This window comes from Nitrospirillum bahiense, from assembly GCF_007828025.1.
Lineage (GTDB): Bacteria > Pseudomonadota > Alphaproteobacteria > Azospirillales > Azospirillaceae > Nitrospirillum > Nitrospirillum amazonense.
This window is the reverse complement of the sequence record NZ_VITO01000009.1, coordinates 115,344-173,014: the sequence shown is the minus strand read 5'-3', so window position 1 is coordinate 173,014 and position 57,671 is coordinate 115,344. Positions and strand designations below refer to the sequence as shown.

44 protein-coding genes, 1 tRNA gene, 1 pseudogene and 1 CRISPR repeat array (2 of these 47 cut by a window edge) are annotated in these 57,671 nt (G+C 64.5%); of the genes and pseudogenes, 30 read left to right on the top strand and 16 right to left on the bottom strand.

Annotation, left to right across the window (positions count from 1 at the left end):
* The 3 genes from FBZ88_RS15060 to FBZ88_RS15050 form a co-directional block, all read left to right on the top strand.
* On the top strand, positions 1 to 1,206 hold the 3' portion of the coding sequence (locus FBZ88_RS15060) for a hypothetical protein (RefSeq protein ID WP_145618007.1). 276 nt of this gene lie to the left of the window's left edge; only the last 1,206 of its 1,482 coding nucleotides appear in the window; its start codon lies off the left edge, out of view; the stop codon is at positions 1,204 to 1,206.
* Positions 1,207 to 1,339: 133 nt separating this feature from the next.
* A tRNA-Glu gene (locus FBZ88_RS15055) sits at positions 1,340 to 1,415 on the top strand.
* An 83-nt stretch (positions 1,416 to 1,498) separates the two neighbouring features.
* A complete protein-coding gene (locus FBZ88_RS15050; protein ID WP_145618006.1) occupies positions 1,499 to 2,563 on the top strand; it encodes a site-specific integrase in 1,065 nt (354 codons plus the stop codon).
* A gap of 54 nt (positions 2,564 to 2,617) precedes the next feature.
* Here FBZ88_RS15050 and FBZ88_RS15045 read toward each other — a convergent pair whose 3' ends face one another.
* Positions 2,618 to 3,319: a helix-turn-helix domain-containing protein gene (locus tag FBZ88_RS15045; RefSeq protein WP_145618005.1), complete on the bottom strand. Its 702-nt coding sequence runs from the start codon at positions 3,317 to 3,319 to the stop codon at positions 2,618 to 2,620.
* A 597-nt stretch (positions 3,320 to 3,916) separates the two neighbouring features.
* Here FBZ88_RS15045 and FBZ88_RS15040 point away from each other — a divergent pair.
* The 7 genes from FBZ88_RS15040 (at position 3,917) to cas2 (ending at position 11,856) form a co-directional block, all read left to right on the top strand.
* A complete protein-coding gene (locus tag FBZ88_RS15040) occupies positions 3,917 to 6,235 on the top strand; it encodes a CRISPR-associated endonuclease Cas3'' (protein ID WP_145618004.1) in 2,319 nt (772 codons plus the stop codon).
* A 128-nt stretch (positions 6,236 to 6,363) separates the two neighbouring features.
* A complete protein-coding gene (gene cas5c, locus FBZ88_RS15035) occupies positions 6,364 to 7,065 on the top strand; it encodes a type I-C CRISPR-associated protein Cas5c (RefSeq protein WP_145618002.1) in 702 nt (233 codons plus the stop codon).
* On the top strand, positions 7,062 to 8,906 hold the full coding sequence (cas8c, locus tag FBZ88_RS15030; RefSeq protein WP_145618001.1) for a type I-C CRISPR-associated protein Cas8c/Csd1: 1,845 nt from the start codon (positions 7,062 to 7,064) through the stop codon (positions 8,904 to 8,906). Before cas5c ends, cas8c begins: the two co-directional genes overlap by 4 nt.
* A 3-nt stretch (positions 8,907 to 8,909) precedes the next feature.
* Positions 8,910 to 9,857 carry a type I-C CRISPR-associated protein Cas7/Csd2 gene (gene cas7c, locus FBZ88_RS15025; RefSeq protein WP_145618000.1) on the top strand — a complete coding sequence of 316 codons (948 nt, stop codon included), beginning with the start codon at positions 8,910 to 8,912 and terminating at the stop codon, positions 9,855 to 9,857.
* 20 nt (positions 9,858 to 9,877) lie between these two features.
* Positions 9,878 to 10,498: a CRISPR-associated protein Cas4 gene (cas4, locus tag FBZ88_RS15020; RefSeq protein WP_145617999.1), complete on the top strand. Its 621-nt coding sequence runs from the start codon at positions 9,878 to 9,880 to the stop codon at positions 10,496 to 10,498.
* 4 nt (positions 10,499 to 10,502) lie between these two features.
* On the top strand, positions 10,503 to 11,543 hold the full coding sequence (gene cas1c, locus FBZ88_RS15015; protein WP_145617997.1) for a type I-C CRISPR-associated endonuclease Cas1c: 1,041 nt from the start codon (positions 10,503 to 10,505) through the stop codon (positions 11,541 to 11,543).
* A 22-nt stretch (positions 11,544 to 11,565) separates the two neighbouring features.
* Positions 11,566 to 11,856, top strand: coding sequence for a CRISPR-associated endonuclease Cas2 (gene cas2 / locus FBZ88_RS15010; protein ID WP_145617996.1), 291 nt, complete (start codon positions 11,566 to 11,568; stop codon positions 11,854 to 11,856).
* A 203-nt stretch (positions 11,857 to 12,059) separates the two neighbouring features.
* Positions 12,060 to 15,291: direct repeats of the CRISPR family, unit length 32 nt; unit sequence GCCGCCCTCCGTGCGAGGGCGCGGATTGAAAC.
* Positions 15,292 to 15,858: 567 nt separating this feature from the next.
* Here cas2 and FBZ88_RS15005 read toward each other — a convergent pair.
* Together FBZ88_RS15005 and FBZ88_RS15000 are read right to left on the bottom strand one after the other, a co-directional pair.
* A complete protein-coding gene (locus FBZ88_RS15005) occupies positions 15,859 to 17,907 on the bottom strand; it encodes an AAA family ATPase (RefSeq protein WP_145617993.1) in 2,049 nt (682 codons plus the stop codon).
* A 312-nt stretch (positions 17,908 to 18,219) separates the two neighbouring features.
* Positions 18,220 to 18,963, bottom strand: coding sequence for a hypothetical protein (locus tag FBZ88_RS15000; RefSeq protein ID WP_145617990.1), 744 nt, complete (start codon positions 18,961 to 18,963; stop codon positions 18,220 to 18,222).
* A 122-nt stretch (positions 18,964 to 19,085) separates the two neighbouring features.
* On the opposite strand from FBZ88_RS15000, the gene FBZ88_RS14995 reads away from it, so the two are divergent.
* On the top strand, positions 19,086 to 19,397 hold the full coding sequence (locus tag FBZ88_RS14995; RefSeq protein ID WP_186464416.1) for a helix-turn-helix domain-containing protein: 312 nt from the start codon (positions 19,086 to 19,088) through the stop codon (positions 19,395 to 19,397).
* Between the two features lie 682 nt (positions 19,398 to 20,079).
* Here FBZ88_RS14995 and FBZ88_RS14990 read toward each other — a convergent pair.
* Positions 20,080 to 20,406: a helix-turn-helix domain-containing protein gene (locus FBZ88_RS14990; protein WP_145617987.1), complete on the bottom strand. Its 327-nt coding sequence runs from the start codon at positions 20,404 to 20,406 to the stop codon at positions 20,080 to 20,082.
* Between the two features lie 223 nt (positions 20,407 to 20,629).
* The gene (locus FBZ88_RS31345) at positions 20,630 to 20,866 is read right to left on the bottom strand and encodes a helix-turn-helix domain-containing protein (RefSeq protein ID WP_145617986.1); all 237 of its coding nucleotides are present in this window, start codon (positions 20,864 to 20,866) and stop codon (positions 20,630 to 20,632) included.
* A gap of 104 nt (positions 20,867 to 20,970) precedes the next feature.
* Between FBZ88_RS31345 and FBZ88_RS14980 the strand changes: the two genes are divergently transcribed.
* The 3 genes from FBZ88_RS14980 to FBZ88_RS14970 all read left to right on the top strand — a co-directional run bounded on the left by FBZ88_RS14980 (position 20,971) and on the right by FBZ88_RS14970 (position 23,082).
* Positions 20,971 to 21,174 (top strand): hypothetical protein, encoded by a 204-nt coding sequence (locus tag FBZ88_RS14980; protein ID WP_145617985.1) that lies wholly within the window; start codon positions 20,971 to 20,973, stop codon positions 21,172 to 21,174.
* 215 nt (positions 21,175 to 21,389) lie between these two features.
* Positions 21,390 to 22,271: a thioredoxin domain-containing protein gene (locus FBZ88_RS14975; protein ID WP_145617983.1), complete on the top strand. Its 882-nt coding sequence runs from the start codon at positions 21,390 to 21,392 to the stop codon at positions 22,269 to 22,271.
* 241 nt (positions 22,272 to 22,512) lie between these two features.
* Positions 22,513 to 23,082 carry a hypothetical protein gene (locus FBZ88_RS14970; RefSeq protein WP_145617982.1) on the top strand — a complete coding sequence of 190 codons (570 nt, stop codon included), beginning with the start codon at positions 22,513 to 22,515 and terminating at the stop codon, positions 23,080 to 23,082.
* A gap of 43 nt (positions 23,083 to 23,125) precedes the next feature.
* Here FBZ88_RS14970 and FBZ88_RS14965 read toward each other — a convergent pair.
* A pseudogene (locus FBZ88_RS14965) lies at positions 23,126 to 23,566 on the bottom strand (transposase); the annotation flags it as partial.
* Between the two features lie 166 nt (positions 23,567 to 23,732).
* On the opposite strand from FBZ88_RS14965, the gene FBZ88_RS14960 reads away from it, so the two are divergent.
* Positions 23,733 to 24,197 carry a hypothetical protein gene (locus tag FBZ88_RS14960; protein WP_145617981.1) on the top strand — a complete coding sequence of 155 codons (465 nt, stop codon included), beginning with the start codon at positions 23,733 to 23,735 and terminating at the stop codon, positions 24,195 to 24,197.
* On the opposite strand, the gene FBZ88_RS14955 is transcribed toward FBZ88_RS14960, so the two are convergent.
* On the bottom strand, positions 24,181 to 25,056 hold the full coding sequence (locus FBZ88_RS14955; RefSeq protein ID WP_211102673.1) for a hypothetical protein: 876 nt from the start codon (positions 25,054 to 25,056) through the stop codon (positions 24,181 to 24,183). The two genes, FBZ88_RS14960 and FBZ88_RS14955, sit on opposite strands and share 17 nt — an antisense overlap.
* Before the next feature lie 130 nt (positions 25,057 to 25,186).
* Between FBZ88_RS14955 and FBZ88_RS14950 the strand changes: the two genes are divergently transcribed.
* Entirely contained in the window at positions 25,187 to 26,098 is a 912-nt protein-coding gene (locus FBZ88_RS14950) for a helix-turn-helix domain-containing protein (RefSeq protein ID WP_145613707.1), read from the top strand.
* A 31-nt stretch (positions 26,099 to 26,129) separates the two neighbouring features.
* On the opposite strand, the gene FBZ88_RS14945 is transcribed toward FBZ88_RS14950, so the two are convergent.
* The 6 genes from FBZ88_RS14945 to lra1 all read right to left on the bottom strand — a co-directional run bounded on the left by FBZ88_RS14945 (position 26,130) and on the right by lra1 (position 32,664).
* Positions 26,130 to 27,569 carry an efflux transporter outer membrane subunit gene (locus tag FBZ88_RS14945; RefSeq protein WP_145613706.1) on the bottom strand — a complete coding sequence of 480 codons (1,440 nt, stop codon included), beginning with the start codon at positions 27,567 to 27,569 and terminating at the stop codon, positions 26,130 to 26,132.
* Entirely contained in the window at positions 27,569 to 29,119 is a 1,551-nt protein-coding gene (locus tag FBZ88_RS14940) for an MDR family MFS transporter (RefSeq protein ID WP_145613705.1), read from the bottom strand. The genes FBZ88_RS14945 and FBZ88_RS14940 overlap by 1 nt, the downstream gene beginning before the upstream one ends.
* A gap of 1 nt (position 29,120) precedes the next feature.
* Complete coding sequence (locus FBZ88_RS14935) at positions 29,121 to 30,257, bottom strand: HlyD family secretion protein (protein ID WP_145613704.1); 1,137 nt, start codon at positions 30,255 to 30,257, stop codon at positions 29,121 to 29,123.
* 272 nt (positions 30,258 to 30,529) lie between these two features.
* Positions 30,530 to 30,862, bottom strand: coding sequence for a hypothetical protein (locus FBZ88_RS14930; protein WP_145613703.1), 333 nt, complete (start codon positions 30,860 to 30,862; stop codon positions 30,530 to 30,532).
* A gap of 110 nt (positions 30,863 to 30,972) precedes the next feature.
* Positions 30,973 to 31,854 carry an alpha/beta hydrolase gene (locus FBZ88_RS14925; RefSeq protein WP_145613702.1) on the bottom strand — a complete coding sequence of 294 codons (882 nt, stop codon included), beginning with the start codon at positions 31,852 to 31,854 and terminating at the stop codon, positions 30,973 to 30,975.
* Positions 31,855 to 31,893: 39 nt separating this feature from the next.
* Entirely contained in the window at positions 31,894 to 32,664 is a 771-nt protein-coding gene (gene lra1, locus FBZ88_RS14920; RefSeq protein WP_145613701.1) for an L-rhamnose 1-dehydrogenase Lra1, read from the bottom strand.
* 354 nt (positions 32,665 to 33,018) lie between these two features.
* Between lra1 and rhmD the strand changes: the two genes are divergently transcribed.
* From rhmD to FBZ88_RS14850, 14 genes are all read left to right on the top strand, one after another.
* Positions 33,019 to 34,200 carry an L-rhamnonate dehydratase gene (gene rhmD / locus FBZ88_RS14915; RefSeq protein WP_246134626.1) on the top strand — a complete coding sequence of 394 codons (1,182 nt, stop codon included), beginning with the start codon at positions 33,019 to 33,021 and terminating at the stop codon, positions 34,198 to 34,200.
* A gap of 12 nt (positions 34,201 to 34,212) precedes the next feature.
* Positions 34,213 to 35,085 (top strand): 2,4-didehydro-3-deoxy-L-rhamnonate hydrolase, encoded by an 873-nt coding sequence (locus FBZ88_RS14910; RefSeq protein WP_145613699.1) that lies wholly within the window; start codon positions 34,213 to 34,215, stop codon positions 35,083 to 35,085.
* On the top strand, positions 35,082 to 35,834 hold the full coding sequence (locus FBZ88_RS14905) for an SDR family NAD(P)-dependent oxidoreductase (protein WP_145613698.1): 753 nt from the start codon (positions 35,082 to 35,084) through the stop codon (positions 35,832 to 35,834). Before FBZ88_RS14910 ends, FBZ88_RS14905 begins: the two co-directional genes overlap by 4 nt.
* Positions 35,835 to 35,874: 40 nt before the next feature.
* Complete coding sequence (locus FBZ88_RS14900) at positions 35,875 to 36,777, top strand: amidohydrolase family protein (protein ID WP_145613697.1); 903 nt, start codon at positions 35,875 to 35,877, stop codon at positions 36,775 to 36,777.
* A 71-nt stretch (positions 36,778 to 36,848) separates the two neighbouring features.
* Positions 36,849 to 38,087: a sugar MFS transporter gene (locus tag FBZ88_RS14895; RefSeq protein ID WP_145613696.1), complete on the top strand. Its 1,239-nt coding sequence runs from the start codon at positions 36,849 to 36,851 to the stop codon at positions 38,085 to 38,087.
* A gap of 563 nt (positions 38,088 to 38,650) precedes the next feature.
* A complete protein-coding gene (locus tag FBZ88_RS14890; RefSeq protein WP_145617979.1) occupies positions 38,651 to 40,963 on the top strand; it encodes a TonB-dependent receptor in 2,313 nt (770 codons plus the stop codon).
* 12 nt (positions 40,964 to 40,975) lie between these two features.
* Positions 40,976 to 43,183 carry a glycoside hydrolase family 3 C-terminal domain-containing protein gene (locus FBZ88_RS14885; RefSeq protein ID WP_145617977.1) on the top strand — a complete coding sequence of 736 codons (2,208 nt, stop codon included), beginning with the start codon at positions 40,976 to 40,978 and terminating at the stop codon, positions 43,181 to 43,183.
* Between the two features lie 21 nt (positions 43,184 to 43,204).
* Positions 43,205 to 46,075, top strand: coding sequence for a glycosyl hydrolase (locus FBZ88_RS14880; protein ID WP_145617975.1), 2,871 nt, complete (start codon positions 43,205 to 43,207; stop codon positions 46,073 to 46,075).
* Entirely contained in the window at positions 46,072 to 48,522 is a 2,451-nt protein-coding gene (locus tag FBZ88_RS14875) for an alpha-L-rhamnosidase-related protein (RefSeq protein ID WP_145617974.1), read from the top strand. The genes FBZ88_RS14880 and FBZ88_RS14875 overlap by 4 nt, the downstream gene beginning before the upstream one ends.
* A gap of 32 nt (positions 48,523 to 48,554) precedes the next feature.
* A complete protein-coding gene (locus FBZ88_RS14870; RefSeq protein WP_186464415.1) occupies positions 48,555 to 49,565 on the top strand; it encodes an alpha/beta hydrolase in 1,011 nt (336 codons plus the stop codon).
* A gap of 137 nt (positions 49,566 to 49,702) precedes the next feature.
* Positions 49,703 to 50,368, top strand: coding sequence for a TetR/AcrR family transcriptional regulator (locus FBZ88_RS14865; RefSeq protein ID WP_145617972.1), 666 nt, complete (start codon positions 49,703 to 49,705; stop codon positions 50,366 to 50,368).
* Between the two features lie 52 nt (positions 50,369 to 50,420).
* A complete protein-coding gene (locus FBZ88_RS14860; RefSeq protein WP_246138667.1) occupies positions 50,421 to 51,239 on the top strand; it encodes an IclR family transcriptional regulator in 819 nt (272 codons plus the stop codon).
* Between the two features lie 217 nt (positions 51,240 to 51,456).
* Entirely contained in the window at positions 51,457 to 53,382 is a 1,926-nt protein-coding gene (locus FBZ88_RS14855; RefSeq protein WP_145617969.1) for a cellulase family glycosylhydrolase, read from the top strand.
* Positions 53,383 to 53,654: 272 nt separating this feature from the next.
* Positions 53,655 to 54,428: an IclR family transcriptional regulator gene (locus tag FBZ88_RS14850; protein WP_145617968.1), complete on the top strand. Its 774-nt coding sequence runs from the start codon at positions 53,655 to 53,657 to the stop codon at positions 54,426 to 54,428.
* Positions 54,429 to 54,474: 46 nt separating this feature from the next.
* Here the strand turns inward: FBZ88_RS14850 and FBZ88_RS14845 are convergent, their stop codons facing one another.
* The 3 genes from FBZ88_RS14845 to FBZ88_RS14835 form a co-directional block, all read right to left on the bottom strand.
* Positions 54,475 to 55,725: an NADH:flavin oxidoreductase gene (locus FBZ88_RS14845; protein ID WP_145617967.1), complete on the bottom strand. Its 1,251-nt coding sequence runs from the start codon at positions 55,723 to 55,725 to the stop codon at positions 54,475 to 54,477.
* Positions 55,726 to 55,806: 81 nt separating this feature from the next.
* On the bottom strand, positions 55,807 to 56,205 hold the full coding sequence (locus FBZ88_RS14840) for a VOC family protein (RefSeq protein WP_145617965.1): 399 nt from the start codon (positions 56,203 to 56,205) through the stop codon (positions 55,807 to 55,809).
* 110 nt (positions 56,206 to 56,315) lie between these two features.
* Positions 56,316 to 57,671, bottom strand: partial view of a FadD3 family acyl-CoA ligase gene (locus FBZ88_RS14835; RefSeq protein WP_145617963.1) — the 3' portion only. It continues 216 nt past the right edge of the window; only the last 1,356 of its 1,572 coding nucleotides appear in the window; its start codon lies off the right edge, out of view; the stop codon is at positions 56,316 to 56,318.

Below are 57,671 nucleotides of genomic sequence, written 5' to 3'. Positions count from 1 at the left end.
GTGGGCGCCGCGCGCCGGGCGGTGGTGGCCCGGTCCAGCCTGGCGCCCTGGTGGCGCCTGCTCATGGGGTCCCCCTACCGGCCGCGTCTGGCGGCGGCGACGGCGGAATATCGCAACGCCGTGGCATCGGAACGGCAGGATGAGATCGACGCCGTCGTCCAGTTCGGCCGCAGCATCGCGGCGGAGGCCACCACCACCCTGTTGGCGGAAGCGGCGCAGTCTGCCGTACGCAAGCGTGAGTTGGAGGTGTTGCTGGGCAGCGAGCGCGCGTTCGGGGATGCGGCTGAAATAGCGCGCATCCTGGGCCTGGATCCGCTGTTGACCCCCTGGTTCGACCAGATCCGCGCGGTGTGCCCGCGCACGGCGGACGGCAGGGTACATGACTTCAATCCCCAGGGCACGGTCATTGCCAAGAACGGCTACATGCACCTGCATGCTGCCGACCGCGAGGTGGTCGACTATTACTTCCACGGTCTGTTGCGCCTGCTCGCCCAGCCGTGGCAGTCGCTGCGCCTGGTGCGCCTGCTGTCGGCCGATCTGCTGCGTGCCGGCGGCGACAGTGCCGGCCTGCAGATGATTCCGGCCAAGCTGTTCGGCGACCTGACCCGCACCTTGGCGGAGATCGGGCGCACGGCAACGGGCGATCGGGGCATGACCCGGCGGGTCTGGCTGATGACGTGCGCCCGCCTCATCTCCGACGCCGGCGCCATGGTGCAGGGCATGGCGGAAGAGGTGAAGGAGTTCGGCAACGCCGGATGGGAGACCATGATGGTCGAGGCCCGGCAGAAGGTGACCCAGGCGGCAGACCAGTTCGCCAGCGTGGCGGTTCGCGACGCGGCCCTGGTGCTGCCGCAGAAGGAAGTGCGCGAGAAGCTGGAGGTGCGGCTGGTGCCCGATATGGCCCACAGCCCCTCGGATGACGAGGTGTCGGTGGCTCAGGCTGCCGCGACCCTGTTCACCGCCTGCCGCAAGGTGGCGGAAAAGGAAGGCTTCGACCGGTCCATCCGTGCCAAGGAGGCGGATTTGGAGGCCACCTTCCAGACGGCCATCAACTTCCGTTTCGAATATCTGCGGGCACGCGGCAAGAACAAGGCCGTCTCGGCCCAGCTGCAGGCGCTGGAGAAGGTCTTGCGCTCCATGCCCAAGACCGAACCCATGCTGGACCTGATCCTGAAAGCGGAACGCGCCATCGAACGCTTCCGCTGACGAGGAACCATCACCGTTTTCCCGCCCGATCCGGCCGCGCTTACAGGCAGACCCCCTATGCGCGAAAACCGGTGGGCGGGACTTTTTATCCGCTTGCCTTATCGGGGCCGGATCATTATGTATCCACCCCGCTGTCCCCTTCGTCTAGAGGCCTAGGACACCGCCCTTTCACGGCGGCGACACGGGTTCGAATCCCGTAGGGGACGCCACGCTTCCAGCGTTTCGGCTGGATTTTGCGGGACAATCTGGGGACAAATGGATCCGCGGGACATCCAGCGGAGACGTCATTCCCATGGCTACCATCGCTCCCCGGAAGAACCGGGAAGGCCAGGTCATTGGCTACCAGGTGAAGATCCGGCGTAACGGCTTCCCCACCCAATCCAAAACCTTCGAGACCAGGACCGATGCGAAGCGTTGGGCCGCCGAGATGGAATCGGAAATCTCCCGTGGCGTCTTCGTCGATCGCAGCGAGGCGGAGCGCAACACCCTGGGCGACTTGATACGCCGCTATCAGACGGAGATCACACCCACCAAGCTCGGTGGCGACAAGGAGAAGGGCCACTTGGCCGTGATCCTGGACGACCAGATCAGCCTGATGCGGATGACCATGCTGGCGTCGAAGGATGTGGGCGCCTTCCGTGATCGGATGGCCGCCGCCGCTTACGCTCCGGCTACCATCGTCCGCCGGTTGAACCTTATCGCGACCGTCATCAACCACGCCCGGTCCGAATGGGGCGTCCATGTGGTCGACAATATGGCGTCGGCCAAGCTCACGGCGCGTCCGAAGGGGGCTGACCGGAAGCGGGAGCGCCGGTTGCAGCCCGCCCGCGTCGTTGCGGGACGGGAGGAGTGTCCCGCAGAGGAGGAAACCCTGTTCAAGGCGCTTGCGGCGGGCCGTCACGCGGCCCTGACGGTGCCGCTGGCCCGGCTAGCCATCGAGACCGCCGCGCGGCAAGGCGAACTGTGCTCGCTCGACTGGAAGGACGTGGACCTGGAGAAGCGGGTCATGACCATCCGTGGCCTGAGCGGCCAAGGTTCCAAGAACGGCGATGTGCGTAGGGTGCCCCTTTCCAGCGCCGCGGTGGAGGCCATTCGTTCCCTGCCCGGGTTCGGGGCCAAGGCCGGCCGGCTTTTCCCGGTTGACCAGAATGCGCTCAAAATCACCTTCGCCCGTACAGTGGGGAAGAAGATCCCCGACCTGACCTTCCACGACCTTCGGCACGAGGCGACCAGCCGGCTCGCCAAGGTTTACACCAATCCCTTGGAGCTAATGCGGGTCACCGGGCACAAGACGCTGTCGATGCTGAGCCGGTACTACCACGCCGATGCGGAGGAACTGGCTCAGCGGCTGGCGTGAGGGTAAAGCTCAACAGCGTGGTCATGCTTGAGGCGCTAATGAAGAAATGGCTGTTCAGAACCATTCCGCATCGGTGGTGACAAGGGCAGGATATGCGCGACCTAGGGCTTCCAGCTGTTCGAAATCAACAAGCTTATCGACCGGCTGCTTGCGAATAAGGTCCAGAGCTTCAGCCGCCTCCAAGGGTTCGGTGTCCTGAGGTAACGGCGCGCGGACGAACTCCGTCAACTGCCGGCCCTTAAGGGCCGCATCATAGACCGCCAGGACCTCCGCCATGCGTCTTAAATTGTCCAGCGCCAGGTACAATGTCGAGCGATCGGTCAACAAACACCGGTCGTCAAATTCGAGCAACGCATTAAGGGTATATTTGTAATGGGCTCCGGGTACGCTATTCGGCAACAGGAATAGCCTCAGCGATTGGCAGCCCGGTTCCTGTACCGCCTCGCCCAAGAGGCGGCAGACTCTATCGCTGCTCAGTCCTTCCGGGCGGATCACGGGGTGGCCGCCGATGACAGCTGGTGGGGTGGAGAAACATAATCTTACGCCTGGTCCCAAGGTGCCGCTGGCGGGGATGAACGCCAGGCCTTCCTCCTCAAACGCTCGTCGGATGGCGTTGACCGTGACGTCCCTGGGCGTGGTCAGGCCGCGTTCAATGTTGTTTAGACTGGTGGTGGACAACCCGCAACGGTACGCTAACTCAGCCTGTGTCCAGCCCATCATGCTGCGGGCGCTTCGAATTTGCTCGGGAGTCAGCATGGGGTAAACACTGGCGCTCAGTTGGTATTTTATCAAGAGGGGTTGATAAAAAAGCAGGACACAGCAAAATTCGAAAATTTGAAGGCGGAGCCCGCCTCCAGCCAGAGAAAATCATTCATAAGTTGCAGAATGTCCGTTCCAGTTCCTTTTATTTTCTCTTCAAACTTTCCCTGTTACGGGGGGAGCACGTCTAAAATTCAGGAAAGCCGCCAACGAGGGTAAATGGCCAAATTGCAACCTGTAGGATATGTCGCCGTCCCTCTGCCGGGTCAAGCCTGAAATTAGCCTCGTGTGAGGAGCCAAAGTCCAAATGCGGCTCAAATCGCCCGCATTGAGGCAAGCCTCAGGAGCGGGGGAAGATGGTTTAGTACCGGGGCATGGGTTGAAACGACGACAACACAGAAGAGCGACACGACGATAACCTGCTGCCTCCACCGAGGGAAGGCAGGCCAGAGCGAAGGTGAGGTGATCCCTTCACCTATTGGGCTTGGTTCCACTCTTTCACCGGTGACCTTTCCCCGCGTCAGGGACCACCCGTTGACAGGCGGCTGGTCGTCTGAACACTTTTAAGCGGTGTATCGCTTCCAGGCCGCCCAAATGCCGGTTGTTCCATTCGATGGTCCGCTCCTTGCCCATTCCGGGCTGCGGTCCGACGGCGCCGATGGCGAGCCACTGATCCACCACCTGTCCGAAGTCGGCGACCGCGCCGGTGGATGCGCCGACGCATTCGGCATGGGGGCCGCCGCCCGGGCCATGGGGTGGCTGCATGACCTGGGCAAGGCTGACTCGGCGTTCCAGCTCTATATCCGAGGCCGGGGCTCCAGCCCCGACCATTCCACGGCGGGTGCCGTCACAGCCCTACGGGCTTATGGCGAGCGCTGGGGCAAGCTGATGGCGTTCGGCATTGCCGGCCATCATGCCGGCCTGGCCAACGGTGCCACCGGGGGCGACGTGACGCCCTTGGTCCAGCGGCTGCACAACTTCGGGGATCCGCCGGGCTTGCCGGATGGCGTGGACCTGCCCGATCCCGCTTTGGTGCGGCGCAGCTTGAAGCCGTTCAGCGCCTTCGGCCAGGCGCTGTTGGCGCGCATGCTGTTTTCCTGCCTGGTGGATGCCGACCGTCTGGCCACCGAAGGATTCTATGCCCGTTTGCATAAGCAGCCTGTGGAGCGCGGATGCGCCACTACGCTGGCCAACTTGCGGGATAATCTGGAAAACCATCTGGCGGCGGTGCGGGAGAGGGGCGGCCTGACCGAGGTTGATCGGCTGCGCGCGGACGTCCTGGCTACCGCCCGCGATCGCGCCGGCCTGCCACCCGGCCTGTTTTCCCTGACCGTTCCCACCGGTGGCGGCAAGACCCTGACTTCCCTCGCCTTCGCGCTCGACCATGCCTTGGCCCACGGCCTGCGGCGGGTCATTCACGTCATCCCCTTCACTTCGGTCATCGAGCAGACGGCCGACGTGTTCTGTGAGGCCTTGGGTGACGCCGACGCGGTGCTCGAGCATCACAGCGCCTATGACCCGGATGTTGGGCGTGGCGCCAAGGATGGCAGTCCGGTGGGCGAGGGGACGGACGATGAGGCGCGGGATGGCGCGCGCAAGGTTCGATTGGCGGCGGAGAATTGGGACCGGCCCGTGGTCGTCACCACCGCCGTACAGTTTTTCGAAAGCCTGTTCTCCAACCGGCCCGGCCGCTGCCGCAAGCTGCACAACATCGCGGGCTCCGTCATCGTGCTGGATGAGGCCCAGACCCTGCCGGTCAAGTTCCTGCTGCCCTGCCTGGAGGTCATCCGGGAACTGGCCGACCATTATCGCTGCTCGGTGGTCTTGTGCACCGCGACGCAGCCGGCCGTCGGCCGGCGCCCCGATTTCCCCCGGGGACTGGAAAACGTCCGGGAACTGGCGCCCGATCCGCCAGCCCTGCACCGGGCGTTGAAACGGGTGCGCGTGCGCGTGGAAACCCGCCCCCTGGACGTGGAGGCGTTGGCGGGGCACCTGGCGGCTGAACCGCAGGTGCTGTGCATCGTCAACAACCGCCGCCACGCGCTGGACCTGTTCGAAACCTTGCGGCAGGCGACGGGGGATGGGGCCACCGTCCGTCTCTTGACCACCGGTCTGTGCGCCGCACACCGGCGCCGGGTGCTGGCGGAGATCCGGGATGACCTGGCCCAGGGCCGCCCCATTCGACTGGTGGCCACCTCCCTGATCGAGGCCGGGGTGGATGTCAGTTTCCCCACCGTCTGGCGCGCCATCGCCGGGTTGGACAGCGTGGCCCAGGCCGCCGGGCGCTGCAACCGGCATGGGGAACTGGGGATAGATGGGGGACGGGTCGTGGTCTTCATGCCGGCCGACCACCCGGACCACAAGCCGCCGCCGTCCTTGCGCGAGTATGTGGATGCCGCCGCCCCCTTCCTCCTGGGTGTTGACGATCCCTTGTCCCTGGACACCATCGAAACCTATTTCCGCGAGGTGTATTGGCGCCGCGACGGCACCGGCGGGCTGGACGGCGCGGAGGTGGGCGGGCGGCGGGGTGTGCTGCCCGCCTTGGAGGAACGGGCCCGCAGTCTGGACTTCCCCTTCGCTGATATTGCGGCCGCCGTGCGCCTGATCGAAGACACTCAAGTGCCGGTCATCATTCCCTATGGACCGGAGCGGGACCGGGTCATGGAACAGGTCGAACGCCTGGGGTGGGGGGCATCGCCCGGTACCGCCGCCCGCGCCCTGCAGCCTTTCCTGGTTCAGATTCCGCACCGCGCGCGGGCCGACCTGGTGGCCCGGCGCGCCGCCCAGCCCATTAGGCCGGACCTTTATGGCGACCAGTTCGTCCTGCTGGAGAACGAAGACCTTTACGACGCGGTGCACGGTCTGCGCTGGGCAGACCCCACCTTTCGCCGGATAGATAGCGGCCTGTTCTGACCGGCATGTTCGGGGGATTGTGCATTTGTGCGATGAAGCAATTTTCTGATGATTATAAGAAATGATATACTACTAAAGAGATGTTAGGCTGTGGATCACGATAATCCACCCGGAATATGGGAACCGGCATGCCTTTCGGAGTGCGGATACGCGTCAGCGGGCGCCACGCCTGCTTTTCCCGACCGGAGATGAAGACGGAGCGTGTGTCCTACGATGTCATCACGCCGTCGGCGGCGCGGGGCATCCTGGAGGCCATCCACTGGAAGCCGGCCATCCGTTGGACCATCGACCGCATCCATGTGCTGAAGCCCATCCGCTTCCAGTCCATCCGCCGCAACGAGGTGGGTGGCAAGATCCCGGTCAGCAACGTGCGCGCCGCCATGAAGGCCGGGGCGGTGCATGACCTGCGCCTGGTGGTCAACGATGCCCGCCAGCAACGTGCGGCCACCGTGCTGGTGGATGTGGATTACGTCATCGAGGCCCATTTCGACCTGACCGACCGGGCCGGCCCCGATGATACGCCCGCCAAGCATCATGAGATGTTCAGCCGGCGTGCGGCCAACGGTCAGTGCTTCCATCAGCCCTGTTTTGGCAACCGCGAATTCCCCGCTGATTTTCAGCTGTGGACCGACCCCATCCCCGCCCACGCCTTGCCCGGCGACCAGGCGAACAAGGACCTGGGCTGGCTGCTGCTGGATATTCACCACACGCCGACGAGGGGTGGGGGCCATGTCTGTGATGACGGCTGCGTGCCCCATTTCTTCCCGGCTCGGCTGAAGGATGGTGTCCTGACGGTTCCACGTCTGGACGCCGCAGAGGTGCGGTCGTGACCATCCTGGCGGCGCTGAACCGGCACTATGACCGCCTGGCCGACCAGGGGCTGGCGCCGCCCTTCGGCTACACTACCGAGAAGATCGGCTTCTGCCTGCTTCTGGGGGCTGATGGCACGTTGGTCCGCGCCGTTGACCTGCGCGCTACCGAAGGCCGCAAGCTGGTGGAGCGGCCCACGCCGGTACCCAAGCCCCCCAAACGCACCAGTGGCATAAGCCCGGCCTTCCTCTGGGACAACAGTAAGTACGTGCTGGGCCTGATCCGCGACAAGGACGGCCAGACTATCCTATCGTTCCCGGCCCATCAGGCGGCATTCCGGGACCGGCATGAGCGGGCTCTGGCTGACAGCAACGATGCCGGCCTGGTGGCCTTGCTGATCTTCCTGCGGAACTGGTCGCCGGAGGGGTTCGCCGACACTGGTTTGCCCCCCGACACCCTGAACGCCAACATCGTCTTCGCCCTGGACAGCGACTATCGCGACCAGCATCGCTTCCTGCATGATCGTCCGGCCGCCCGGGCGCTCTGGGCGCGGGAATTGGCGGCGGAGGCTGGCAGTCCGCAGATGTGCCTGGTCACGGGCGAGACGGCGGCGCCGGCGCGCCTGCACCCGGCCATCAAGGGCGTCTGGGGCGCACAAAGCTCCGGCGCCTCCCTGGTTTCCTTCAACCTGGACGCCTTCACTTCCTACGGAAAGGACCAGGGGGCCAACGCCCCGGTGTCGGAGGCCGCTGCCGCCGGCTATGGCGCGGCCTTGAACGCGCTCCTGGAAAAAGGCAGCCGTAATCGCATCCAGGTGGGCGATACCTCCGTGGCGTTCTGGGCCGATGCATCCGGTGTGGGGACTGATGCCGCGCGACGGGCGGAGGAAGCCGCCGCCGCCCTATTGATCTTCGAGGATGAAGAGGACGATGACGTCGGCCCCACGGATGCCGAGGAAGCCGTCGAGGTCCGGGATCGGCTGGAGGATGTGTCGCGGGGGCGGCCCCGCGCGCGTCTGGTCGCTGATGTCGACCCCAATACGCGCTTCTACCTGCTGGGGTTGGCACCCAATGCCGCGCGGCTGTCCGTCCGGTTCTGGCATGATACGACCTTCGGTCCCTTCATGGAAGCGCTGTCGGCCCATTGGCACGACCTGCGCATCGACCCGCCCGCCTGGAAGGGCCCACCGAAACTGCAGGCCTTGTTGTTTCCGACGGCGGTGCAGGGGAAGGCCGACAACATCCCGCCACTGTTGGGTGGCGAGTTGATGCGGGCCGTGCTGAACCCCAACCAGGACTATCCGCGCACCCTGCTGTCCGCCGTGCTGCAACGCATCCGCGCTGGGGATCAGAACAACATGCCTCGGGTGTTGGCCGCCCGTGCCGCCCTCTGCAAGGCCTGGCTGGCCCGCCATCGTCGCCTTGCCCACCCCGACCGTCGTCAGGAGGATTTCCTCGTGAGTCTGGACCGCGCTGAAAAAGACCCGGCCTATCGCCTGGGCCGTCTGTTCGCCGTGCTGGAGGGCATCCAGTTCAAGGCCCTGGGTTCCGTCAACGCCGGTATCCGCGACCGCTATTTCGGCGCCGCCTCGGCGACGCCCGCCGCCGTGTTCCCGCTGTTGCTGCGCGGCAGCAACCACCATCTCTCGGTTCTCCGCAAGAGGCCGGCGACCCGGGGCCTGGCCGGCTGGTTCGAGAGCCAGATCGGCGAGATCGTCAACGAGCTGGCGCCCGACCTGCCCCGGCATCTGGGCCTGGAAAGCCAGGGCCGGTTCGTTGTCGGCTACTACCACCAGCGCAGCGACCGCGCCAAGCCCGCCACCGAAGAAGCGACCGACCTTGCCGCCGACCAGGAGCCCTGACCCATGACTGCGCTCGCCAACCGCTATGAATTCGTCTTCCTGTTCGACGTCACCAACGGCAACCCCAACGGGGACCCCGATGCCGGCAACCTGCCGCGACTGGATCCGGAAACCAACCGCGGCCTGGTCACGGATGTCTGCCTGAAGCGCAAGATCCGCAACTTCATCAATCTGGTCCAGGATGGCGAACCAGGCTTCGGCATCTATGTCCAGGAAGGGGCCATCCTGAACGAGAAGCACCGCGAGGCCTATAAGGCGGTGCGGCCGAACGACGACACGGTGGCGACCGCCAAGAAGCTGTCACCCAAGAACGCGGAGGAGGAAACCGCCGTCCGTTCCTTCATGTGCCAGAACTTCTACGATGTCCGGACCTTCGGCGCCGTGATGGGCACGGGTATCAATTGCGGGCAGGTCCGGGGGCCGGTGCAACTGGCCTTCGCCCAGTCGGTGGAACCCGTCCTGCCCCTGGAAATCTCCATCACCCGCATGGCCGCCACCGCCGAGGGTGAAGCCAAGAAGGGCGAGGATGGCGAAGATGGGCGGCGCGACAACCGCACGATGGGCCGTAAACACATCATCCCTTACGGCCTCTATCGCGCCCACGGCTACATCTCGGCCAAGTTGGCGGAACGCACCGGCTTCGGCGAGGCCGATCTGGAACATCTCTGGCAGGCGCTGGAGCAGATGTTCGACCATGACCGCTCCGCGGCGCGGGGGGAGATGGGCAGCCGGAAATTGATCGTCTTCCGTCACGCCAGCGCCCTGGGCAACGCCGCCGCGCCGGCCCTATTCGGGCGGGTGACGGTCCGCCGCCGCTTCAAGGGCGAGGAATATGCCTTGGACGGGGACGGGTTGGACAACCTGCCGCCTGCCCGCAGTTTCGCCGACTACAGCGTTTCCGTGAATCGGGATGGGCTTCCCGCCGGGGTCGAGATCATCGAACGGCTTTGACGCATCAAGGGGCCGGCATCATGGAGGATGAGGATCCCATTCCCCTGTCGGCCCTTCAGCATCACCTGTTCTGCCCCCGCCAGTGCGCCCTTATCCATGTGGAACGGCAATGGGCGGAAAACGCCAGCACCGCCGAGGGGCGGGTTCTGCACGAACGGGTGGATCAGCCCGGGCGATCCTACAGGGATCGTGTCCGCACGGTGCGGTCGCTGCCCTTGCGCTGCCGCCGGCTGAACCTGATCGGCGTTGCTGACGTGGTGGAGTTCCAGGCGCCCGACCATCGCCCTTACCCGGTTGAGTTCAAGCGTGGACGGCCCAAGGCGCACCGGGCGGACGAGGTACAGCTCTGCGCCCAGGCCCTATGCTTGGAAGAGATGTTCGGCCAACCGGTCATGGAAGGCGCCCTGTTCTATGGCGAAAAGCGGCGCCGTATGGCCGTGGCCTTCGATACCGAGTTGCGAACCCTGACGGAACGGGTGGCGGCGGACGTGCACACCATGATCGACCAGGGGCGCACGCCGCCTCCGGTCCATGAGCCAAGCCGGTGCCGACAGTGTTCCCTGATCGACCTCTGCCAACCCCGGCGTCTGGCCGCACCGCCCTCGGTGGCAGACTGGCTGCGTCGGCATTTGCGGGACTGACCCCATGCGCCAGCACCTCAACACCGTGTTCATAACCACCGAAGGCGCCTGGCTGCGCAAGGACGGCGCCAACATCGTGGTGGAGGTGGAGTCGCGCGAAGTCGGCCGGGTGCCCGCCCACATGATGGGGGGCGTCGTCTGCTTCGGCCGGGTGGGCATGTCGCCGCCCCTGATGGCCTTCTGCACAGAGGAAGGCATCGCCGTCAGCTTCCTGTCGGAGCACGGAAAGTTCCTCGCCCGGGTGGAGGGGGCCCAGTCCGGTAACGTTCTACTGCGCCGCCAGCAATACCGTCTGGCGGATGACCCCGCCGCTTGCGCGGCCCTCGCCGGAAATATGATCGCGGGTAAGGCGGCCAACCAGCGCACGGTGTTGCGCCGCGTGTTGCGCGATCATGGTGACGCGCTGCCGCCGGCGGCCCATGCGCGGATCGACGATGCGCAGCGCCGACTGGGGGATGCCGCCCGGCTGGCGGCGCAGGCCACCGACCTCGACGTTGCGCGCGGCTATGAAGGCGAGGCAGCGAATGCCTATTTCGGCGTCTTCGACCTGCTGGTGCGCCGTGACGAGGCCGCGCTCCGCTTCCGGGGCCGCTCCCGCCGGCCACCCCTGGATCCTCCGAACGCGTTGCTGTCCTTCCTGTACGCCATGGTGGGCCACGATTGCCGTTCCGCTCTGGAAACGGTGGGGCTCGACCCCCAGGTGGGCTTCCTGCACCGCGACCGGGCGGGGCGGGCCGGCTTGGCCCTGGATCTGATGGAGGAACTACGCCCCATCCTGGCCGACAGGGTGGCGCTCAGCCTTCTCAACCGGGGTCAACTCTCGGCGAGGGATTTCGAGACCCGGGACGGCGGCGCCGTCCAGCTTCGCGACGATGCCCGCAAGGTCGTCCTCACCACCTATCAGGAGCGCAAGCGGGATGAGATCACCCACCCCTTCCTGGATGAGAAGGTGACGTTGGGACTGGTGCCCCACTTGCAAGCCCGGCTGCTGGCTCGGCATCTGCGGGGCGACCTTGACGGCTACCCGCCTTTCCTTTGGAAATGAACGCCGGACGGCGGAGCCACCCATGTTGATGCTGATCACCTACGACGTGAACACCGAGGATGCCGCCGGCCGGCGCCGCCTGCGCCGCGTGGCTCGGGCCTGCCAGGATCATGGGCAGCGTGTGCAGTTCTCCGTCTTCGAATGCGAGGTCGATCCCGGGCAATGGGTCGCCCTGCGCGCCCGGCTGTTGGCGGAAATCGACCCGGCGACGGACAGCCTGCGCTTTTACCACCTGGGCGCTGACGCCCAGCGGCGTATCGAGCATGTCGGCGCCAAGCCGGCCCAGGACCTGGGCGGCGCCCTGATCTTCTGACGGGGCTCCGCCACGCGCGGAAGGTGCGCGAACCGGAAGCACACGCCTGTTTCCCAGGAGGTTCGCGCGACGAATTTTCCAGCCACCGCCAAAGGCTTGGCCTAGAATGCTACCCCCAGCCCGGGATGACAAACGCCCTATCGGACGAGGTTCGCATAAACCGGGCGGTTTCAAGTTCTTGAACAAGTGCATAAACTGACACAGCCGCCCTCCGTGCGAGGGCGCGGATTGAAACGCCGGAAGCGCCCTCCTCGTCGCCGGCCTGATCGCCGCCCTCCGTGCGAGGGCGCGGATTGAAACATGGCGATGCCCTTGTTGAAAATTGAGTTGCGATGCCGCCCTCCGTGCGAGGGCGCGGATTGAAACCATCCTGATAGAGGAGGATACGGGCATGCCGCTTGCCGCCCTCCGTGCGAGGGCGCGGATTGAAACCCCAACGAGGTGGCGCTTATCCACGAACTGGGCGGGCCGCCCTCCGTGCGAGGGCGCGGATTGAAACAAGGCGCTGTCGAGCAGATGTCGGGCTGCATGGAGGCCGCCCTCCGTGCGAGGGCGCGGATTGAAACTGCCTGGCACCGCTGCATTGCGGCTCGGCAAAGACGCCGCCCTCCGTGCGAGGGCGCGGATTGAAACGGCGGTGCGGAACTCCAGGTCGATCTGGCTGAGCAGGCCGCCCTCCGTGCGAGGGCGCGGATTGAAACTCGGCCTCGCCCTGCATCGCCTTCAGCGTGGCGGCGCCGCCCTCCGTGCGAGGGCGCGGATTGAAACGGACTCGATCTTGACGTTGGTCATCTGCAACTCGAGCCGCCCTCCGTGCGAGGGCGCGGATTGAAACATCTAAATGCAAGGCGAAAATGATCGCCCTCCGCCGCCGCCCTCCGTGCGAGGGCGCGGATTGAAACAGGGCAGATCGAGGGTATGGAGATAAAATCTGGCGCCGCCCTCCGTGCGAGGGCGCGGATTGAAACCCCGTAACACGTGGCATCCGTGAGCGCCAGGCGGGCCGCCCTCCGTGCGAGGGCGCGGATTGAAACACCTTGGCCGGATAAATGGCCTTACGAAGGGCGCGCCGCCCTCCGTGCGAGGGCGCGGATTGAAACGCCTGGTGCGCCCCGCCAACATCGACTACATGCCCGCCGCCCTCCGTGCGAGGGCGCGGATTGAAACTGGACCAAGCCGGGCGACCCCACGGCCTTGGCCCCGCCGCCCTCCGTGCGAGGGCGCGGATTGAAACAGCTTCGCCTTTGGCCTCATCCACGGCCTTGTCGAGCCGCCCTCCGTGCGAGGGCGCGGATTGAAACTAGCCGATGAGATCGTGGAGATTGCCGACAACGGCGCCGCCCTCCGTGCGAGGGCGCGGATTGAAACACCATTACCTGGCATGGGCTGTACCCTGAGCCGCCGCCGCCCTCCGTGCGAGGGCGCGGATTGAAACGATGCCATGGCCGAGGCCTTCAGCATTGGCGACCAGCCGCCCTCCGTGCGAGGGCGCGGATTGAAACAGCCACATCAGCACCGCCCGGCTTGGAGCGCAGGCCGCCCTCCGTGCGAGGGCGCGGATTGAAACGGCCCCGGGAAGAGCGTCGGGCCCGTGGGCCAGATGCCGCCCTCCGTGCGAGGGCGCGGATTGAAACAAGGCGGTGCTGTCGGGCAAGGCCAGCGACGCGACGCCGCCCTCCGTGCGAGGGCGCGGATTGAAACTCGGTCTTGGTGATGCCGCGCACGACGACGGGGCCGCCGCCCTCCGTGCGAGGGCGCGGATTGAAACAAGGCGGTGCTGTCGGGCAAGGCCAGCGACGCGACGCCGCCCTCCGTGCGAGGGCGCGGATTGAAACTCGGTCTTGGTGATGCCGCGCACGACGACGGGGCCGCCGCCCTCCGTGCGAGGGCGCGGATTGAAACGATGCCCTTGAACGCCCGGGCCGCCTCGTTCTCGCGCCGCCCTCCGTGCGAGGGCGCGGATTGAAACATCAGCTTGGAGAGCGGCTTGTCGTTCCGCTCTCGCCGCCCTCCGTGCGAGGGCGCGGATTGAAACATATCGGCGGTCAGGTAATAGGTCTGGCCGGCGACGCCGCCCTCCGTGCGAGGGCGCGGATTGAAACCCCGTCGCCGTGATGTGGGCAACCATGCTGGCGGCGCCGCCCTCCGTGCGAGGGCGCGGATTGAAACAGACTGAGATGGCCCTGACCGATGCGATCCTGAAAGCCGCCCTCCGTGCGAGGGCGCGGATTGAAACAGCGGCGGCGTCACAGCAGGCCATCCAGCAGGGGCCGCCCTCCGTGCGAGGGCGCGGATTGAAACCTCCCGATGCTCCCGAACTCCCGAAACCAAGAGGCGCCGCCCTCCGTGCGAGGGCGCGGATTGAAACCAACGGCAACACGCTGGGCGACATGGTCACCCAAGGCCGCCCTCCGTGCGAGGGCGCGGATTGAAACATCCTGGTCCCCGCCGTGCACATGCCGCGCAAGCTGCCGCCCTCCGTGCGAGGGCGCGGATTGAAACGCGCTCCGCCAGGTCGGGATAGCTGGTGGCCAGCGCCGCCCTCCGTGCGAGGGCGCGGATTGAAACCGCAGCCCTCCCCACGAAGGCAAAGAGGGACGCCGGCGCCGCCCTCCGTGCGAGGGCGCGGATTGAAACTATGAGGAATTGAACCTGCCCCAGCCCAGCTGGGGCCGCCCTCCGTGCGAGGGCGCGGATTGAAACGCGATGTCGGTGAAGCTGTTCGCCACGGATCGCGGCCGCCCTCCGTGCGAGGGCGCGGATTGAAACAAACGCAGTCGGCGCATATGTCGAATGCGGGCGGAGCCGCCCTCCGTGCGAGGGCGCGGATTGAAACCTTGGTTATCGATGCTGTGTTTGACAGCCTGCGGGGCCGCCCTCCGTGCGAGGGCGCGGATTGAAACGGCGTGGGGACGATGATTGCCAAGCGTACTGATGCCGCCCTCCGTGCGAGGGCGCGGATTGAAACGCCTCACGGGCCGCCATCTGCCGCATGCGCCGTTGCCGCCCTCCGTGCGAGGGCGCGGATTGAAACCTGTCCAGCACCAGCGGCCTGACGTCGGCCGGCCAGCCGCCCTCCGTGCGAGGGCGCGGATTGAAACAAGCGCGGCCGGGAAGTCATGTGGGAGCTTGACCGGCCGCCCTCCGTGCGAGGGCGCGGATTGAAACATCAGCAGGTCCAGCGGGCGCTCGATACGCTCCAGGCCGCCCTTCGTGCGAGGGCGCGGATTGAAACTCTCTCCATGCTCTCCGCCTCCTGGGCGGGTGTGGCCGCCCTCCGTGCGAGGGCGCGGATTGAAACAAGGCCGGGCTCGCGGGCAAGGCCGACAATGCGACGCCGCCCTCCGTGCGAGGGCGCGAATTGAAACTTCGCCCGCAGCGCGGCCCACCTAGCCGTCTTGTAGCCGCCCTCCGTGCGGGGGCGCGGATTGAAACTCCAGGGCCTGCGGCTCATGCCGCATCCCCGCCTGCCGCCCTCCGTGCGGGGCGCGGATTGAAACATGTCACCGACCAGGCCGGTGCGGCCCATGCGGTCGCCGCCCTCCGTGCGGGGGCGCGGATTGAAACTCGGTTCACACCGGCAGTACCTGGCGCCCGCGCAGGCCGCCCTCCGTGCGGGGGTGCGGATTGAAACTCATAATCCCATATGTTCAGGCTTGGTGGCTTGCGCCGCCCTCCGTGCGAGGGCGCGGATTGAAACAGCGTGACCTCCAGCTGGCGGGCGTCAGCCTGGACGCCGCCCTCCGTGCGAGGGCGCGGATTGAAACACCAACGCGGACATCGTTGTGAAGCGCCCCGAGTTTGCCGGAGGCTGACTGTTGTGAGTCATGCCGCCAAGGTTTGGTTGTCGGCGGCAGCATAGTAGCGCGCCTCGGCCTCGGCTGGCGGGATATTCCCGATGGGGGCCAGCAAACGGCGGCGGTTGGCCGACATCTCAAGACGGGGCCTTACGCGCTGGAACAGCAAGGGATGCCGGGAACTGTGGACTGGAGGCACACCTAGTCAACTCGTGATCGTGGCTTTGTGGCCCATCGCAGCGACGAGTTCCTCGACCACCTGGCCGCTCAGGGTTCCGTGTCGCTGCAGCAATTCCGCTACCTCGTTGAGGATTGGGCCGCGAGGTCGCAACAACTCCAGGACGCTCTTATATTCGCCGGTTACCACGCGTTCCACCTGGGTCGCTATGCCGGAGTCCGCCATCAGGACGCTTGCCAGGGTGGCGCCGCCCCACGCCCTGACGTCGCCACTCCAGATCAGCTTGTCGCCGAAGCCATGGGCGATGATCATTTCCGCAGCCAAGCCCGTGGCGCGGGCCAGGTCACTGTATGACGGGCCGCCGGACCCCATGCCGATAGACCCCAGCGTCAGCTCCTCCGCCGCGCGACCGGCAAGCAGGATCCGGATATGGGCGCGGATCTCGGGCTCGGTGTTCGCGTTGACCGAGGCCAGCAGCACACCCGATCCCTCCCTGTGCAGCTTGGCCAGCTTCATCTGGCCAGGCATTTCGAGTGCCGCCGAAATGGCGTGACCGGCCTCGTGGATCGCGATCCGATGGCGCAGGTCGGGGGCTGGTTCAAGCCGCTGGGGGATCTGTGCCAGCAGATCTTCGATGTGCATCGGACGTTTTGCCCGCCGAGCTTGGCGCTTGGCGCCGCGGGCCCAAAATTCACAGTCGGCGCCCGACGCGGCCATGCCCGCGACGACAGGGTGGAGGTCGACACCCGCGAGATGATCGGAACCCAGGTGGTGCCGGAGGATGCGGGCCAGCGCCGCATCGCTGGGAAGAGGCACCTCGATAATCCTTTCCAGTCGACCTGGACGGATGAGCGCGGGATCGATCCGGCGGCTGTTGGATGCCGCCACCATTATGACGCCTGGCCGGCTGAAGGTTCCATCCATCAGCTCGAGCAGGGCATTCACCACCTGGTGGGTATATTCGCGGTGCTGTCCCTCGAGAGATGACCGGTCAGGAAAGGCGTCAATCTCATCAACGAACAGGATGCATGGCGACAGGGCGCGTGCCTGCTCGAAGGTGGCGCGCATGGCCGCCAGCATCTGCCCCTGGTGTCCAGCCGCCTGCCATAAGCCGTGTGAGGCGGTGACCAGGGGCAGGCCAGCGGACCGCGCCAAGGCTTGCGCATAGGTGGTCTTGCCTGTCCCCGGCGGGCCGAGGAGGAGGCATCCCCGATCGACCTCCTGCCAGGACAGGCGGCCGGCGGCGAAATCCTTCAAGTCCTGGATGAGGTTTGCGCCCCAATCAGCGGCTTCCTCCATTCCGTAAAGATCGGCCAACGTGGGGCCCTTCTTGGTCGTTGCCTTTGCCGACGCCAGCGCTGCCAGCCGTGCGATCCAACGATCGCCGTCTTCCCCTGGCCGGCACGCGAACCGGATGTCAGCTGGCGTGAGAAAGCGGCACAGGTCGTCGTGGATTGTTGCTGTCGGTAGTGCCCCATCCAGCAGCAGCGCTGCTTGGGCCAGTGCAGAGCTGTCGATGCGATCAAGGGTGAGGCGATGGTCAGCCCCTATCTGCAGGCACGGTGGCAAGAGGGCATTTGCCGCAGTGACGGCCATGACGGCCCTGCCTTCTGCCAGGGCGGAGAGGACGTCGTTTTCGTCCGTTTCCCGCTGCCCTTGAGGCCCCTCACCAGTGCACGCCAGCCAAGCCCATCGGGGGTGAGTAGGTCCGGGCGACGTAGGCGCGGTTGGATAATATCCAATGTCATCATCATAATCGTAGCCGTGCGTTCCGGGGTGTTCGGCGGGAGATGGCTCTTCGTCATCGCCGTGAGCCGGTTCAAGTGTCGCCGTAAACTGGCACAGGACTCGGAAAACAGGACGGAGCCATTCGGCACTTTGGGCCTCGACGACCAGGGCGACGCCGCTTTGCTTGAGGGCCAGCGCGAACGAAGGCGCCATCTGCAAAGCACGTTCAACGAGAACCCATGCAACTGCCTCGTCGGGCGCCACTCCGTCCTTCATGAACGGCGGGGACGTGTTTGCGTGGCAGCGCGCGGTAAGTGAGCTGTTTTCGGCAGATTTTTCGGTTTCCATTCCGATACCTATATATGGGGGCGTCTTGGCCCTCGGCTCTGGGGCTGACTGGTTGGATCAAGGCCGGCCGCCCATGGCTCCAGCAGAGCCGCCCGTGGTCCGGAACGTCATTGTTTAAGGTCGGGATTGGGGGGCAGGCTGATGTCGCGCTGCTGGCAACACAGCATGCGCGGCGCTGAAAGTCGAAAAGGTCGGTGTGTGTTGTTGCTCAAGGAAAGACCGTCCTTTCCATGAGCCGCTCCATTAGGACGCTTCTTTATATTTAGGCGGAGTGTGGGGAGAAGTGAGCGGTCTCGTAACTATAAAATTAAGTCAGAAAGGCGCCGCGGTAGTGTCAGTCCTGTCGAAGAACACGCTGGCTTTGTCCTTAAGGGATTGCTCCAAAAGGAGCTCCTCCAGCTGACGGCTGAATTCCTGATGCGTTGCTTCGATGGCGCGACGGATCTCTGTCTGGTACCGCGCTTCCAGCGCGTCGAGGTCGACTCGGTGTTCCGCAGGCACGGTGGTAGCCCCGTGGATCGCGCACACTCCGGCCGTCACTTCGGAAATTTCGATGTTCAATTTGGACCGAACGTAGCTTTTTGCGACCAGACGAAGGCAGCGCAGGTCCCTGGTCGTTTGCCTCGTCTTCCCGGCGTCCGTTTTTGCCAGTCCGCGTTTGATTTCTAAGAAATCGGCGGCATTTCTGCGGGCGTCGATGACCAGCAGATCGGGTGCGATTCGCCTTCCTTCATCATGCTCGTAGTGGAGATCGGAAAACCGTAGCGCGTCGCTGCTGGCACCGCCGCTGACGAGGTGATCGACCATGGGCGGAATGAATATCGCAGGGGTGCGGAACACCGTCAGATGGGGTGCCGTTTTCAGGGCTTCAAACAATGTCGCTTCGAGGATTTGGCCGTCGGCTCGGACGGCGGAAGTGAGGATCCCGTACGGGCGCAGTAGGTGCGGCGGCACTATCGGATCCGGTTGAATGGGGAGCCGGCGTAGACGCGTGATGGTGCGGCTCATCAGGTCCGTGACGGTCGTGGGCAGATGAAGGGGCGTGAAGGGGTCCATCAAGGGCTTCCTCATAAAAAGACATGTCTTTTAATAAGGCATGTCTTTTTCGCGGTCAAGGCCTCTTCTTGCCTATCGCTGGAAGTTGGGTATGGTGCGCGTGGATGGGTGAGGGGAGTTGGATGGCGCGGCCAAAACGGGACGGGATTGCCGAGGTAGCCCAGTTGTTGAGAGAAGTGCTGGCGGATGACCGGCTTCCTGAGGAAGCACGGACGCGGCTTTCCACGGCCTACGAGATACTGGCGGCGAAGGTAACCGGCGCCATGTCGAAGGATGAGTTCGTGGCTTTAAGAAAAAGCCTCGGACGAACACAGGAAGATCTTGCGCAGGATCTGGGAAAGCGGGTGCGTCAGATCGCTCGTTATGAAAGTGGAGAGGTGCCAATACCGGTATTGGTTGCTCAGATGCTGAAAGAGCTCGCCGATAAGAAGTGATGGCGATTCATGGCTCTTGGTGAGCATAGGCTTGGTCGCAACGCTGCCGGGCACTCTGCTCGCCAGCAGGACGGTGCCGCCGGCTTACAGGTTGGCGGTGTCATGATGCACCCACTTTAACCGGTGCTTTCCGGGGGCGCCCTCTACGCCGCGGCGGTGGCGCCCGCGTGTCGGCGGAAGCCGAACGAATGGGAGTGGGGATCGCCACAGGCGGCGGCACCGTGTGCCGCGCAACCCATGCATCCAGGTCGGCGCGGCGGAAAAATATACGGCCTCGGCCACCGCCGAACCGTACCTGCGGAAGGTCGTTGTGGACGGTTGCCATCCACCGGAACCCCGCGGGAGTCATGCTCAAATACGCAGCGGCCCGGCGCACGTCCAAGAGGAGGGAGGGGCTATTATCCGTGGAGGAGGCGATCTTCGACATGGGGCACCAGCCGCCTCAGTGAGAGGCTTCAGCTAATCGGTGCGGCATGTCGGCCGCGGACGCCCGTGCGGGAGTGGGCTTTCGCCCCGGCACCCTCCCCTGCTTCCTCATCGGCCCGGAGCGCCTCGGAAGCAGACAGAAACATGATCGAGACCTCAAGGGTCTCCATACGTTCTGGTTGCCATGAAATGTGTGTGGTTGGCAAGGGGATTTTCACTTAAGGCTGGTTCAGCCCCATCGCTGGATGATCCGCATTCAGCTTCGCGCCAGCAGCTCCACGATTTCTGCAGCCGTGGCCAGCATGCGATCATCCAGTTGCCGGGCGGCGTCTGTGAGCTTGGCCATCGCTTCCGCTCGCCGAGCGTCGTGTCCAGCTTCATCGACGAAGAGGTCGGCAAGCGACACCCCTAGTCCCTTGGCGAGTAGGTCCAGCGTGTCGTAGCTGGGGATGGAGACGCCTCGCTCGAGGTTCGATATGGCGTCCGGAGAGCGGTCAATGAGAGCTGCTAAGGCCTCTTGGCTGAGGCCTCGTCGGTTGCGGATGGCTTTTATCCGCGCTGCTACGCGAGTTTTGATGTCCATATCCGCATGATGTGCGGAAAAACCGCTTGCCGAAACCGATCGAGATGCGGTATTAGAGTGGAAAGGCGTACGAAAATACGGAATCTGGCCTCAAGCTATGCGGTTCGGCCGGATAACTGATCGTCTTCGCTCCCTCTTTTCCAAGGCTGCCGTGGTTACCTTGCTCTGCACCAAATGGCAGATCTGCACTTTGTAAGCTTTTGAGGCGGTGGTCATGGTCGCATTAAATCTCCACCAAGTCCAATAACCGCCCCGGCGGCAGACCAACCGCGCGACAGTAACGGACGTAGTCGATCACATCGATCCGTCTCTCACCTCTCTCCAGTTTGGATACTTGGGACTGGTCAGTACCCATTCGTATCGCAACTTCACCTTGTGTCAGTTTTTCAGTTTTCCTTGCTGATATTAAGCCATCAATGATTTGCTGATAGGGATCTGAAAATCGATCTTTGTTTCCCATTTCGCACTCCGCTGTCTCTGGACAGCGAATAGGGCGATATGGCATAAAAGGTCGAATTGACCTATTTTGACCCGCTAGACAGACGCATGATACGGAGCAAAGGAATGGCCGACGAGTTTCAGCGCGCCTTGCAGATGCAGGCCCAGCAACTGAGGATGTTGTCGCAGGTCTATGCGACCGATGCGCTCGTGGGTGATCGTAAGCCGGTCACGATCCGTGGCGTATTCGGCGGGGTTCTGATTGGCCTGCTTATCTTCGCAGCCCTATTTTCCCTACCTTTTTTGGCGCTTGTGCTCTTTGGCCGCTGACGTGTCAGTGATCTCGCGGTCGAGGCTGGCCGGCCATTAAGACGGCTGATAGTCGGATGGCACCGGGCCACACCTGAGGTCCCGCTACTGCGACGCGTCTGGCCTGTCGGCCCCTTGTTGGTCTTCTCTCAGTACGAGGCGGTGCGTCAGAACGCACCCAAGGACTCATGACTTTTCCTGATCATATTCGTCCGGCGCTCAATAGGCGCCGGCTCATGGCGGCATCTGCGGCCGTCGCTGGATTGGCGGCAGTCACTCGGGTGATGCCAGCCAAGGCCAGTGGGACGATAGATCTCCAAAGGCCCAGGACCAATGATGAACTGCTGGCGCTGCTGGATGACGCTGCCTGGGTGCCGGTCGGCCCAGACAATGCCAAGCACGTCTATGTCCTGGGGGCGCCCTGGTGCCCTCACTGCAAGAACCTCTATTTCGAGGCGAAGAAGGTCGAGAAGCTCATCCAGTTCCGGTGGGTGCCAGGATTTACGAACAGCACGTGGGCGCAGCAGGTCAATCAGCTTACGGCAGGAACCCGCGACGCCAGGATACTGGATCTGATTTACAGCAAACAGCGACCGACTGATCTGATCCCCCAGGGGGCGAGTTGGGCAGTCAGGTGGAATGAAGACATCATAGATGTTGTTGAATTCGGCAAACCTGATGCCGGCGCGACGCCGGTGATCTACATTCCGCTTGGCTCCGAGCTCCGCCGAATTCCCGGAGAACAGACAGCGGCTGATTTCATGAAGCTCGCTGCCAGCATCTCTCCGAGGCCGGCCGCGACGACTATCGTCCCCAAAGCAGGTACGGTCGCCGGGACGATTGCGAAGAGTTGGGAAATCAGCCGGAGCTTGAACCTGACCCCCGCATCCGATACGGCGGCTGTGCCCATGCGGGTTGCGCCCACTGCTGACGCGCCAGTGTTTTTCAACCTGCCACCGGATAAGGGGTTGGACGTCAAGGCGGCGGCGATCACTACAGACGGCGGCAGGTGGGTGTATCTGCCGCTCTATGGCGATGGTTTTGCCGAGCGCGGCGGCTGGTGCAGGGCGGAGCAAGTCTATGTGAACGACGGCAACAAGACTCCCGTCACGTTCTGACTCCGAAGCTTGCAGGTTGCCGCTATCGCGACCGGATGGGGTGGCTGGAGCAGATCGGCGGGCAGTTGCCAGTCAATTTGCATTCCAGATGAGATGCCCCTCCGGTTCAGCCCAGCACACGCGGGGGAGACGTGTGTGGGTGGCACATGCAATCGACGGGCGCATCCCACCTTTAGCGGTCCTGGATGTTGGGGGGCGGCGGGACGTGCACGCTGTCGCTCAAATGGAAAATTGGCCTTGCTTGAAAAGCAAGGCACTCATCGCACCAAACTCTCTGGAAGGAACCTTCATGCATAAGCATTTTCCAGGCGTCCTGGTCGCCGTGGCGTTGCTCGGATTATCCGCCTGTGGTCCCAAAGGTGATTTTGAGAAGGCAATCAACGCCGAGATCGGCGTACCCATGTGCCTGGCCTACACGAACATGGAAAAGATCCAGTTCCCGATCCGTGCGGAAATATCCACCCAGGACATGGCGGTATACGAAGCGCTCCAGAAGGACGGGGATATCACCGTCGCGGAAGCTTTCGGCCAGGGCTTCGCCTCGTCCTATGAGATCAACGTGACCAGCAAGGGCAAGGCGGCTGGCGTCTGGTCCAAGGAAGGGTTCTGCTATGGGCGCAAGCAGGTGAACGAGATCGTCCGCTACCAGGAGAAGGACGGGGCGGCTCAGGTCGAGTACACCTACCGGATCATCGATGCGCCGGCCTGGGCCAAGGCAGGCTTGGACATTGAGGGCTTGAAGGAACCAGCAAGTGCCACCGCCGCGCTTGCCAAGTACAGCGATGGCTGGAAGTTCGTCGCCGGGATGTGATCCACGGGCCGAGACCGGGTGATTCGGTGGTAGGTGTGACACCCAGGAAGGCCTGGACCCGCTCGTCGATGTCCCGGCACAGCTTGGACACCGTCGATTTGGAGATGCCGGACAGCCCCATGGCTTGCGCCAGTTCGTCCACCCGCCGGGTGGAGACACCGCCGATCCAGGCCTCCTGGATCACCGCCACCAGCGCCTTCTCGCTGGTCTTGCGCGCCTCCAGAAAGGGCGGGAAGTAGCTGCCCTGCCGCAGCTTGGGGATGCGCAGGTTCAGCGTCCCCAGCCGCGTGTCCAGGGCGCGGTCGCGATAGCCGTTGCGCTGGGTCAGCCGTTCGGCCGATCGTTCGTGCCGGCCGGCGCCGATCTGGCCTTCCACGTCGGCCTCCATCAGCATCTGTAGCACCGTCTCCGCGACGCTGCGCAGGAAGTCGCCGTCGCCGGCCTTCTGTAGCAAATCCACCAGTGCCATACTGTCGTCGGTCATTGGGAAGGTCCTTCGGGCAAGAGGAAGTGTCGCAACTCCACTCTAGCCGACCGGACCAATGACCACCTCGCACCTGCCACCGCCCGGGGTGGGGCATGCCCCACCCCGGGCGATCATCGATTTTCCACCACGCTCTCGGACGCTAACGCATGACCCAGCACAGGGCATGGCGCCCGACGTGGAACTGGCCGGCGTCGCTGGCTTCAGCGTCGTCCTCGATCAAACCCTTTGTCACGGCTTCAAAGCGGGGAACGACCTGTTGCCGAAGTGTCTGCTCATCGGTGAACCAATCACGCGATGGCGCACCAAGGACGTGGGACCGAACGGGTTTTGGTTGGATCGCGTGCCCTTTCAGGCCACAAAGGATAAAGTTACGCTCGATCAGAGCGATGGAGGCATCGTCCATCGTGCCGACCTTGATACGGTGACCGAGAGCACAAGCGATGTGCATTGCACTCTCGGTCAGGCCGATGACGGCATGGAAACCAGGTCGCGCGCCGGCTGCAACGCGGGATCACCACCCCAGGCAATGATCGCCACGTCGCATCCGGATCTCTCGGCTTCGACCAGTCCGTCAAGCACGCCCACCATGCTGCGGGCATCCCAGGTGCCGCTTATTCCGCCGAGTTGAATTGGAATTGCGGCTGCGGCGGGAGGGGCTTGTACCCGGCCGCCGTCTGATCCCCCCGGGTGTAGATCCAAACGCAGAAGGGATGGCCCTGGGGGATTTTCAGGTCTGGTGGCGGCAGCTTGATCTCCAACTTGCAGCCGGGGAAGAAGGGCGCGGAAATCCGCTGCTCGAAGGTGCAGTTCCGCCAGGCCCGGTCCGGCGGATACAGCCCTTCATCCATGTATTTCTGCATCACCTCGCAGCGATTCAGGTTCAGGACGATGTAGTCCGGATTGATGACGATATATTCGCCACCGTAGCCCAGCGTGCCGTCGATGCTGAGGACCGCCATCTTCAGGTAGTCGACGACGTGAACCGGCTCGATCTTGAACAGCTTTGCAAGCTTCGGATACTGATAGGCGATGATGTGTTCGTAGACTTCGGGCAGGCCATTCCACACCTCTTCCTCGGGAATGGACTTGACCCAGATGTCGATCCAATAGTTGTGCGCCTTCAGGTACTGGTCCCAGTAGCTCTGGATGAGCCGGATCAGGGCCGGCTTGGCCAGGTCGCTGCTTTGGATGTCGAAAGGCTTGGCTTGGTATTGCGCGCTCTTCCAATCCCAGCCTTCGGGGGCGATGAAGCGGGCCATCGGCATGGACTGACGAAGTGGGCCGCGAGACATCTGCGCCGCCACGTCCCATGCGGCGTTCACCCCAACCTTCTTTGAATACACGGTGGTGTGCGCGTAATACTGGAAGTGCAGCGTGTCTTCGAAAATGCGCGCCAACTCGGCGAGAAAGTCGCGCGAAAAGTCCTCGATGTTGCCGACTTTTCCCATGAAATCATGCGTGTAGTCGGAATAATTAAATTCGGACACGTGATTTTCCCTCCCAAGTCGATTTTTCTGCCGACCCGTGTTGTCCACCGGTCAGGGTGCCGATAAGGTAGACCGGAGGGACGCCAGGGCCTTTCGGTATTCATTTCTCGAAATGGCCATTTCTTTTTAGATGGCTACCGACGGTAAGCGACAAAGCGATGGGCCCAAGATGGTCTCTCCAATTCCCTACAGCGTGGATGCGGCCCTGGCACTTGGTGAGGGGACCTTTGAAGTCCAGACGTATCGGCAACCCTCTCCCTTCGAGGGAGAGTTTGAAGCCGATGCCCATACCCTCAGCATGTCGCTGACGCCCGAGGTCCGCTTCTCACGCTGCAGCTTCCTGGATGCGACGGGCAAGCCGGGAGCCTGGGCGCCGGTTGGCGATGTCATCTTCGTGCCGCGTGGCGCCCGGCTTCGTGTTGAGGCGCCCGGTGGGGCGGAGCAGTATCGCGGCCTTTATTGCATGTTCCCGTCGCCGTGGTTCGAGCAGGCGAGCGGCCTGAGCGGCCCCTGGTCGGAACGGCAGATTTCAGCCGCCATAGACATCCGGGCGCCTACTATTCGCCGTGATCTGTACCGGCTTCTGAAAGAGCTGACCGAGGCCCAGCCCGGTCGCGAGAGGCTGGTCGCCACCCTGGCAGAGGTCTCCCTTATCGAACTCGGTCGCTACTTGGGCGATGCCGGGCGCGACGAGATGTTGGCGGAAAGCGCCTTAGCTGGTTGGCAACTGCGGCGTCTGACCAACTATGTCGAGGGCATGGTTGATCACCACCCGCCGCTCAAGGAACTGGCGGCTCTGTGCGAGATCAGCCCCCGGCACCTCTCGCGCGCGTTCAAGGCCTCGACCGGCAGGAGGATCGGGGACTTCGTGGCGGATGTGCGGATGGCGAAGGCCAAGAGCCTGCTGTGCGATACCGATCTGACGCTCAAGGAGATCGCGCACCGCTTGGGTTATTCAGGACCCAGCAGCTTCTGCGTGGCGTTCGGCAGAGCGATCGGCATGACGCCCAAGCAGTATATGAAGCGGCACAAGCGTGGCTGACGCTGCGACCGTCCACCGAATGACCCCGTCCTTATAATGCTTGGGCGGTCGCCTGGGTCTCGCTCCATCCCAGGCCCAGGCTCTTCTGCAAGACCACGTAATCCAGCGTCAGCGCCGCCGTGGCTTGGGCTGTCGCGATGAGGGCCTGGGTCTGGTGGCGCTCCGCATCGAGGAGGTCCAGGCGGCTGGCCGTGCCCCGCGTGGCGCGCTGCCGGGTGAGATCCACCGCCTCAGCAGCGGCCGCTTCGGCGGTTGCTACCCGCGCCAGTTGCCGCCGCTGTCCACCAAAGTGCGATAGGGCATTTTCGGCTTCGTACAATGCCTTCAGAACCGTGGCGCGATATTGGGCCTCCGCTGCGTCCCGCTCGGCGGTGGCCTGGTCCACCGCGGCGGTGACCCGGCCGAAGTCCAGGAAAGTCCAGCTGAGCGACGGCGTTCCAAGGGCAACCGTGTTGCCGACATGGGTGAGGGCCGCCAGTCCGTTGCCACCCAGGCCCACCAGGCCGCGCAGGCTCACCCGCGGGAACTTGTCAGCCTCCCGCACGCCGATCTGCGCGGTGGCGGCGGCCAGCGTCCGTTCGGCGACGCGAATGTCAGGCCGGTGGCGCAGCAGTTGGGCCGGATCGCCCACCGCTACCTCGGCAGGGGGCAGGGGAACAGGAGCGTCGCTACCCAGGCTCGTATCCAGAGAACCCGGCACCTGGCCGGTGAGCAGGCAGAGTTGATCCAGGTATCCTTCCACCTCGGTGGCCAATTCGGCCTCATCGGCCTGCGCGGTGGCGAGTTGGCCCAGCAGGGGCGTCAGCGCAATGGCAGGAGCGGTTCCGGCGGACTGGCGCTGGCGGGACAGCGCCAGCATTTCCTCCAGCAGTCCGATGGACCGCAGGGTAAGGCGATGCCGTTCCTGGGCGCTGCGCAGGCCGACATAAGCGCGGGCGACTTCGGCCGCCAGGCTGATCTGGGCATCGCCCAGATCGTATCGGCTGGCTTCGGCTTGCGCGCCGGCGGCTTCCACCGCACGCCGGTGGCCGCCAAACAGATCGGCTTCCCAAGCGGCGTCGAAACCAATATTGACGAAATCGCTGTCGGTCGAGGTTTCGGTCGTGCCGCCTAGCAGGTCGCTGGGCGTATGGGTATGGAGGTACAGCGCTTGGGCGCTGGCCTTGGGCATGCCATCCGCCTGCTGCCGGGCCAGTCCAGCCCTGGCGCCTTGCAGCTTGGCTTGTGCCGCTGCCAGGGTGGGGCTGGCGCGTAGCGCCTGCTGCACCAGTGCCGTCAACGCGGGGTCGGCCAGCGTCTCCCACCAAGCCGCGATGGGCGCGCGGGCAAGGGAAGCGGTATCGCCCTGGCGATGGAACATCCCGGCGGCGGTCAGGTTGCCAGGCAGCTCGGGCGGGCCCGCATAATCAGGGCCGACGGTGCAGCCGGCGACGAAGGCCAAGGCGATGAGGGGAAGCGGGAAGGTGCGCATCAGTGCATGGCCGCCAGCGCGGCGCCCTTGGGTAGGGGTTTAAGGAACAGGACCAGGGGCAGCACGCAGGCCGAGCCCACGCCCAGCAGCCAGAACAGGTCGTTGTAGGTCATGGTCAGGGCCTGCTGCTGGACCTGGCTGGAGACCATCTCCAGGGCGCCGCCGCGGCTGCCGGTGATGCGGGCCAGCCCGGCCAGCCATTCCTGCACCATAAGGCCGTTGGCGTGCAGCGCCTCCTCCAGCCGCCGGCTGTGCAACCAGGTGCGTTGGTCCTGGACGGCGCTGATGCCAGCCAAGGCGAAAGAACCACCCAGGTTGCGCACCGCGTTGAACAGGCAGGAAGCGTCGCCCGTGTATTCCGCCGGGGCCGAAGTGATGGCGGCTTGGCTCAGGAACAGGAAGGCGAAGATGGTGCCGGCACCGCGCAGAAGCTGCGAAAAGACGAAGCCGCCACCGGTCGAGGCGGAGGAGAGATCGGTGTCCAGGAAGGAGCTGGCCACAATCATCAATAAGCCTGCGGCCAGGGCCGCGCGGATATCGAGGACGCGCACCATCCAGGGTGTGAAGGGCATCAGCAGCAGGCTGGGAATGCCGGAGATCAGGACGATGGTGCCGGACTGCAGCGCGTTGTACTGGGCGATCACCGACAGGAACTGCGGGATGGCATAGGAACTGCCGTAGACTACCATGCCCACCACCATGCCCATCATCGCCACCGACCCGAACTGACGGTTCAGCAGCAGTCCAAGATGGATGACCGGCCGTGGGGCGGTGACCTGCCCCACGATCAGCAGCGCGAAGCCCAAGGTCGCCAACAAGGCCATCTGGAGGATGAGGGGCGACTGGAACCACAGTTCGCGTTGTCCTTCTTCCAGCAGGACGGTGAGGGCGCCCAGGCCCAGGGTCAGGCCGATGATCCCCAACCAATCGGCCTCGCGCAGCCGATCCAGCCTCATGCCTTGGCGCGGGAGGCCCAGCAGCAACAATAGGACCAGGGCGGTGCAAACCGGGAGATTGAGAAAGAAAGCGTAATGCCAGCTGATATTCTCCGTCAGCCAGCCACCGATCAGGGGGCCGATCACCGGCCCGAGGATGGCGGTGATGCCGAACAGCGCGCTGCCGATGGGTTGCTGGTGCCGGGGCAGGCGGGTCGCGATGATGGTCATCGCTGTGGGGATCATGGCCCCGCCGGTAAGCCCCTGGCCGATGCGGCCGACGATCATGACCGGGAGGCTGGAAGAAATACCGCAGAGGACGGAGAAGCCGGTGAACAGCAGCGTGGCCCCCAGCAGGAAGAGCCGGAGGCCCAGCAGCTGCTCCAACCAGGCGGTCAGGGGAATGATGATGATCTCCGCCACCAGATAGGCGGTGGCGATCCAGGTGCCCTCCGTGCCCGTCGCGCCAATTTCCCCCTGGATCGTGGGCAGGGCGGAATTCACGATGGAAACGTCCAGGGTGGCCATGAAGGCGCCCAGCGTGCCGGCCGCGACCGCCAGCCAGGCCGTGAGGTCGGCGTTGGTGCGGCCCGCCGTGTCCTGCGCGGTCACCATGTCAGGTGCCCTGCCGGACAGCGGATCGCTGCTCGCGGTCGATGCGGGCCGGCACATCCTTGGCTCCGCGGGTATCGACGGTCGCTGTTACCGACAGGCCGGGGATAAGCAGTTGCCGGGTTTCAGGCCCGGCCTCCAGGATGATGCGCACCGGCACGCGCTGGACGATCTTGGTGAAGTTGCCGGTGGCGTTCTGGGGCGGAAGCAAGGAGAACTGGGCGCCCGTGCCAGGCGCGATGCTGGCCACCCGTCCGCTCAACTCTTGGCCGCTGAGGGCGTCGACCGTGATCTTCACTGGCTGGCCCGGCCGCATCAGCCCGATCTGCGTTTCCTTGAAATTGGCCTCGATGTCGACCTTGTCCGCCGGGACAATGGACAGCAGCCGTGTTCCGGGCTGGGCCAACTGCCCCAGCATGACCGTCTTGTCCCCCACCCGGCCGGCCGCCGGCGCGCGGATCAGTGTGGCCTCCAGATTGACGGCCGCGGCGTCCAGCTGCGCCTGGGCCGCGTCCGCCTGGGCCATCGCCTGCTGCAACTGGGTCTTGAGCGTGGCGCTCCGACGCTGGGCCATGCTCAAGGCGGCCCGTTGGGCTGTCACGTCGGCCGCTGAGGCGCTGGCGGTCTGGCGCAGCTGGGCCAGGCGCTCAGCCGGTTCGGCGCCGGATTTGGCCAAAGGCTCATACCGTATGATTTGGCTGCGGTCGAAAATCGCCCGTGCTTCAGCGGCATCCAGTTGGGCCTGGGCGCGTTCGATTGCCGCGATCTGCTCCGCCATCGAGGCGCGGATGTTCTCGGCGTTGGCCTTGGCTACAGCGACCTGGGCTTGGGACTGGGCCACCTGGGCCCGATAGTCACGGGGGTCGATCCGCAGCAGCGGCTGGCCGGCCTGAACCTCGGCGTTATCCTCCACCAGGACCTCGGCGACATAGCCGGCAACCTTGGATGAGATGACGATGGCATCGGCGTGGACGTAGGCGTCATCCGTTTCCTGGAAATAGCGCCCCTGGACCTGATGATAGGCATAGCCGGCGCCGGCCGCGCCCACCAAGGTCGTGATCAGGATGGTGGATAGAAAACGTCCACCGCGGCGAGCGGGGGGCGGGGCGGGTGTCGGCGACCCAGGGGCGGTCTCTGCCATGGTGGACTTCGGCTGACGGAGGATGGCGCGCAGAGCGGAAAAGGTGAAACCGGATTGCCCGTTTTCACGGCGCGGCCTTGTGGGGATTTCCTATCAGGTGCGACGGCAAATGGAAAGTTTAATCGAACGATATCGTATCATTATAAGGATGCTTGGCCGGGTCGGGCCCGGAGGCGCAATGGCAAAGAAAAAGCAAGGCCGTGGGTGTCCACGACCTTGCCGAGTTATGAATCGGAGAGAAGAACAATGTCGCCGAGGCGACACTACGCTGGTTACTTCGCCGGAATCTTGGCGAATTCAGCGTCCAGTTGCGCCAGGACCTTGTCATTCACCTGGTCCGGCGAATACTGCTGAATATCCTTGAGGGTCATGGCGCGGGCCATGTCGATCTGGTCGTTGCTGGTCATGCCGGGGATGTACTTGTCCAGCAGCGCCTTGGCGGCCGGATCATCCAGCAGCTTGCCGATTTCGGTTTCGGCGGTGCTGTAATGGGCCGGGGCGGCGTGCGCAGCAGCGGCCGGCGCGGCCGACTGGGCGAAAGCGGCGTGGCTTAGCGGGGCAGCGGCGACCGCGATGGCGAGGGCGGTGTATTTCAGAAACGACATGGCGATCTCCCAGTGTTTTGGCATCCCTGCGGCGGGCTGCTGTCGGATTAAAACGAACGGTGACGTTCTAATATAGGCCGGGCGCTTTGTCCACGACCATGTGAAGTGACTCAGGTGGACGGCGGCAGAATTTTGTTCATGCGCAGCCACAGCAGGAACGAGTCCAGCCAGGCCGCCGCCGTCGTTCCCGGATTGCCGGCCGCGAAGCCGTGCCCGTCCTTTTGATAGACATGGAGTTCCACGGGCCGGTGCGCTTGGCGCCAGCTTTGGATGAGGCCGAAATCCGTCTTGGACAGCAGCGGATCATCGATGGCCATCACGGCGAACAGGGGCGGGGCTTTCTCGGGCACGGTCTCGGCGTTCATCGGTCCATAAATGGGTGCGATGAAGGCAGGCATGCTGTCCGGCGTGGCCCGCAAGGTGACGGCAAGTATGGTCCGGGCGCCGGCGGAAAATCCCATCAGTCCGACGCGTCCAGGATCCACGCCCCAATCGGCCGCGTGGGTGCGTACCAGCTTCAGGGCTGCTTCGGCGTCCTCCACCGCGGGGGGGAACGCCGGCCAAGGGGTGCCGGCCGGTGCCTGGGCCATCTCGGCCAAGCGGCTCGTCATGAGCTTGGCGAACGCCGGCGGGTCGGCGGGGGTCGGGATCAGCCGGTACTTGAGGACGAAGGCGGCGACGCCATGATCCGCCAGCCAGTGCGCGATCGACCAGCCCTCGTTATTCATGGACAGGACACGGTAGGCCCCGCCGGGCGCGACGATAACGGCGGCACCGGTGGCCTTGTCCTTGTCCGGCAGCACGGGCGTAAGGGTCGACTGGGTGACATTGCGCACCGCCAGTTGCACCCCACGGCCATACCAAATTTCTTCAGCGGCGCCATTCTCGACACCACCGGTGCCAAGAATGATGGCGTTGGGGTTGGCTGGGGGAGCGGCCTGTTGCGCGCCGGCGGGCGCGTTGGCGGCCATGGCCGAAATGAGTGCGCCCATCAGGAGGGCGTATCGTGTCCGGGCGAGCATGAGACGGGCTTACTGCAGGTTCACGAAGGCGCCACCGTCCACCAGCAGGGCGGCGCCGGTGACATAGCGGGCCAGGTCCGACGCCAGGAAGACGATGGGGCCGGCCAGGTCCTCAGGCGCGCCGAGACGGCCTAAAGGCACGCGGGCGGCCATGCGGGTGCGCTTGCCTTCGTCCGCCAGGTCGTCCTTGTTGATTTCGGTCAGGATGGTGCCGGGCAGCACGGAATTGCAGCGGATGCCGTGGCGGCCCAGGGCGATCGCCGCCGACTGCATCAGGGAATGCACCCCGGCCTTGGTCGGGGTGTAGTGCGTCTGATATTCGCCGCCAACCAGGGCGGAGATGGAAGACACCGCGATGATGGAGCCGCCATTCCCCTGAGCCACCATACGGTTGGCGGCCGCCTGCACCATGTAGTAGGCGCCGTGTAGGTTGACCCGCATCGTCCGTTCCAGCGTCTCTGCCGGCATGTCGAGGAAGGCGTGGAAGGGGCAGATGCCGGCGTTGTTGACGAAAACGTCCACCTTGCCCAGGGCGTCGCAGGCGCGGGTTATGAAGTCGGTGGCGGTGGCCGGATCGGCGACGTCACCCTTGATTGCCACGGCAAGCCGCCCAAAGGCCTTGATTTCCGCCACGCAAGAGGCGGCGCCGGCGTCGTCGGAGTGATAGTTGATGGCGACGTCGGCACCGTGCAGCGCGGCGCCGATGGCGGCCGCCCGGCCGATGCCGGTCGATGCGCCAGTCACTAGAACGACCTTTCCGGCGAGTAGTGGCGTTGCCATGGTGCAGTATCTCCCAGTCATAATTCTATGATTTCGGTCATGCTGACAATTTATCAGACATGGAATCTCGACTATGAAGTCAATAAGGCGGATGCTCTAGGTGGTTGTTTCTTAAGGATTTCCACAATCCTGAGAATCATTGCCGATTGACGTCCCATACAAATGTGAGGATCGGATCTTTCTGGCTCTTGCCTTGGCCGTGATCGCACCACGGTCTGTTTACGGGCATCTTCCCGTTGACGCGATTTTTTCTATCATATAGAACACAATTCCATCATATGGCAATATCCAATCTCGGCGGTACCTGCGAAGCGCGGGAACGCCGGGCGAGAAGCAAGGTCAAGGGAGGGGTTGATGCTGCCGAAGATCAAACAGGTGCGCGCCTATGTGGTGCGCGGCGGCGGTGCGGACTATCACGACCAGGGCGATGGCCACTGGATCGACGACCATATCGCCACGCCCATGGCCAAGTACCCGGAATACCGGCAAAGCCGGCAGAGCTTCGGCATCAACGTGCTGGGCACCCTGGTGGTGGAGATCGAGGCGGAGAACGGCACTGTCGGCTTCGCCGTCACCACGGGCGGCGAGCCCGCCGCCTATATCGTGGAAAAGCACCTAGCCCGCTTCCTGGAGGGCCGCAGCCCCACCGATTATGAGAAGATCTGGGACCAGATGTACTTCGGGACCCAGTACTACGGTCGCAAGGGCCTGGTGGTGAACGCCATCTCCGGCGTCGACCTCGCCCTGTGGGACCTGCTGGGCAAGCTGCGGCAGGAGCCGGTGTACCAGCTGCTCGGCGGGGCCGTGCGCGATGAGCTCAGCTTCTACGCCACCGGCGCGCGGCCGGACCTGGCCAAGGGCATGGGTTTCATCGGTGGCAAGATGCCCCTGCACCACGGCCCCGCCGAGGGCGAAGAAGGCCTGGCCAAAAACATCGCCGAGCTGGCCACCATGCGGGAGCGGTGTGGCGAGGACTTCTGGCTGATGTTCGATTGCTGGATGGCGCTGGACCTGAACTACGCCACCCGCCTGGCCCACAAGGCCAAGGAATATGGCCTGAAGTGGATCGAGGAGGCGCTGAGCCCCGACGATTACTGGGGCTATGCCGCCCTGAAGAAGGCCGCCCCCGCCGGCATGCTGGTGACCACCGGCGAGCATGAGGCCACCCGCTGGGGCTTCCGCATGCTGATGGAGATGGAGTGCTGCGACATCATCCAGCCCGACGTGGGCTGGTGTGGCGGCGTCACCGAGCTGCTGAAGATCTCCGCCATGGCCGACAGCCGGGGCGTCATGGTCATCCCCCATGGCTCCAGCGTCTACAGCTATCACTTCGTCATCACCCGGCATAACAGCCCGTTCGCCGAGTTCCTGATGATGGCGCCCAAGGCCGACCAGGTTCAGCCCATGTTCCATCCCCAGCTGCTGGGCGAGCCCGTTCCGGTCAATGGCCGCCTCAAGGCCACGGCCTTGGACAAGCCCGGTTTCGGTGTGGAGCTCAACCCCGCCGTCACCCTGCACCGCCCCTATACGCACTAAGGATCATTTCTTATGAAGCTCTGTCGCTTTGGCCGCCGCGGCGAAGAAAAGCCGGGCTTGGTCGACGCCGATGGCGTCATCCGTGACCTGTCCTCCCGCATCGCCGACATCACGCCGGCGGCGCTGACGTCCGACGTGTTGGCCCGTCTGTCCGCCGTTGATCCGGCCAGCCTGCCGGCCGTGCCCGGCACGCCTCGGTATGGCGTGCCGGTGCGGGGCATCGGCAAGATCGTGGCCATCGGCCTCAACTATGAGGACCATGCCATCGAATCCAATCTGCCCATCCCGACCGAGCCGGTGATGTTCGCCAAGGCCCTGTCCAGTCTGACGGGGCCGAACGATGAGGTGATGCTGCCCAGGAACTCCACCCACAGCGACTGGGAGGTGGAACTCGGCGTCGTCATCGGCAAGACCTGCCGCTATGTCGAGGAGGCCCAGGCCCTGGATCATGTGGCGGGTTACGTCCTGGCCAATGACGTGTCGGAACGCTTCAATCAGAAGCAGCGCGGCACGCAGTGGAGCAAGGGCAAGGGCCACGACACCTTCTGCCCGGTGGGCCCCTGGCTGGTGACGGCCGATGAGGTGGGCGACCCGCAGGATCTGGGCATGTGGCTGGACGTGAACGGTCAGCGCATGCAGACCGGCAATACCCGGACGATGATCTTCAACGTCCGCCAAATCATCGTCTACGCCAGCCAGTACATCACCCTGTTCCCCGGTGACCTCATCATCACCGGTACGCCACCGGGCGTTGGCGAAGGGAAGAAGCCGTCCCCCATCTTCCTCAAGGCGGGTGACGTTATGGATTTGGGGATCGCGAAGCTGGGAACCCAGCGGCAGCAGGTGGTGGAATGGCGCCACCTGGGGGATGAGGTGCTGGCATGACCGTGTTCAAGGATCGTTTTGCGGGCCGCACGGCCATCGTCACCGGTGGCGCCTCCGGCCTGGGCAAGGAAACCGCCCGCCGCCTGGTGGCGGAAGGGGCCAAGGTCGCCCTCTGGGACAATAATCCCGACACCTTGGCCGCTGCTGCGGACGAGGTGGGCGCCACCTTCAGCGTGGCGCTGGACGTCACCGATGCCGATGCCGTCGCGGCGGCGGCCCAATCCAGCCACCAGGCGCTTGGCGGACGGCTGGACGTGCTGGTGGCCTCCGCCGGCATCACCGGTGCCACCGTGCCGGTGCACGAGTTCCCGCTGGACAGCTGGCGCCGCACCATCGACATCAACCTGAACGGCTTGTTCTATTGTTGCCGTGCGCTGGTGCCGCTGATGCTGGCCAACGGCTATGGCCGCATCGTCAACGTCGCGTCGGTGGCCGGCAAGGAGGGCAACCCCAACGCCAGCGCCTATTCCGCCAGTAAAGCCGGCGTTCTGGGTTTCACCAAGTCGCTGGGCAAGGAACTGGCCGGAAAGGGCGTGATGGTCAACAGCCTGACCCCCGCGACCTTCGAAAGCCCCATCCTGGCCCAGCTGCCGCAGAGCCAGGTGGACTACATGCGCTCCAAGATTCCCATGGGGCGCCTGGGCCATGTGGAGGAGAGCGTGGCCATGGTCTGCTTCATGGCCAGCGAGGAATGCAGCTTCACCACGGCGTCGACCTTCGATACCTCAGGCGGTCGCACGACGTACTAGCCTTCTCCTCTGACGGCTAAGAACAAAGGGAGGATAGGCGATGGATGCGATTCCGTTCGTAGATGCCCACGTCCATTTCTGGAACCTGGATCGGCTCAAGTACGCTTGGCTAACACCGCCGTTCTCGGACGACGGGCCGAATGGCAGCACCGAAGCCATCGCCCATACCTATCTGCCTGACGCCTACCGGGAAGAACTGGCCCCATGGTCGCCGGTCGGTGCCGTGCATATTGATGCCGGCGCCGACCCGGCCCAGGCGCTGGAAGAAACCGCCTGGCTGGAACAATTGGCGGAGGAGGGCGGCTTGCCCAGCGCCATTGTCGCCTTCGCCGCCCTTGATGGCGGTGATGTCGAACAGATGCTGGAGCAACAGGCCGCCTACCCCCGGGTACGAGGCATCCGGCACATCGCCAATTGGCACCTGGATCCGCGCCGGACCTATAATCGCAACGATCCACTGGCCAATCCGGCCTGGCGGCAGGGCTATGCCCGGTTGGCCCGTCACGGCCTGTCGTTCGACCTGCAATGCTACCCGGGTCAGCTGGCCGCCGCTGCGGAGTTGGCGGCGGCCCATCCGGAGATACCGCTGATCCTGAACCATTGCGGCATGCCGCTGCTGCATGAGCCGGGTGGCTTGGCTTTCTGGCGGGCGGGCATGCGCGCTTTGGCCGCCCTGCCGCACGCGGCGGTGAAGCTTTCGGGCTTCGGCCTGGTGGATCGGGGATGGACGGTGGACAGCATCCGGCCGTTGATCCTTGAGACCATCGATCTCTTCGGCGCGAACCGCTGCATGGTGGCCAGCGATTTTCCCACGGACCGTCTGTTCGGGAACATCGATCGCGTCATGGGCGCCTATCACCAGATTCTGGGTGGCTTCTCGCTGGATGAGCGGCGGGACCTGTTCGGGCGCAACGCCGCCCGCATCTACCGCATCGCGGCCTAACACCTGCGCCCCAAGCGCTAGGACAGAGTGACAATAAGGGCAGCCGCCGGCGCCCAGGGAGGGGCAGTTTCATGAGTGTATACACAGCATCGGTCCATAAGCAGGTGGCGCATGATCAGGTGGCGCCGCGGGTTCTGCGCACGGCGCTGGCCTTCGCCATCAGCCTGTTTTTTATCTGGGGCTTGGCTTATGGCCTGCTGGACGTGCTGAACAAGCATTTCCAGGACACGCTGCACGTGGGCACGGCGCAGTCGACTTGGCTGCAGATTGCCTATTTCGGGGCTTACCTGCTGGTCAGCCTGCCCGCCGGCCTTCTGCTGCAGCGGGTGGGATACAAGGTCGGCATCCTGATTGGGCTGATGGTCACCGCCCTGGGCGCGTTGCTGTTCATCCCGTCCGCATCGCTGGGCCAGTTCCTGCCCTTCGTGCTGTCGATGTTCGTGCTGGCCTCGGGTCTCGCCTGTCTGGAAACCGCCGCCGACAGCTACGTCAACGTCTTGGGGTCCCCTGAACTGGCGTCGCGCCGACTCAATCTGGCGCAGTCCTTCAATGGCCTGGGCACCTTCATCGGGCCGCTGATCGGCGGCAGCCTGTTCTTCAAGGGAACCGCCGCCGGCGAGGGCGCGCATGACAACGTCCAGCTGATCTACGCCATCATCGGCGTGGCCATCGCCGTTTTCGCTCTGGTGGTGGGCCGCGCGCACCTGCCGGAAATCGCGGAGCCGGAGCACGCCAGCGATGGCGCGGACGGACGGCCCCTGTACCAGCATCGCCACTTCGTCCTGGGCGTGCTGACCCAGGCCATCTACATCGGGGCGCAGGTTGGGTGCGGCGCGCTTTTCGTCAACGTCGCCATCGATACCTGGGCGGGCCTCGATGCCCAAGGCGCCGCCTATCTGCTGTCCCTGGCGCTGGTACTGTTTATGGCCGGCCGCTTCGTCGCCACGGCCCTGTTGGGACGGATTTCGCCACGGGTCCTGCTGACCCTGTTCGCGGTCATCAATGTCGCGCTGTCGCTGGTCGTGGCGGCGGGCCTCGACCGGGTGTCGTTGATCGCGATGATCGCGGTCTTCTTCTTCATGTCCACCATGTTCCCGACCATCTTCGCGCTGGGCGTCCAGGGCCTGGGGCCGAATACCAAGCGCGGCGCCTCCATGATGGTCATGGCCATCGGCGGCGGCGTCGTCCTGCCTTACCCCATGGGCCTGATCGCCGAGGCCTACGGCTTCCCGGCGGCTTATATCCTGCCGGCGCTGGGTTTCGTGGTGGTCGCCCTGTACGGCGCCCGGGGGGCACGGTACAGCGCCTGATGCGCCCGGTGACGTCGCAAGCCTGGGACGGCGATTCCCATTCTTTGCACCCGGGTCCCAGGCCCCGGGAATAGTCGATTGCCGAGGGGATGCATTCCGCATGCCGCGCAGGGGAGGTTGATCTCCGACCGGTCACGTCGCGACTTTCTTACTGCATACCCGCGGCGGAATCGCTTCTGTCCCGATCTTAATGCGGGGGGCCGTGCGCCCTTTGGATCGCGTGCCCCGCGCCCACTGCAGTAAAGGGCGGCTATGGAAAATCCCGGAGGTTAATTATACTGCTGAATTCCTTTCGCAATAGGCCGCTGCCCGCCGTCTAGGCCGGCAAGCGCGGGCGTCGAACCACCGCCGTTTGTCTTTGGTTCTGCTTACCTGCCCAGGCGCTGCGGCGGGCCGTTGGTGCTGGCGTGGGGAAAATGCTGGACAGCACATCCCGTCCAGGGAATTGTACGTTAGCGTGTTATTGAGTATTGACTTACTAACACCAAAAAGTAAGATGCCATCCCATAATTAGGGAAAACGGCGGCGCCATATAGAGCGTAGCCGCAAGGGAGGGCACAATTTTGCGCGATCTAAAATCCATTCTGCTTGTCTCGACCATGATGGCCGCTGGCGTTGCCTCGCCCGCCTTTGCCCAGGTCGCCGCAGCGGAGCAGGCGCCCAGTGATGACCTGATGGAAATCATCGTGACGGCCGAGAAGCGCGCCGAGCGCCTGCAGGATGTGCCGAAGTCCGTCGACGTGGTGACGGGTGACACGGTCGACAAGCTGAACCTGCGCGAGTTCTCGGATATCCAGCAGTTGGCCCCGGGCCTCAGCCTGGATTCCAAAGAACCGAACACCAATTCCATCACCGTGCGTGGTGTCGGTTTCGATCCGAACTCTGGCACGCAGCCGACGGTCAACGTCTACTTCAACGAGACCCCGCTGGACACCAACAGCGCCTTCCGCAGCCTGTACGACATCGGGCAGATCGAGGTGTTGCGCGGGCCGCAGGGAACCTTGCGGGGCCGTACCTCGCCCTCCGGCGCCATCACCATCGCCAGCCGGCAGCCGGACCTGGACAAGGTCAGCGGCTACGTTCAGCAGACCTTCACGACCCAGGATGGCATCAACACTCAGGCCGCCGTCGGGGCGCCGATCGTTGATGGCAAGCTGGCCTTCCGCATCGCCGGCCTGTTCGACCGCAATGACGCGGCCGATGCGCACAACATCCGCAATGGCAGCGACGACGGTGACAAGACCCGCAGTGTTCGCGCCAGCTTGGCCTTCAAGCCGACCGAAGACCTGACCTTCGTCCTGACCCACCAGTTCATGGACAACTACACGGTCGCCAACCCGATCGCCTTCTCCGTCGGTGGCTCCACGGCGACGCCCTACCTGACACCCGGGGATCGCGTTTCGCTGACCAATGGGCCGACCGAATACCACTACACTGGCAACGTGACCACGCTGACGGGCGAGCTGGATCTGGGTGGCGTCGCCATCAACTACGTGGGTGGATATCAGCAGATCAGCAATGACCGGGTGTCCGACTTGGCGCGGGGAGGGTCGATCCCGAACTACTCCCAGATGCAGTATGTGAATACCAATATCCATCAGGTCTCACAGGAACTGCGCCTGACATCCCAGGGGCGGGATTTCTGGAACTACCTGGTCGGCGTCTACTATGACAACGTCAATTCCCCGACCAGCGTGAACCAGGCTCAGATATTACCCTTCGCGCTGTCCCCCACGCCGATGCCGCCGCTGTCTTTTGGCGTCTTCAATGTGGGGATCGATGCTCCCGCCTCCATCCAGGATTATGCGATCTTCACCGATCACCGTTTTAAGATCACGGACAGCGATTTGATCGAGGTTGGCGGCCGCTATCAGGAGCAGCACTTCGACCACGCCTTCAATCAAACCCTGAGCGGCCCCATTTTCGGCCCCAATCCCATTACGCAGGCCGGGATCGCGCCTGACATGCAGAAGGGGATTTCCGGCCAGTTCACGGGATCGGCCAGCTACAAGCATGACTTCAGCCGCGATCTGACGGCCTACTTCAGCTATGGCCGCTCTTATCGTCCGGGTGGCGTCATCGCGACGACGGCGGCCCTCGACCAAAGCCTGCTGCTGTACAAGCCCGAGAAGTCCGACTCCTATGAAATCGGCCTGAAGGGCGCGCTTCTGGACCGCAAGCTGCGATTCACGTTGAGCGCCTACCAGCAGGATTTCCAGAACTACCAAGCCTATACCGGTTCCTACCTGTCGGTATCGACCGCGCGTAACGGCATTCCGGACAATAACGCGGCCTTCACCTTCAATGCCGACGCCCAGGTTCGGGGCTTCGAGGCCACCCTGGCCGGCCAAATTACCGAGCATCTGCAGTTCGGGGTGAGTGGCACCTACAACAGCACCCAGTTCAAGAACGCGCTGGCTCCCTGCAACGACTACAACGGCGATGGTGTTGCGGACTCGGTTGGTACGCCATCGGTGCCTATGGGCCAGCAGGTCGCGTTTTGCCATCTTAACGGCCGCTTGAGCGATCAGGCGGACTGGAGCTTGAGCGCCAACTTCGAATATGACGTTCCGCTGTGGGGGAACAACGAAGGCTTCGTGCGCGGCCTCGTGAACTATATCCCGAAGCGGACGGACCCCTTCCAGAACATCAGCTACAGTGACCTGATCAACAACAGCTTGTTCCTGGGGCTGCGCGATAAGGACGGGGCCTATGAGGTTTCGGTCTTCGCGAAAAACCTGGCGGACGTCTCCACGCTGACGACACGCGGCGCCGCACAGGTGGACTACAGCTACTACGCGTCGGGCTACGCCATCGGGACGCCGGTGCGTCCGCGGGAGTTCGGTCTGAACCTCCGCTACGCCTTCGGCCAGTAAGGGGGGGATAGCATGCGCCTTGCCATGGCCGCCGCTGCGTCCGGGTTGGCGTTGATGGCGGGTTGGGCTGCGGCGGGGGAAACCCCGTCGCAGGCCGACGCCAAGGCCCAGGCCCTTCTGGAGCAGATGACCCAGGACGAAAAAATCGGCCTATTGCATGGGCCGATGTTGGCGCTGGTCCAGCGCTCCAAGCGACCGGACGGTGTCGTGATCGGCGCGGGCTATATCGCCGGGGTTCCCCGGTTGGGCATCCCCGCCCTCACGGAAACCGACGCCAGCCTGGGCGTGTCGAACCTGAACAATCAGCGGCCCGGCGACGTCGCGACCGCCCTTCCGTCCGGATTGGCTGTCGCCTCCAGTTGGGACCCAGAGGTGGCGTATCGTGGCGGTGCCATGATCGGCGCGGAGGCCCGTGCCAAGGGCTTCAACGTCATGCTGGCCGGCGGTGTGAACCTGGTGCGCGACCCGCGTGGCGGGCGCAATTTCGAGTATCTGGGGGAGGACCCTCTGCTGGCGGGCCGGCTGGCGGGACGCTCCATCGCCGGCGTGCAGTCCAATCATATCGTCGCCACCATCAAGCATTTCTCCATGAACGACCAGGAGACGGGGCGGAACGTCCTGTCGGTCAACATGGCGGAAGCGCCCATTCGCGAGAGCGACCTGCTTGCTTTCCAGATTGGCATCGAGACCGGCGATCCGGGCTCGGTCATGTGCGGCTACAACCGGGTCAATGGCGTCTACGCCTGCGAGAATCCCTTCCTGCTGAATGACGTTCTGCGGCGCGACTGGGGCTTCAAGGGCTGGGTCATGTCGGACTGGGGGGCGGTCCACTCCACCGAAGCCTTGGTCCATGGACTAGATCAGCAGTCGGGCGACCAACTGGACCTGAAGAAATATTTCTCCACGTCGCTGGAGGAAGAGATCGCGCAGGGGCGGATTCCCCAGGTGGCAGTGGACACCGCCGTGCGGCGCATCGTGCGGACCCTGTTCGCGCGCGGGGTCATCGACAACCCGGCCATCCCGGGTGATTCCATCGACTACGACGCCCATGCCGCTGTCGCGCAGGCGACGGCGGAAGCCGGCATGGTCCTGCTGCGGAACGAGCGGGATGTCCTGCCCCTAGCGGCCACCGCCAAGCGCATCGCCGTCATCGGGGGGCATGCGGATATCGGCGTTTTGTCCGGCGGTGGCTCCAGTCAGGTCACCCCAGTGGGTGGCTTCGCGCTAGTGGTCAAGCGCCCGGGGACGGGGGCTTCGTCCTTCGCCAGCCGCAGCTACGGTCCGTCGTCACCGCTGGCGGCGTTGCGGGCCGCGCGCCCGGACGCGACGGTGGAGTTCAACGACGGCCATGATCCGGTGGCCGCGGCCGCTATGGCGCATGATGCCGATGTAGCGATCGTGTTCGTGGAGAAGTGGGCGACCGAGGCGGAAGATGCCAAGGACTTGGCGCTTGAGGATGGACAGGACGCGCTAATCGCCGCTGTCGCGGCGGCCAATTCACGAACTATTGTGGTGCTGGAAACGGGCAATGCCATCAGCATGCCATGGCGGGATCAGGTGCAGGGCATCCTGGCCGCCTGGTTCCCGGGCCAGCGGGGGGGTGAGGCCATCGCGCGGGTGCTGACCGGGGCCGTCAACCCTTCCGGTCGCCTGCCGATCACCTTCCCGGCCAGCGAGAAGCAACTGCCCAACCCCATGCTGCCGGGTGGTGACGCCCAGCCAGCGGATAAGGAGACGCGGGCGGTTTACGGTATCCAGGCGGGGCTGAAGCCGTTTGACATCAGCTATCCCGAAGGGTCCGACGTGGGGTACCGGTGGTTCGCCAAGACCGGCGCGCGGCCGCTCTACGCCTTCGGCTACGGCCTCAGCTATACCCGTTTCCGCTATGACGGGCTGAAGATCGCCGGCGGCGACACGCTGCGGGTGCGGTTCACCGCCACGAACACCGGCGGCCGTGAAGGGGCAGATGTGCCTCAGGTCTATGTTTCGCGCAACGGCCGGGCCAAGCGTCTGATCGGCTGGGACAAGCCGACGCTGAAGCCGGGGGAAAGCCGCGAGGTTACCGTCACGGCCGATCCCCGCGTCATTGGTGATTTCGATGCCAAGGCCCAGCGCTGGGTGGTCCCGGCGGGCGACTATCGCGTTGAGGTCGGCGCATCCGCTGAGGATGTGGCGTTGGCAGGTATGACCCATCTTGGCCGGCAAACAATAAAGCCCTGATCCCTGGGAAGGAAACGCGTGATGAGCAGGTGGCACCCTCTTCTGGCAGGGGCCTGTGCCCTGGCCCTTCTCTTCGGGGCCCAAGCGGGTAAGGCCCAGACCTTGGAGCAGGTGTTTCAGGCGCCGCCCAAGGAGATGCGGCCGCGTCTGCGCTGGTGGTGGCCGGGCGACGCTGTGAACGCCGACGAGTTGCGGCGCGAAATCAAGGTGCTGGATGAGGCGGGATTCGGCGGTGCCGAAATCCAGTCCTTCAATCCTGGCGTGCCCGGCCTCAGCCAGGCGGAGCGTGACACGATCAACGGCTATGCCACCCCGCCGTTCTTCGCCCATGTGAAGGCCGCGGCGGAGGAAGCGTCGGCACGGGGACTGACCCTCGACTACACGCTGGGGTCCGCGTGGCCATCCGGCGGTGGCTTCGCCATTCCGCCGGAAAAGGCCTACGTGGAGCTGACCATGGCGTTCACCGAGGTCAGCGGCGGCAAGGGGCCGGTCAAGGTGGCCGTCCCCAGCCGGACCAAGCGCATGGGCGCCATTTCGGGCTTTGATCCCCGGGGCAAGGATCCGAGGGTGGCGGACTGGCCGGCCCGGCTGGACGCGCGGGCCAAGATCGTGGCGGTGATCGCCGTCAAGGGCAACGGCCCGGCACTGCAGCCGGCACCTCCCGCCCAAGGTCTGGTACTCTACCCCTGGCGCCATGTGGATATGCCTGGTCAGCTGGACGAAGGCAGTGCGTTGGTGCTGACCGACAAGCTGCGGGACGACGGCACGCTGGATTGGACACCGCCGGCGGGGACTTGGCAGGTCTTCGTCTTCAAACAGTATGCCGTCAACATGGGGATCCTGGCAGGTACCGGTGAGGGGCCGCAGCTGACCCTGGACCATATGGACCCGTCCGCCTTCGCCGCCCATGTGGCGCGGGTGGCGGACCCGCTGCCGTCGGCTCTGGGTCCCGCCTTTTCCGCGGTCCGCTCCACCTTCGTGGACAGCCTGGAGCTGATGCAGGATCTGCCCTGGACCGAGAATTTCCTGGCGGAATTCAAGAAGCGCCGCGGCTATGACCTTACCCCCTATCTACCCCTGGTGCTGCAGCCGGGCTGGATGCAGGCCTGGGGGGAATACTGGTCGCCCCCCTATTTCGAGGCGGGGGACAGCACGGCGGAGCGTGTGCGGGCCGACTACCGCCGCACCGTCTCCGACCTGATGTTCGATGGCTTTGTCGATCCGTTCGTCGCCTGGAATCATGCGCACGGCCTTCAGGCGAAGTTCCAGGCACATGGCGGCGCGCTCGACATCGTTCGGGGCTATGGCGCCGCCGACATACCGGAGACGGAGGACTTGGCGGGGGCCGATCCCTACTTCATGCGCTTTGCCCGTTCCGGCGCCGACCTCTATGGTCGGGCCATCGTGTCGGCGGAGAGCTTGTGCTGGAAGGATCGCCCCTATTCGGTTACGCCCGACGAATTGCGCCAGCGAGCGGACCTGATCTTCGCCAGTGGCGTCAACAGCCTGGTGATTCACGGCACCAATTATCGGCGCGATGGCGTGGCATGGCCCGGCTGGCACGCCTTCCAGCCCAGCGCGTTCTCGCTCGGCTTCAGCACCATGGTCAACGAGGCCAACCCGATCTGGGCCGGTGTCCCCACGTTGGCGGCATATTTCGCCCGTACCCAGGCGGTGCTGCGCCAGGGCAAGCCCGTGGTGCCGGTGGCCTATTTCTACGGCCAGGTCGGCTACTATGCCGGCATCGAGGACCGGGGCGCGGACGCCGAGTTGGCGCAGCGCCATTTCCTCGCGGGCGGCTATGACTTCGACCGCGTCAATCCCGATGCGTTGGCCCACGCCCGCGTGGAAGACCACCAGCTGGTTTCCGCCGGGGGCGCCCGGTACCCGGTTCTGGTCCTGCCGCCGGTGGACGGCATCGCGGCCGAGACGGCGGAGCAGATTGCCGCCTTCGCCCAGGCCGGGCTGCCGGTTGTCTTCGCCGATCACGCGCCCACCCGTGACGAAGGGCTGGCCAACCATGAAGCCCGGGATGCTCGCGTCCGGGTGGCGGTGGCGGCCACCCTCCAGGCCGGTGCGCGTGTCGTGCCAGCTGATGGCGTGGTGGATGCCTTGCGCCTGATCCAGGTGCCGGCCAACTTGCGCTTCACGGGCGATCCCACGGACGTGGTCTACGTGCAGCGTCGTGTGGGCGATCAGCTGGTGACCTTCCTGCATAACGCTGGTGGGCAGTCCCGCGACGCCAGTTTGGTGTTGCCGGGTCGCGGCGCCGTTACCCGCTGGAACGCTTTGGATGGCACCATCACAGCGGCCAGCGGCGTCCAGTCCGTGGGCGGTGGCACAGCGGTTCCCCTGACGTTGCCGGCTGGTGCCAGCGCGCTGCTGGTGCAGGATACCCGCTTGCCACCGCCGCCCGCCCCGGCCCCGGTTCTCGTGACCCATAAGGTATTGCCCCAGGATGGCTGGACCTTACTGGTGAATGGCCATGGTCCCAAGGGGGTGTCGGTCAGCCGGCCGCTGACGGTCACCACCCTGGGCGACTGGTCGCAAACCACTGGGCTGGGCGACTTCGCTGGCGAGGGGGCCTACCAACGCACAGTCGAGGTCGAGCGATCCTGGCTGGGCAGGGGACGGCACGTCCTTCTGGCCCTAGGCGAAGTCCACGACATGGCGGTCGTAACCATCAATGGACATCGCTTCCAGCCGCTGGTGACCCGGCCTTTCAAGGTGGATGTGACGGCGGCGCTGCGACCCGGTCGCAATACCCTGGAGATCACCGTCCTGAACACACCGCAGAACGCAATGGTCGATGCCAAGGCGCCAGGCTTCAAACTGCTGAAGCCTGTTCCCGCTGGCTTGGTCGGCCCTGTCGAGGTGGAGGTTATGCAATGAGGTTTCTGTCCATCACCCTGGGTAGCGTCCTGGCGTTGTCTTTGGCTGCGGCGACGGGCCCGGTTGTCGCTCAGGGCACCGCTGTGTCGGCGCAGGGATGGATCACTCATCCCGATGCCGCCACCAGGGAACGTCCCATCGTTCTCGATTTCCGGCGGACGTTCGAATTGGCCGCGGTGCCGTCGGCTTTTCCGGTCACAGTGACGGCTGACAACCGGTTCAACCTCTATGTCAACGGTGTGCGGGTGGCGATGGGTCCCTCCACCGGCGACATCGCTCATTGGCGGATGGAGGCGCTGGATCTCGCGCCATACCTGCGGCCGGGCCGGAACGTGATCGCGGCGGAGGTTTGGAATTTCGTGAAGCCGCCGCCGGTGCTGCCGCCCAATGCCACGGATGCGCAGAAGCGGGCGGCGGCCGGCGGCGAGTTGTTTTCCCAGACGGCCCCCATTTTCCAGCAGAGTGTCGATACAGGCTTCCGCCTGCGGGGTGATGGCCCAGCGGCCACTGTCGGTACCGATCAGGCCGGCTGGCGGGTTGCGGTGGACGGTGGGCGGTCGGCTGTCAACGGCTATCGCCAGGTGCGTCGCTGGTTCTATGTCGCAGGCTCGCCCGAGGTGATCGACGCCGCCAAGGCCAATTGGGATTGGATGGCGGTGGCGGAACCCAAGGGCGATTGGCGGGAGGCCGTGCCGGCACCAGAGGCCGCGGCCCGTACGTTGACGATCGACCGCCTGCCGCAGCAGGAGTATGCGCCGGTAGCAGCCGGAACGGTGGTGCGCAGCGATCTCGACGGGGGGAAAGCATTCCCCGGTCATGCCGTCACCGTGCCGGCCAATACCCACGTCAAGCTGTTGCTCCGCCGGGACGCGATGGTCTCTGCCTATCCGGAACTGGCGGTCAGCGGCGGCAAGGACGCGGTCATCAAACTGACCTATGCCGAGGCCCTGTACGACGATCAGTTCAAGAAGGCGGATCGCGATCTGGTGGACGACCGGAAGGCCTTCGGCATTTGGGATACGTTCACCGCCGACGGCGGGCGGCGGGCTTTCCAGCCGCTGTGGTGGCGGACGTGGCGTTATCTCGATATCGACGTGGTGACGCAGGGTGAACCCCTGACCCTGGACGGCCTGCGGGTCTTCGAGACCGGCTACCCGTTCCAGCAGATCGGAAGTTTCAGGAGCAGCGACCCGGTGCTTGACCATATCTGGCAGGTCGGCTGGCGCACGGCGCGGGTGGATGCGCATGAAACCTATATGGACACGGCGTTCTGGGAGCAGAACCAGTATGTCGGCGACACCCGGCTTCAGGCGCTGATCAGCTACGCTGTCGGCGGGGATCCCCGCCTGGCGGAACAGGCGATCGACGCCTTTGCCCAGTCGGATGTCGACGACGGGCTGGTTGAAGGGGCCTACCCGGTCCGCAACAGCAATGCCATCGCCCCCTTCTCCTTGTTGTGGGTGGGGATGTTGCATGACTGGTGGATGCAGCAGCCGGACACCGGTCCGGTGGTGCGGCACCTGGACCGCATGCGCAAGGTGCTGCATTGGTTTGAGCGCTATCAGGCGCCATCCGGGTTGCTGACCAAGAATCCGCAGTGGAACTTCATCGACTGGGCAGGGCAGCCGGCGACCGACCGCACCAAGTTCCCCTCCTATGGCAAGGATGGTGAAAGCTGTCTAATGTCCGTCAGCTGGCTGGGGGCGCTGCGCCAAGGGGCGGCGTTGGAAAAGGCGCTGGGGGATCCGGCCCAGGCGGCGGCGGACACGGCCCGTGCCGATGCTGTGCGGGCGGCGCTTCGGGCGCGTTGCTGGCAGGCGGGACGCGGCCTCTACGCCGACAATCCGGACGGCGACGTTTTCAGCCAGCACACCAATACCCTGGCGGTCCTCTATGACGTCGCCACGCCGGAGGAGGCGCCGGCCATCCTGCGGCGCATCACCAAGGCGGGGGGCGGCATCGATGCCCTGGACGGGATGTATGTCAGCAGCTACTACTTCGCCTGGTATCTGGCGCGGGCCTTCGTTCATGCCGGCCTGGCGAATGACTACCACGCGCTGCTGCAGACATGGCGTGACCTGCTGGCACTTCACTACACCACCTGGCCGGAGGAGCGCGGCAACACGCGCTCCGACACCCATGCCTGGAGCGCTCATCCCACCGCGGACCTTTTGGATATCGTCGCCGGCATCCAGCCCGGCGCCCCGGGATATGCCGCCGTCCGGATTCAGCCCGCCTTGGGAGCCCTGACCCAACTGGATGCGACGGCCGCGACGCCGCATGGCGCGGTGACCGTCCGCTATCGCGTGGTCGGCTCCAGGATGATGGCCGACATCCGGCGGCCGAAAGACCTGCCCGGTGAGTTCGTCTGGCAAGGCCGCACTTATCCCTTGGATGCTGTAGAGACGCACTTGAGCGTGCCGGCCCCTCGGCGGGAGGAACGGTGATGAGGCGCTTATCGGGGCTGGTGATTGCTCTGATGGTCGCTGTTGCGGGCGGGACCGCCTTCGGCCAGACCGCCCCGGTGGACCCGGCCCGCGTTCCGCCCGATACGCTGTCGCCCGCCTGGCAGCGGATGTGGCCGATCGTGACGGGGTTCAAGGCGGCGGAGGCGCCGCAGCCCGCCCTTAATGACCTCGTGGCATGGAAGCAGCAGCAAGATGCGGTTGACGAGCAGATGCAAAAGATGGCGTCCGGCGTCACCGCGGCCTATGGGGTGACGGTGGAGGCCAGCCTAATAGGCGGTGTGCCCACCCTGACCATCACGCCCAAGGACTGGGTGGATGACGGGCGTCTGCTGATCTATGTCCATGGCGGCGGCTTCACCAGCCTTTCGGCCCGCTCGACCCTGTTCTCCTCGGGCCTCATGGCCAACCGCAGCCGGATGCGGGTCATTTCCGTCGACTATACCCTGGCGCCGCAGCAGCGCTGGCAAGGGACCACCGACCAGGTGGCGGCGGTCTATCGCGCCCTGCTGTCCCAGGGCCGGTCGCCGCAGGGGATCGGCATTTTCGGGGACTCCGCTGGGGGCTCCATCGTGGCAGGAACCGTTCTGAAGCTGCGCGACGCGGGCACCCCCCTGCCGGGGGCCGTCTTGCTCTGGTCGCCGTGGTCGGACGTTACCGCTACGGGTGATACCTACCGTACCCTGGCCAGCTTCGATCCGGCGTTGAGCATGGTCCGCCTGGCTTTGAGTGCGGCGGCCTACGCAGATCCCGCCGATCAGAAGAACCCCTATGTCTCCCCTGTCTACGGCGACTACGCCAGGGGCTTCCCGCCGACGCTGATCCAGGGCGGCACCCGTGAAATTTTCCTCAGCAACATGGTGCGGCATTACCAGGCGCTGGTCACCGGCGGTGTGGACGCCACCCTGGACCTCTATGAAGGCATGATCCATGTCTTCCAGCCCATGGCGCCGGGGGCGCCGGAAAACGTGGCGGCGATGAAACGCGTGGTGGATTTCTGGAACCGGCATCTCAGGTCTCGCTGATGCCGCCGATGGAGTTGCGTCACAGGACAGGTATCACGGTATAATCGATCGACAACGTCCGAATTCCAGCCAGGCGCCCATCGTTCGTCGGGCACCAGTTGGAAGTCCCCCTGCAACAGCGATCGAGATGGGCTGCGATGTCTGAAACCCTGGATACTTCCGATATGACGCCCGCCCGCCCCAAGCGGACGGGGGCTGGCCGGCCGACGCAGGCCCAGGTCCGCGCGATCGACGCCGCGATCCTGGAGACCGCGACCAGCGCCTTCCTGACCGCGGGCTACAGCGGCACCTCCATGGAGGCGGTGGCGGAAGCGGCCCGCGTCTCCAAGGGAACCCTTTATGCCCGTTATCCTTCAAAGGCCGATCTGTTCAAGGCCGTTTGCTCTTCCCGCGTGGAGGTGTGGTCTACCCGCTTCACGCCCGAGCCCGCATCTGGAAGTGGGCTGACCCAGCGGCTTGAGCATTTCGCGCGGACCATCGTGCGCAGCATGTCCGACCCCGAGGTCATGGCCTTTGAGGGGCTGCTGCATACCGAGGGGCGAAATTTCCCCGAAGTGGCCAAGCTGTTCTTCGACACGACATTCGAGGTCAGCCTGGCTCAAGTCATGTCTATTCTGACGGCAGCGTCCATTCAGGACGGTACGCCCATTCGCGACGCGCGCAATGCCGCCGTCGCTTTCATGGGCTTGTTCACCGGTTGGTGGATGAGAATCCGCTGGTGCGGTCCGATTTCGGGCGATGAGGTTGAGGCGACCATCCGCAGCTTTGTCGCCATCTTCCTTCAAGGCCGCACGGCGTGGTGATGCCGGCGGCCGCGAATGCGCGGCATCGTTAGCAAGGGCAGGAGTATCGGCTTTGAAAAAGGCGGATCAGGTGGAGACGGAAGAGGAGGGCAAGGGCGCGGCCCAGCCCTCGGGTAGTCAGACGTTGTTGCGGGGGCTGGACGTTATCGACGCCGTGGCCGATGGCGTCACCACCTTTCCCGCACTGTCGGAGCGCCTTGGCCTGACCAAGTCCACGGCCCATCGTCTGGCGTCCGCCCTGGTGGAGCGAGGCTACCTCACTTTCGTCGCGCGGGAGGGATACGCCCTGGGGCCCAAGCTGCTGGAGCTGGGGTGGGCCGCACATCAGCAGATGCATCTGCCCAGCGTGGCCCGCCCCCATATCGAGCGCCTCGCCGCGGAAACCGAGGATACGGTGCATCTGGGAATCCTGGACGGCACTCAGGCGCTGTATCTGGACAAGGTGGCTGGCCGGCGTCGCGTGATCATCGGTTCTCGGGTGGGGGAGCGTCACCCCATCGTGTCCACCGGCCTGGGCAAGGCCCTGGTGTTGGACCATGACGAGGTGGCCTGGCGTGGGTTCTACGAAGTGCGTGGTTACACCAGCGGCATGGCCGTTTGGCTGGAACGCATGCGGGTCTACAGCGCCAAGGGCTATGCCTTCGACCTGGAGGAGAATGAGGACCAGGTTCGTTGTGTCGCGGCGCCCATCAGGGGGGCCAGTGGTGAGATTGTGGCCGCCCTCAGTGTCTCCAGCGCCGCCCATTACATGGGTGACGATCGCATGGAAACCCTGGCCGAGCGGGTGCGCGCGACGGCCGAGGACATCAGCAAGGATCTGGGCTGGACGGAGCGGGCCGGGCGACGGCGCCCCCGCAGAGGGCGAGCCTGAGGGAGACCTGTGGGCATGTCGATGGCGACTGGCCTTTAAACAAACGATATCGTCCTATTCTGTTCTGGCCTAGCATATCCTTATGCTCCGCCATATCTCCGCCATAGATCTAAAATAGCCCGGTAAAATGCCGAAGGTCGTTGCTGTGATCTGGAATCTATAATAGAACGATATCGTTCTATTATAAGACGTGCCGCGATGCGGTGCAGGGGGGATCATGAAGAACGCAGCCTTGAAGTTTGCCATTATCGCGTCCATCGCGGCGTTTCCCGGCACTGGCAGCGCGCATGACGGCTTGCGGCAATACGGTCGTTGGCTGGTTGATGGTGACGGCCGGGTCGTGACGATCCATGGTGGCAACGTCATGCTCCCCGATGCTCCTGCGAAAGCCGCTGGCCGTTTCACTGCCGAGACGCCAGCGCGCATGGCGGAGCAGGGGTTCAATGGCGTCCGCCTCGTGATTTTCCTCTCGGCCCTGATGCCGCAGCCTGGTGTGATCGATAAGGGCTATCTCTATCAGATCGAAAAGGCGGTAGGCGCTTACGGGGCGGCCGGTATCCACACGCTGATTGACTTCCACCAGGATGAGTACAGCGCCCTGGTTGGTGCTCGCGGCATGCCCAATTGGGCTGTGTTTTCAGATGGCTATCAGCGGATGCCGGGCATCGAGTTTCCGGTCGGCTATTTCCGAGATCCGGCTGTTCAGCGCTCCTTCGACAACTTCTGGAAAAACCACCCCGTGCCCGGTACCGGCAAGGGGGTGCAGGATTTCTATCTTGAAGGGCTGAGGGCGGTGGCGGATCACTTTCGCGACAACCCCTCGGTCATCGGCATCGACGTCATGAACGAGCCGGCGACGGGCAGCCGATGTGCCCAACCTGATCCGGGGAACGCGGATTGCCCTGAACTGGAACAGGAGCTGCTGAAGCCCTTTTATGCACGGGCCGCCAAGGTGATCAACCAAGTGGCTCCCCATCTGATCGTGTTCGTTGAACCCTTCATGCTGCAAGGTGCCTTGGGCACTCCCATCAACACGCCGATCGCTGGTAAAGCGGGTCAGCGCGGCCTGTCGTTTCATAATTACGGACCGATCAAGGCGACGCGGGAACGGGTGAACGACGGTGCGCTCGCCCTTGCCACCCGGGAGGGGGCGGCCATCCTCAACACCGAGTGGGGCTTTTCCAATGACCCAGCCGAAATCACCGGCCAAGCCACTGATTTCGACACCCGGCATATTTCCTGGCTGGCGTGGCCCCGGGGCGCGTTCGAGGCTCTGGTCGACCCCGGCTTGCCCGACGAGGGCAACGGCAATCGGGTCGCCATCTTGCGGGCCTATGCCCGCCCCTATGCCGAAGTGACGGCGGGAACCCCGCAGTCCATGCAGTTCGATGGCGACAGCGGCACCCTGCGCTATCGCTATGTCACGCGGTTGCCGAACGGGAAATCGGCGGGCGGCGGCGAAACCCGAATTCGCCTGCCGGTGATCCAGTATCCCCATGGCTACAACGTGACGGTGGAGGGCGGCAGCGTCTCCTCCGCCTATGGCTCATCGACCCTGACCATCCGCAATGACGCCAAGGCTGCCAGTGTTGCCGTGACCGTGGCGCGGATCGGTGAGCTGCCGCCGCTGCCCAAGGCGCCGGTGCCGGAGGGAGGCGAGGTCTTGGCACTGCCGCCCATCCCCCCAGGGCCGCTGACCCGTAACTCCCTGCTGGGCCACATCGTGGCGACTCCGGGTGGCCGCGCCATCCTGGACCGGCAGGTGCCGGGCATGTTGGCCGGCCTTGGCCATGTCCACGGCTGGCAGATGATGAGCATCGCGGGGATTCAGCAGTTCGCCAGTGGCACGCTGACGGAAGCCAAGGTAATCCAGATTGAGAGCGATCTCGCGACGCTACGCGTCACGCCTGGGCCGGTGGGCGGCGCAGCGCCGAACCTGAGCCTGGATTCCCTGACCAGTGATTTGCTGGCCGATCCGCGGTCGCGCGCGATTCTCGACAGGGAAGTTCCGCGCCTTTCCGCTTCTCCCCAGCAGAGCCTTTTTCCGCAAACCAAGTTGCGCGACCTGCAGCCGGTCATGCCGGATGTCCTGACCGATGAAGTCCTGGCGCGCGTCGGGCGGGCGCTGGATACGTTGCGCTAGCCGAGGAACCGCACCGTATCCAGTTCCATAATCCGTTGTGGGGTGACTTGTGCAAATTCACCCAGGAGGTCGCGCATATTAGTCCTTAATCATGGCGTACTTTAAGGATGGGGCTGGTCCGAACGCAACCATGGACCACCCCAAAAGGGATAATATGTTGCGCCGTCCCATATGGTGGGATATGCTAAGGGCGAGGTTTATGCTGATCTCACGACCACCGAAGTGTCAGCGCCAACATCCGCTATATCCACTCCCTATTTGCGAACGGCAGAATGGAAGCATCGACCGCACAATCCGGAAGTCAGACGCTTTTTCGCGGCTTGGATGTAATCGACGTCGTGGCTGAGGGGGCGATAGCATTGCAGCCTTTGTCTGATCGATTGGGGTTAACCAAATCCACCACCCATCGGTTAGCGTCGGCCTTGGTTGATCGTGGTTATCTGACGTTTGTGGCGCGGGAAGGTTACAGCCTTGGGCCCAAATTACTGGAGTTGGGCTGGATAGCGCATCAACAGATGCACCTTCCTAGTATTGCTCGCCCCTATCTTGAGAGGCTAGCCACGGCCACTGAAGACACCGTTCACTTGGGAATTCTCGAAGGTCTCCAGGCGCTTTATTTGGACAAAGTTCCTGGCCGACGTCGGGTTGTGATTGGCTCCCGTGTAGGGGAACGCCATCCGATTGCATCCACGGGGCTGGGTAAGGCCTTGATTTTGGATCATGACGAATCTTCCTGGCGCCAGTTTCATAATATGACGGGTGGTGGCGCGGACGATTTTGCCATTTGGCTCGAGCGGATGCGTGTTTATGCATCCCAAGGCTACGCATTCGACCTAGAAGAGAATGAGGATCAGATCAGGTGTGTGGCGGCCCCTATTCGAGGGGCGAAAGGCGAAATCGCGGCGGCCCTCAGCGTATCGAGTGCTGCGCAGTATATGAATGACGCGCGTATGCGAATTCTAGCCGATGAGGTTCGAGATGTTGCTCTGCAGATAAGCAAAGAACTTGGCTGGACGGAGCGAGCTGGGCGACCCAGAAAGGGTTGATAATAGATTATCCCATAGCGTGATCTTATACGCCCTTTATATTGTTTCATTCCATTTGTGTGGGTTGCTGGACACCTGGCCTTGCTGCCATTTGATTTAGCGCGGCATCGATGGCATTGCGCGTCAGCGGGCAATGGGTACCCGAGGACCCATACATCGTGGCGACGCAGCGGTTGCAGGCGGTGCAGCCGCTGTGGTGGGCGGGGTTCTCGCGAAAGCGCCGGATCAGCTCCGGGTCGTGAATGAGGGCACGGGCGATCACGACGGCGTCGAACCCCTCCCTCAATACCTTATCGGCGGCGGACAAGGACAATACTCCACCGAGATAGCCCAGCTTGCAGGACACGGCGGCTCGCACCCGGCGCGCCGCTTCCAGGAAATAAAGCTCGGAGAAGCGCAGCGACTTGGGCGTCGCCAACTTTAGCAGCTGGAACTGCAGGCGGGTGGCCAAGCTGGGCTTGCCGGACAGGAAGTCGTCATAGGGCAGGGGGCCGGAGAAGATCACCCAGGGGGATTCGATGTTGCGGCCGCCGGACAGCACCAGCATGTCGGCACCGGCCCGGTCCAGCAGCTGGGCCGTGATGATGGCATCCTCCACTGTGGCCCCGCCCTTGGCGCCGTCATAGAGGTTGATCTTGGCGAGCACGGCCAGCCGATGGCCGACAGCGGCCTTGACCGCGCTCAATACCTCCACCGGAAAGCGAGCCCGGCCTTGCGCGGAGCCGCCATAGGCGTCGCGCCGCCTGTTGGACAGGGGGGAGATGAACTGGTTCAGCAGGTAGCCGTGGCCCATGTGCAGTTCCACTGCGTCGAAGCCGGCTTCGGCGGCCAATTGGGCCGCCCGGACGAATTCGGCCGTGACCTGGTCCATGTCGGCCCGGGTCATGGCATGCTGCAAGGGACGGCCGAGCATCAGCCCGATCTTGTCCAGGCCGCCGCTGGCGGACATGGCCCGCCGGGTGGTCAGTTCCTTGTGCTGGGCGAAACTACCACCATGGGTGATCTGGGCGGAGGCGCGGCCGCCCTGGGCGTGCACGGCGTCCGTGATCGCCCGGTAGTGGGCGACCGTGGCCGCGTTCATGACACCCTGGTCGGTGAAGGTGCGGCCATCGGGCGAGACGGCGATATAGGCCAGTGTGGTCATGCCGACCCCGCCCGCCGCCAGGCGCTCGTGAAACCGCAACAGGGATCGCGTGGGGACGCAATCCTTGGTCATCATCTCGTTGGCGCCGGAGCGGATGAAGCGGTTGGGCAGAGTGAGCGGCCCAACCTTGAGGGACGCGAAGGCGTTCGCCATGGACGTGTCCATCTGGCCGGAGTGGGGGCGATGGGCGACGGCCAGGGAACCCAACGGCCGTCGCCCGCGATGGCGGCGGCGTTACCCGGCCGGCTGCAGCATCTGCACAACCTCGATCAGATGCCCCTCGACATCGGTGACGAAGGCGACGCGCACACCGTGGGCGGGCATGTCGCGCGCGGCCTGGACCTCGGTGCCGCCGGCGGCCACCGCGCGCCGGGCGAAGGCGTCCACATCGTCGGTGATGAAGCCCAGGATGACCTCGTCCTTCGACGCGCGGGGCGCATCCAAGAATTTCAGCAGGACGAAGGTGGCCGCACCCTCATGACTGGGATTGAACAGGATTTCCTGGATTTTGCGGCCGGCGATTTCGTCTTCCACGCGGACCAGCTCCTCCAAGCTGGCGACCGCCTTGTAGAAGGCGGCGGTGGCGTCCAGGTCCCAGACCAGCAGCTTGGTGAAGCCGAATTGATTGTGCATGTGATCCTCCCTTGCTTCTTGGGCGCGGTCGAAAGCGACAGCGCCTGCTGAAAATATAAGTAAACACTTACTTCAAATCGAGATGAGGATGCCACTGGCGGGCAGTTCCCTCACGAGCCGGGGCAGGCGACCTTCAGGTCCTTGCGCATGACTTTTCCGGCTGCGTTCTTGGGCAGGCTGTCGAGGAAGACGACACTGCGTGGCACCTTGTAGTTGGCCATGTTGGCCTTGGACCAGGTGATGATGTCCGCCGCCTCCGCCTGTTCCCCCGGGCGCAGCACCAGGTACGCACGGCCCACCTCACCCAGGCGGTCATCCGGCACGCCGATGACCGCCGCCATCTCCACCTTGGGGTGGGCGCAGAGCAGCTTCTCGATCTCCGCCGGATAGCAGTTGAAGCCGCCGGTGATGTACATGTCCTTCTTGCGGTCGGTGATACGCAGATAGCCGTCGGCGTCCAATGTGCCGATGTCACCGGTGTGCAGCCAGCCCTTGGTGTCGATTGCCTCCGCCGTGGCTGCGGGGTCGTCCAGATAGCCCTGCATGACGCCGAAGCCACGCACCAGAATTTCCCCGGTTTCTCCAGGAGACAGGGGCTGCCCCTGGTCGTCGGCGCAGACCACCTCCAGCCCATCCAGCGCCTGGCCACAGGTGGTGGCGATGCGGTCCACGCTGTCGCCCGCGCGGCACATGGCGATGGCGCCGCACTCGGTCATGCCATACCCCGTCACCACCCGCTGGAACCCCAGCTCCGTCTGCATCCGCGCGACGAGGATGGGGGGGACGGTGGCGGCTCCGGTGACGGCGACGCGCAACGACGTCCGGTCGGTGCCCAGCCTGTGCTGCTCGGCCAGCAGGGATTGGAAGATGGTGGGGGGGCCGGGCAGGAAGCTGACGCCTTCCTCACGGATCAGGCGCGCGACTTCCACCATGTCGAACTGGGCCAGCGGCAGGCTGGTCGCCCCCATCATCAGGGCCGCCAGCCAGCCGGCCTTGTAGCCGAAGGTGTGGAAGAACGGATTGATGATCAGCATCCGGTCGTCCGCCCGCAGGTCGACGGCATCGGACCAGGCTTGGAACAGCCTGATGGTCTGAAGGTGGCCGCTCACCACCCCCTTGGGCGCGCCGGTGGTGCCCGAGGTAAAGAGGATGTCGGATGGATCCTGGCCGGTCACCCGTGCCATGGCCTCATCGACGGCCGGGTCATCCGGTCCCGGTCCGCGCTCCAGGAAGGCCTCCCATCCCCCCGGACGGTTGCCGTCCAAGGTCACGATGCCCTGAAGGGCGGGCAGGGTCTCGCCAGCCAGCAGGGCCGGGTAGTCCACGCCCAGGAAGTGACCCATCGTCACCAGCAAGCGGGCCCGGGAACGGTGCAGGATGTCGGCGGCCTCCCGCCCCTTCAACCGGGTGTTCAGGGGGGTGAGGATGGCGCCGGCGGCCTGGGCGCCCAGGGCGGCCACGATCCA

Coding starts and splice junctions, on each gene's coding strand:
- FBZ88_RS14935 (WP_145613704.1), bottom strand. CDS start 30,257: ATGGCAGAGACCGCCCCTGGGTCGCCGACACCCGCCCCGCCCCCCGCT.
- FBZ88_RS15000 (WP_145617990.1), bottom strand. CDS start 18,963: ATGGACCCCTTCACGCCCCTTCATCTGCCCACGACCGTCACGGACCTG.
- lra1 (WP_145613701.1), bottom strand. CDS start 32,664: ATGGCAACGCCACTACTCGCCGGAAAGGTCGTTCTAGTGACTGGCGCA.
- cas1c (WP_145617997.1), top strand. CDS start 10,503: ATGCGCCAGCACCTCAACACCGTGTTCATAACCACCGAAGGCGCCTGG.
- cas2 (WP_145617996.1), top strand. CDS start 11,566: ATGTTGATGCTGATCACCTACGACGTGAACACCGAGGATGCCGCCGGC.
- FBZ88_RS14990 (WP_145617987.1), bottom strand. CDS start 20,406: ATGGACATCAAAACTCGCGTAGCAGCGCGGATAAAAGCCATCCGCAAC.
- FBZ88_RS15045 (WP_145618005.1), bottom strand. CDS start 3,319: ATGCTGACTCCCGAGCAAATTCGAAGCGCCCGCAGCATGATGGGCTGG.
- FBZ88_RS14845 (WP_145617967.1), bottom strand. CDS start 55,725: ATGGCGAACGCCTTCGCGTCCCTCAAGGTTGGGCCGCTCACTCTGCCC.
- cas4 (WP_145617999.1), top strand. CDS start 9,878: ATGGAGGATGAGGATCCCATTCCCCTGTCGGCCCTTCAGCATCACCTG.
- FBZ88_RS14865 (WP_145617972.1), top strand. CDS start 49,703: ATGTCTGAAACCCTGGATACTTCCGATATGACGCCCGCCCGCCCCAAG.
- FBZ88_RS15040 (WP_145618004.1), top strand. CDS start 3,917: ATGCCGGTTGTTCCATTCGATGGTCCGCTCCTTGCCCATTCCGGGCTG.
- cas7c (WP_145618000.1), top strand. CDS start 8,910: ATGACTGCGCTCGCCAACCGCTATGAATTCGTCTTCCTGTTCGACGTC.
- FBZ88_RS14905 (WP_145613698.1), top strand. CDS start 35,082: ATGACCGTGTTCAAGGATCGTTTTGCGGGCCGCACGGCCATCGTCACC.
- FBZ88_RS15050 (WP_145618006.1), top strand. CDS start 1,499: ATGGCTACCATCGCTCCCCGGAAGAACCGGGAAGGCCAGGTCATTGGC.
- FBZ88_RS14940 (WP_145613705.1), bottom strand. CDS start 29,119: ATGGTGACCGCGCAGGACACGGCGGGCCGCACCAACGCCGACCTCACG.
- FBZ88_RS14925 (WP_145613702.1), bottom strand. CDS start 31,854: ATGGGCGCACTCATTTCGGCCATGGCCGCCAACGCGCCCGCCGGCGCG.
- FBZ88_RS14900 (WP_145613697.1), top strand. CDS start 35,875: ATGGATGCGATTCCGTTCGTAGATGCCCACGTCCATTTCTGGAACCTG.
- rhmD (WP_246134626.1), top strand. CDS start 33,019: ATGCTGCCGAAGATCAAACAGGTGCGCGCCTATGTGGTGCGCGGCGGC.
- FBZ88_RS14885 (WP_145617977.1), top strand. CDS start 40,976: ATGCGCCTTGCCATGGCCGCCGCTGCGTCCGGGTTGGCGTTGATGGCG.
- FBZ88_RS14975 (WP_145617983.1), top strand. CDS start 21,390: ATGGCGGCATCTGCGGCCGTCGCTGGATTGGCGGCAGTCACTCGGGTG.
- cas5c (WP_145618002.1), top strand. CDS start 6,364: ATGCCTTTCGGAGTGCGGATACGCGTCAGCGGGCGCCACGCCTGCTTT.
- FBZ88_RS14875 (WP_145617974.1), top strand. CDS start 46,072: ATGAGGTTTCTGTCCATCACCCTGGGTAGCGTCCTGGCGTTGTCTTTG.
- FBZ88_RS14945 (WP_145613706.1), bottom strand. CDS start 27,569: ATGCGCACCTTCCCGCTTCCCCTCATCGCCTTGGCCTTCGTCGCCGGC.
- FBZ88_RS14855 (WP_145617969.1), top strand. CDS start 51,457: ATGAAGAACGCAGCCTTGAAGTTTGCCATTATCGCGTCCATCGCGGCG.
- FBZ88_RS14840 (WP_145617965.1), bottom strand. CDS start 56,205: ATGCACAATCAATTCGGCTTCACCAAGCTGCTGGTCTGGGACCTGGAC.
- FBZ88_RS31345 (WP_145617986.1), bottom strand. CDS start 20,866: ATGGGAAACAAAGATCGATTTTCAGATCCCTATCAGCAAATCATTGAT.
- FBZ88_RS14880 (WP_145617975.1), top strand. CDS start 43,205: ATGAGCAGGTGGCACCCTCTTCTGGCAGGGGCCTGTGCCCTGGCCCTT.
- FBZ88_RS14980 (WP_145617985.1), top strand. CDS start 20,971: ATGGCCGACGAGTTTCAGCGCGCCTTGCAGATGCAGGCCCAGCAACTG.
- FBZ88_RS14870 (WP_186464415.1), top strand. CDS start 48,555: ATGGTCGCTGTTGCGGGCGGGACCGCCTTCGGCCAGACCGCCCCGGTG.
- FBZ88_RS15005 (WP_145617993.1), bottom strand. CDS start 17,907: ATGGAAACCGAAAAATCTGCCGAAAACAGCTCACTTACCGCGCGCTGC.
- FBZ88_RS14995 (WP_186464416.1), top strand. CDS start 19,086: ATGGCGCGGCCAAAACGGGACGGGATTGCCGAGGTAGCCCAGTTGTTG.
- FBZ88_RS14910 (WP_145613699.1), top strand. CDS start 34,213: ATGAAGCTCTGTCGCTTTGGCCGCCGCGGCGAAGAAAAGCCGGGCTTG.
- FBZ88_RS14930 (WP_145613703.1), bottom strand. CDS start 30,862: ATGTCGTTTCTGAAATACACCGCCCTCGCCATCGCGGTCGCCGCTGCC.
- FBZ88_RS14895 (WP_145613696.1), top strand. CDS start 36,849: ATGAGTGTATACACAGCATCGGTCCATAAGCAGGTGGCGCATGATCAG.
- FBZ88_RS14950 (WP_145613707.1), top strand. CDS start 25,187: ATGGCTACCGACGGTAAGCGACAAAGCGATGGGCCCAAGATGGTCTCT.
- FBZ88_RS14960 (WP_145617981.1), top strand. CDS start 23,733: ATGGCGCCCGACGTGGAACTGGCCGGCGTCGCTGGCTTCAGCGTCGTC.
- FBZ88_RS14850 (WP_145617968.1), top strand. CDS start 53,655: ATGGAAGCATCGACCGCACAATCCGGAAGTCAGACGCTTTTTCGCGGC.